General features: G+C 39.3%; 23 protein-coding genes. 3 read left to right on the top strand and 20 right to left on the bottom strand.

Annotated features, from left to right (window positions below; genetic code table 11):
* Nucleotides 1-286: 286 nt before the first annotated feature.
* The 20 genes from V7K15_RS21195 to V7K15_RS21100 all read right to left on the bottom strand — a co-directional run bounded on the left by V7K15_RS21195 (nucleotide 287) and on the right by V7K15_RS21100 (nucleotide 45,944).
* The gene (locus V7K15_RS21195) at nucleotides 287-916 is read right to left on the bottom strand and encodes a PEP-CTERM sorting domain-containing protein (RefSeq protein WP_334908450.1); all 630 of its coding nucleotides are present in this window, start codon (nucleotides 914-916) and stop codon (nucleotides 287-289) included.
* 331 nt (nucleotides 917-1,247) lie between these two features.
* A complete protein-coding gene (tsaB, locus tag V7K15_RS21190) occupies nucleotides 1,248-1,904 on the bottom strand; it encodes a tRNA (adenosine(37)-N6)-threonylcarbamoyltransferase complex dimerization subunit type 1 TsaB (RefSeq protein ID WP_334908448.1) in 657 nt (218 codons plus the stop codon).
* 219 nt (nucleotides 1,905-2,123) lie between these two features.
* Entirely contained in the window at nucleotides 2,124-2,495 is a 372-nt protein-coding gene (locus V7K15_RS21185; protein ID WP_334908446.1) for a hypothetical protein, read from the bottom strand.
* A gap of 424 nt (nucleotides 2,496-2,919) precedes the next feature.
* Entirely contained in the window at nucleotides 2,920-4,347 is a 1,428-nt protein-coding gene (locus V7K15_RS21180) for an esterase-like activity of phytase family protein (RefSeq protein WP_334908444.1), read from the bottom strand.
* A 481-nt stretch (nucleotides 4,348-4,828) separates the two neighbouring features.
* On the bottom strand, nucleotides 4,829-6,964 hold the full coding sequence (locus tag V7K15_RS21175; RefSeq protein ID WP_334908442.1) for an acylase: 2,136 nt from the start codon (nucleotides 6,962-6,964) through the stop codon (nucleotides 4,829-4,831).
* A 108-nt stretch (nucleotides 6,965-7,072) separates the two neighbouring features.
* Nucleotides 7,073-7,297 carry an MbtH family protein gene (locus tag V7K15_RS21170; protein WP_334908440.1) on the bottom strand — a complete coding sequence of 75 codons (225 nt, stop codon included), beginning with the start codon at nucleotides 7,295-7,297 and terminating at the stop codon, nucleotides 7,073-7,075.
* Between the two features lie 88 nt (nucleotides 7,298-7,385).
* Entirely contained in the window at nucleotides 7,386-8,336 is a 951-nt protein-coding gene (locus tag V7K15_RS21165; protein WP_334908438.1) for a class I SAM-dependent methyltransferase, read from the bottom strand.
* 18 nt (nucleotides 8,337-8,354) lie between these two features.
* Nucleotides 8,355-9,737 (bottom strand): nucleotide disphospho-sugar-binding domain-containing protein, encoded by a 1,383-nt coding sequence (locus V7K15_RS21160; RefSeq protein ID WP_334908436.1) that lies wholly within the window; start codon nucleotides 9,735-9,737, stop codon nucleotides 8,355-8,357.
* A gap of 112 nt (nucleotides 9,738-9,849) precedes the next feature.
* Nucleotides 9,850-11,286: an aspartate aminotransferase family protein gene (locus V7K15_RS21155; RefSeq protein ID WP_334908434.1), complete on the bottom strand. Its 1,437-nt coding sequence runs from the start codon at nucleotides 11,284-11,286 to the stop codon at nucleotides 9,850-9,852.
* Between the two features lie 41 nt (nucleotides 11,287-11,327).
* Nucleotides 11,328-12,086 (bottom strand): class I SAM-dependent DNA methyltransferase, encoded by a 759-nt coding sequence (locus V7K15_RS21150; RefSeq protein ID WP_334908432.1) that lies wholly within the window; start codon nucleotides 12,084-12,086, stop codon nucleotides 11,328-11,330.
* 49 nt (nucleotides 12,087-12,135) lie between these two features.
* Complete coding sequence (locus V7K15_RS21145) at nucleotides 12,136-16,494, bottom strand: non-ribosomal peptide synthetase family protein (RefSeq protein ID WP_334908430.1); 4,359 nt, start codon at nucleotides 16,492-16,494, stop codon at nucleotides 12,136-12,138.
* A 67-nt stretch (nucleotides 16,495-16,561) separates the two neighbouring features.
* On the bottom strand, nucleotides 16,562-17,611 hold the full coding sequence (locus V7K15_RS21140) for a TauD/TfdA family dioxygenase (RefSeq protein WP_334908452.1): 1,050 nt from the start codon (nucleotides 17,609-17,611) through the stop codon (nucleotides 16,562-16,564).
* Nucleotides 17,612-17,666: 55 nt separating this feature from the next.
* A complete protein-coding gene (locus V7K15_RS21135; protein WP_334908428.1) occupies nucleotides 17,667-22,553 on the bottom strand; it encodes an amino acid adenylation domain-containing protein in 4,887 nt (1,628 codons plus the stop codon).
* Nucleotides 22,550-25,339, bottom strand: a complete 2,790-nt coding sequence (locus V7K15_RS21130) for a non-ribosomal peptide synthetase (protein ID WP_334908426.1) — start codon at nucleotides 25,337-25,339, stop codon at nucleotides 22,550-22,552. The genes V7K15_RS21135 and V7K15_RS21130 overlap by 4 nt, the downstream gene beginning before the upstream one ends.
* 25 nt (nucleotides 25,340-25,364) lie before the next feature.
* Nucleotides 25,365-26,654, bottom strand: coding sequence for a diaminobutyrate--2-oxoglutarate transaminase (gene ectB, locus V7K15_RS21125; RefSeq protein ID WP_334908424.1), 1,290 nt, complete (start codon nucleotides 26,652-26,654; stop codon nucleotides 25,365-25,367).
* Nucleotides 26,655-26,762: 108 nt separating this feature from the next.
* Complete coding sequence (locus tag V7K15_RS21120) at nucleotides 26,763-31,394, bottom strand: amino acid adenylation domain-containing protein (RefSeq protein WP_334908422.1); 4,632 nt, start codon at nucleotides 31,392-31,394, stop codon at nucleotides 26,763-26,765.
* Nucleotides 31,395-31,462: 68 nt separating this feature from the next.
* Nucleotides 31,463-40,240: a non-ribosomal peptide synthetase gene (locus V7K15_RS21115; protein WP_334908420.1), complete on the bottom strand. Its 8,778-nt coding sequence runs from the start codon at nucleotides 40,238-40,240 to the stop codon at nucleotides 31,463-31,465.
* 155 nt (nucleotides 40,241-40,395) lie between these two features.
* The gene (locus V7K15_RS21110) at nucleotides 40,396-41,436 is read right to left on the bottom strand and encodes a TauD/TfdA family dioxygenase (protein ID WP_334908418.1); all 1,041 of its coding nucleotides are present in this window, start codon (nucleotides 41,434-41,436) and stop codon (nucleotides 40,396-40,398) included.
* A 36-nt stretch (nucleotides 41,437-41,472) separates the two neighbouring features.
* Nucleotides 41,473-42,384 carry a hypothetical protein gene (locus V7K15_RS21105; RefSeq protein ID WP_334908416.1) on the bottom strand — a complete coding sequence of 304 codons (912 nt, stop codon included), beginning with the start codon at nucleotides 42,382-42,384 and terminating at the stop codon, nucleotides 41,473-41,475.
* A gap of 41 nt (nucleotides 42,385-42,425) precedes the next feature.
* Entirely contained in the window at nucleotides 42,426-45,944 is a 3,519-nt protein-coding gene (locus tag V7K15_RS21100; protein WP_334908414.1) for a condensation domain-containing protein, read from the bottom strand.
* Nucleotides 45,945-46,869: 925 nt separating this feature from the next.
* Here V7K15_RS21100 and V7K15_RS21095 point away from each other — a divergent pair.
* The 3 genes from V7K15_RS21095 (at nucleotide 46,870) to V7K15_RS21085 (ending at nucleotide 52,357) form a co-directional block, all read left to right on the top strand.
* Entirely contained in the window at nucleotides 46,870-49,587 is a 2,718-nt protein-coding gene (locus V7K15_RS21095; protein WP_334908412.1) for a TonB-dependent siderophore receptor, read from the top strand.
* A 189-nt stretch (nucleotides 49,588-49,776) separates the two neighbouring features.
* Nucleotides 49,777-50,922 carry a PepSY-associated TM helix domain-containing protein gene (locus tag V7K15_RS21090; protein WP_334908411.1) on the top strand — a complete coding sequence of 382 codons (1,146 nt, stop codon included), beginning with the start codon at nucleotides 49,777-49,779 and terminating at the stop codon, nucleotides 50,920-50,922.
* 127 nt (nucleotides 50,923-51,049) lie between these two features.
* Nucleotides 51,050-52,357, top strand: a complete 1,308-nt coding sequence (locus V7K15_RS21085; RefSeq protein ID WP_334908409.1) for an MFS transporter — start codon at nucleotides 51,050-51,052, stop codon at nucleotides 52,355-52,357.
* Nucleotides 52,358-52,572 lie beyond the last annotated feature (215 nt).

Genomic DNA, 52,572 nt, shown 5'->3' with positions numbered 1-52,572 from the left:
TTTTGTCGGGCGGGCATCTTGCCCGCACTACAATATACAAATTAAATACGCTACACCTTAGAATAATTTGCTATCCAAACTACTCGAAGGAGATAGTAGATACGAAATTCTCCATGCTCCAATAGCACTAAGTTAAGATACAACCCTTGCCCTGAGTGCTTCCTAGCCTGGAGGCTCTTAACCCATCCTGGGGGGCTGCCGCCTCCTCTTTCTTGACGAAAGGCAGCACAAACCTTTGGGATTTTCTTAGTGCCATTCAATATCTTATACTTTAGATGCGTTTGCCCTAGATTTTCTTTGGCTTCCTTGAGAAGAATGCAACTCTATTGCTGCTGAGTGCTACACCCAACATCCCAACTAGCAGGGTTCCCAAAACAGTTGTCGGTTCAGGAACCGCAGATGCTTTAATCCGATTCGTACTGGAGTCGAGTAATTGAGGATTAGCTGCTGTAATATTTCGGTAAAGATAATAGGTCGCTCCCGGAGAGATGAAGGTACCGTCGGGAGCTTCAACATTGCTGATAAAAACATCACCAATACCAGTACCAGTGCCTAGATCAAAAGCCCCAAACAAATTGCCTGTAGTCGTGTTAAAGTTAAAATTTAAAAACTGATTGCTTGAGACACCATTAACAACCTCGTTTTTAGTACCAATCAACTCCTGTGATAGATTGAAAAAAGAAACAGATAGTGACTGCAAGGCTTTTGTAGATCCCGCACCACTTTCGGAAATTATGGCTGGGGTAGTGGTTTCATCGTAGCTGAACGAGCCTTCAGCCGAATAACCAGCATCACCCTTCCAGTTAAATGTTAAATCAGCAGCTTGAGCCAGATTACTAGAAGTAATCATGGAAGTAGCACAGAGTGCCAAACTGGCCGCTACCTGCGCTGCGGCTAGGCCGAAAAAGCTTTTCATTGATTAAATACTCTCCTATTGACAAATTAGTACAAGTGAGTGTAATTGTGTGTTACGGCAGTAAGAGCCGAATTTCTGATCAAGAAATCAAAAACTGCCAAAATCGTAGATTTGATCAAAATTGCAGCAGTAAAAGAACATAATCTTTTCGTCAATAGATTTTATATCAGAATAGTTCACAAATTATCAAAAAATACTAAGTTAGTAAAATCTAATTTTACAAGAACATTAAAGCGCCAAAAAACAGTCTAAGCAAGAGATGTAGCCGTTAATTAGGTTGCCTTTAATGTTTATAAACTTATTAGAGTTTGGCGAAGGTGACGCATATGAGTTAAACTTCTACTGGATGTTGCCCATAATATGGCAAAGCCTCTGACCAATTAGGACATTTGCCCTCTTCCCAATCGAGATTAGCTAGTTCCAAAATACTTGTCACCGTCGCTGCTAACCCAGATTGGGCGTGAATTAGCTGATAATCAGTGTTCCAATTCGCTAAAGTTTCCTGCCATGCTTCTGCTGTCAACACTCTATCTGACAAACACACTCTTAGTTTAGAAGCATCTGGCTCAAACTGATAAATAGCAGCAAAAATTTGACCTCGTTGTGCTGGCATTTCCACAGCGATAGTTTTGGAATTTTGACTTTTGCCTGCTTCTGACCAAGCTACCGCAGCCAAAGTTGAAATCGCAAATACAGGGATATCTAATTGTTGCCCCAAAGTCCGAGCAGTGACAACACCAATGCGAGTTCCGGTAAAGCCGCCAGGGCCTTTTGCCACTGCGATATAAGACAAATCTTCCCAAGTTTGCGGTTTGATAAATTCAATTAAATATTGATGTATTAAGCTAGATAAATCACGCCCCAAATTCCAAACTTGAGAGCGAGTTTCACCAGCCAAATTACTAATTGCCAAACCTAATTCTGGTGTGGTGGTGTGTAGTGCTAAAGCGTATTTATTTATTGCAATGTCTTCTAGTTCCGTTGTCAAAATTACTTAAAATATATATTTTTATAGAATTAACGTGATTTATTCAAGTATATAACATAGCGGTTCTTAATTGAATACACTACTGAGTAAGAATCAGTCAAACGCTCTTGTTGCAAGGTTTGTGAGAGCTAATGCTGTTCACTCTATCGGTGCGATCGCGGCTAGGATGGGGGATTTGGATTACCGCCTTGCTGTCTCAGTCGATAGTCCAAAACTCGGTCAATGTCGCTCCAAAGCAGCCCCTGTGGTGAGTTGAAACTCCTGAAACTGAGATTTTTGTTCTTCAAAGTTTCGGTCAAGCTTTAGCATGAGTGCTTCTAATCGCTCAGTTCGTGCTTTTGTTTCTTCTATCTCACCGCTTGCCTTTGTAAATAGGCGTTGCGTGTGAGTGACAAAACTATCAATCTTATCAGAAAGTTGGTCAACCTTTACCCCTATCTGGTCAAGGTGAGATTGGGTACGGTCTTGTTTTATGGTTAACTCATCAAGCCGCCTGCTTGATGATTCTGCGTAGCTAGCAGTAGACACTAGCAATTGCTTAACAGTTTCGAGTTCATCTTCTACATGGTCTAGTCGCTGTGTGTTGGTCATGCTGTTTTCTCTTGGCTGGCTTCTTTCTCTTCTGCGATCGCCTTCCTAAGAATAACTTTTGTTAGTTGTGGAACCCTTAAAAATTCTCTTGCCGCCCATCATTATCCCCATTTGTATGATACATTAGCCCCTGAGCAATTAGGAGATTTGCCCTGGTGACAATCGAGATTACCCATTTCCCGCTTAAAGCTGAGATAACCAACAATATTCCATTTCAATCACATCCTCTTGAGTCCGAATGTTGACATTGATAGAAGGTTCATTCGGATCAAAATTTTCCAAATTTTAGATCCCCGGCTTCTTAAAGAAGTCGGGGATCTGGACATAGGATTGCTATATGTTAAGTTTTACCTATTTGACAAGACTCTAACTTTCTTAACTTGACACCAATGGGAAGATGCCCACGCCACAAGAGATACTGCGATCATTCTCTTCCCCAGAACGGCGGATATTTATGCTCTCCTTTAATCTTCTGGGGTACAAAGCCTGGAATATCAGTAGTGTCAATTGCGAAGACGAAGAACTTGTTTGGATTCTCGATACCTGCTGGATGGTAAGCATCCGACGTTATGGTACCAATAAAGTCGTTATCGTTGCTGATGAAAAGCGTATGCTTGATCACGCCCTTGATCACCACATCTGATCCGAAAGCCAAACCTTCAAGTTTGGCGGGTATGTCTTCTGCTTTGATCCCATTCTGAGTGAGGGTAGCTACTACATCGAGGAACAGGGTCTTGCTAACTGCCTTACCAGTGAGGTTCTTTTCCCCGGTGATCTTGCTTACTTCTTGAGCATTCGTCAGATCGATCCGGTATATCTTCTTGAAAGCAGCCTGAGAGCCGTCGCCCAACCCCTTGCCATCTCGTTCGTCTACTAGGAATTCGCGATCGTTGATGGACAAAATCTCACTTACTGTCGGGTATTTCGGTTTAGCTGCGGTGCCAATATTATCTAGCTGATAGGCGTATTCCTGGGTGGCACCTGTTGCAATGTCGATCTTAACAATTCTGGTGTAAGCGCCATTAGTACCACCGTCCTGAAGCAACGGACTCTGCATGATGCCGACTAGAGTCTTGCCATTAGGGGTAATAGCGAGACCTTCCATACCCTTGTTCGCAACACGTCCAGAGGTGTTACTGCTAATTTCTGTATCACCAACAGGATTTAGCTTGCTGACTGCGAACTTGCTGTCGAGCGTAAAGACCTTGATGCGCTTACCTGTCTCGCGGTTGAATTGGTACACATAGGGACCGTATTCATCGGAGATAAAGATGGACTCACCGTCATTAGATACACGCACACCCTCAGGATCGAAGCGGGCATTATTGGGATTGGTCGATATCTGGGTGGGGTCGAAGTTGTCTGAACGTCCAGTGAAATAGTAGGTATTCTTGGCATTCAGGGCAGGGACACCACTGGGCAGCCCCAGTCCCACCCCAGTACCGTAGTAGAGAGGCTTCTTGCTCGATAGCAGGGTTGTGTCAATTAGAGAAGGAGTAAGAGTAAAGGGCAACGCTGAACCAAGCTGGCTGGGTATGAGTTTCAGACTGATGGTTTGGAAGCGGTTGATATAGGATGTTGTGTCATCCACAGCGCTATTGTATGCCTTGGCATTCGGTCCCCGATCTGGGATGGCGATAAAGGTGTTACGGCCAGCGTAGGCCAGTCCTGACCCAAAACCACCGAGGACGTTTCCCGGAACACCACTTTCCAGGGGAGCAGAAGTTTTGCTGGAGAGGTCGCTGATGTTACCACTCAGGCTGCCAATTGCGACCAGCTTAACCTCTGCGTTGGCGGCGGGGGCAGCAAAAAATGACGCTAATAAGAACAGAATGAGGTTTGTCTTGAGCATATTAGTATTCCTACTAGAGACAATATTTACTGAGGGATATTGTATTTTTTTTCACTTTGTTATTATCTATGCCTAATAATTAAGCTAGCTTTAAGTGAAGATTAATTAAAAGTTAATGACTGAATGGCTGATGCCTACCGCTATTAGGTGGGGCTGTGGACGGGGCAAAGAAGTCAAACGAGAGTAATAACTTTACCCGCATTCTGCACATCCATCCCATGCCGTAAACACTCATATTGGTCAAGTGCGAATGGGACTTTTAAGCCAAGACCAGCATCGCTCAATCAAGTCTACCGAGCGATCGCACATTTCTTCTTCTTTTCCCTACCGCACTTGTTGTCTAATTTGTCAATGCGTAAGTCATGAGTGTAGCCCTTTCAAGGTGACAAACGAAGATACGTTGTTCCAGTGCTACCACCTTGAAAGGGCTACTAAATGGTATAAAATACTACAGCAAATCCTAGCTGAACCATATTAGATTTTAGAATACCTTGCGTTCAGCCAAATGGGATAGAACATCCTGGTGTGAGCGCCAAACTTGTCGCAACTGCTTGCGGGCTAAAAATTTCAACTGGTCGCTAACATGGGGTGAACCTGGTTGAGTTGCGTTACCGTAACTAGTGAGCGCCATCGCTCTTACAGGTTGAGAAAATTCAATCGCAGCAACATAAGAATCACCAGCAGCAGATTTGAAGCGCCCGTTTGATAGTGGAACAAAATTGAGGACGCGGAAAATACCAAGTCCGCCATCACCACCATTTGCAGGCAAATCGACATTACCAGACTGTAGCCGGAAAACATCTCCCCACGCTACATCTAGCCGTCCATAAGTTTTTTCCACCTTAGCTGCAACAGTTAAGAGTGTTGTGACTGCACTTTGAGGATTAGCCAAGCCATCAGGTGTAGTGCGTGGGGAGTCTTCACTCCAGGGTTTGCTAAATACACTATCGAAGTCTATCGCGTCCACCCAAACAGCGAATAGTACTGCACCTCGGCTATCTGCATTCGCTTGTCGATCCCAAGCTGACAGTACATCAGCAGCTGGACTAGCTAATTCGCCTCCGTACTTCCGGGCTGCTGGAATCAAGTCATCCAAAAGGCGATCTGCCAGTTCCATCCGTGTTGAATGTTTATAGGAAACCATTTCAGCAAAAGAGATTTTGTCATCTTCTGCTAGCATCCGCACAGAACGTTGTGATCGGAACTCCATTGGCCCGCGCGGTGCCATATAAGGCGGATAATTATCTGGATTGAGAACCTCGGGAAATGTTGTTGTCCAAGGTGGGTCATTTGTATTTTGTAACCAGCCGCTTTTTGGATCAATTACGCGTGGTAGATCCTGATATGGATGATTTTTCGTCCACAAGGTTTTAGATGTATCACCAGGAATTAAACCTTGCCAGTATTCAAAATTACCTTGTTGACGAATTGGCACTTGACCATTATAAAGGTGCATAATGTGCCCTTCTCGGTCTGCATACATCACCGTGAACATCGGTAGTTGTAACCGTTTTAGTACAGCTTGAAACTGGGTAAGGTTTTGGGAGCGTGCCATATCCCACCACTGCTGTAGCACACCTGGTTGGTCAAGACCTACAACACGCAGTGCTACAGTTTTACCGTCTTTCTGTGATATAACAGGTCCGTGAACAGAACTTCGGATTAAAAGTTTTTTTGATCCGAGTGTACCGTCTTTTTGTTTTACTTTCAAAGATACGGTTTTTGTCCCAAAAGCTTTAATTTTACCATCAAAGCGATAACCATTATCAGCCAGGTTGAGTTCGTAGGTATCCCAGCCATCAAGGGTGTTTACTGTATGAGTCCAACCTAAATTATCGTTGAAGGCGATCGCTAAAACGGGAATTCCTACCAGTGTTGCCCCGTAAGCATCAATTCCTGGTGCAGTAATTTGTGCTTCATACCACAGAAATAAATCTGACCAAGGCAGATGTGGGTTAGCCAGCAGCATAGCATGACCATTTTCAGAATGTGATGGTGCGATCGCCCAACCATTAGACCCTGCTTGTGACTCCTTTTTCGTTACACCTGCGGCTTCTTCTGGATTGACAATAAAAGTGAAATTCATTACCCGCATCAGGTGAGCCAGCACATCCTCGCCTTTAACTGGTAACACAATCTCAACTTCATCAGCAATCAAATCTTTATGTTTTTGAGCATAAGTGTTAATTCCAGTCGCAAAAGCATCAAGATAGCGGCGAAACTTTGGACTTTGGGCCAAATACCAAGAATGCGATCGTTCTGGTACTCCCATAGTTTGTACCCAACGATCTGATTCTAAATACTTTTCTCCCCAATATTCGGCAGCGCGTCCCCGTGCTTGACCGTAGAGATGCAAAAGCAGGTTGCCATGACTCTGCATCTGCGCCCAACCAAAAGCTTGAAAGGCACCTTGGTTATCCTTGCCATAAATATGCGGAACACCATAAGTATCCCAAAGTATTTCAGTTCTTTTTGGTGAAGAGCTAAAGCTTTGGTTTCCTACTACTAAAACAAATATGAGCGCGAGTAAAAACGGCAAAACTCTCAAGATATAGTGTTTATTGCCATTCGACTTTAAACCTATAAAACGAAACAATTCTATTTTGCTAATAAACATTATAGTTAATGAATGGGGACTGTTGAATAATCCCCAATAATTTAGACTGCCAATTTGTCTAGATAGGCTAAAAAAGAGGTAATAACTTATAACCGCTTCAAATAATGCCTAAGTCTGATGAGCAGATTCTTCCATTTTCTTCTTGAGGCTTAAAGGTCTCATATCTGTCCATACTTCCTTAATATATTCAAGGCATTCTTGCTTCAGACCAGTTTTGCCTGCGTCTCTCCAGCCAAGAGGGTTTTCTCGGTTGGCGAGCCAAATTGAATATTGTTCTTCGTGATTTACTACAACTTTGTAAATTGTGTTGTCTTCTGTTTCGTTTTGATACATCTTTATTGCCTGATAATTGATTATTTATGTTCTCTTTCAATCGGAGAATGTATATTAATCCAGCATTTACCTCTAAATAAAATGCATCTTAATACAATATTTTTTCAACTATCAGTTGATGAGCTTGATAAATTATATTGACTTTTTTATGAAATACTTTCAGAAAAGCATCTATGCCAATTTTTGTGTCTTGTCCTGCATTCACACTATCATGAAATTGAAAATCATAGTCATCAAAAATAATCACACCTCCAACCTTAACAAGTCCCCAACCTAAAACAGCATCGGTGAGAACATCACTTGCTAAATGGGAACCATCAATATAAAGTATATCGTAATTATTAAAAGGCAGCGATCGCATCACATCTTGCGAGTTACCAATAATTTTAATTACCTTCTCTAAAGCGTTGGTTTGAGAAATATTGAAATCAAATCTTTCCTCAACAGATTTTAGATAACTATCGTTATATTCAAATTTGTGTTCAACGCTTCCCTCAAAAGTATCTATGCACGTTATCCTTGATGATTCATGAGTGAGAATGTTATCTAAAAGCCAGCAGGCAGACATACCTTCCCAACTACCGATTTCTAGAACATTAATTTCAGGCTGATTAGCTAAGTGTATTAAATACCGTTCCCAGATTGGGAGATTTTCAATAAACCAATCAGTTGTAAACTTATATCCTTTGATTTTTTTCCATGCTTCACCTCGTGCAATAGCAGCATAACCGTGCATTTTCTGAGCAAACTCCAAGTCAGAAATAGCTTCGCGTTTTACAGCTTCTGCCGTTAGTAACTCAACAATTTCTAGTGTCCAAGTCTTAATTTTCTGTATATCATCTGCTTGCTCTATCACTGATAACCAAGTAGCCTTAGCCTCTGATTCTTCTCCCTGAAGTAGTAGCGCCAAGCATATATGCCAATAATTAGACATCAAGCTAGGATCGGTTTCAATGCCTCGCTTATAAAAAGCGATCGCTTCATTATAATTATATTCAACTCTATGTGAAGACGGTATTTCTTCTAAGTAATAACTCATTTTTTGTTCCAGATTAACTCAAATTTTTGATGAAATATGTTGACGTCCTTCTAACATTTCTAAGATAAACTGCGTCGCCTTCCCAGAGTTTTCTATTTCCTGAAATTTTTCCGCCCATACTTTTAGTCTTTGTTTTAACAACAAATCATTTTCTATTGTTTCAATTAAATCGATAATAATATTAGCAGATGTATTCTCGACATCAGCAACTACACCTAAACCATGATATTGAATTCTTTCTGCATTGTCTGGTTGGTCAGCCCATACAGGAAATACAATCATTGGTACTCCGCAAAATATGCATTCTTTAATAGTGTTTATTCCTCCGGCTATGATTGCTATAGATGCTTTATTAAGAAGTGCTAATTGTGGTGCTTTGTTAACAACAATTACATTTTTTGATACATATTGTAAGTCTTCAGCACTAATATAATCGCTTATTGATAAAACTAATTGGTATTCGTTTTTAAGCGATACAGCATCAATCACATTCTGAAAGAAATGTTTTATTTTGTTTATACCTAAAGTAGAAAAAGTGTTTACTGTAGTTCCTAAAGAGCAATAAATAAGGGATTTATTTTTATCTAAATTTGACCAGATAAAAGATGGATCTTCTCTTTGTAAATCTATTGAAGCTTCAGCATAATAGCACTTATCTCTTAAAATATTAGGTAAATCTAATTCTTTAGGACATAAAACCAGATGTGTTAATTTTAAAGGTATTGCTTGAGATAAATCTAATAGATCAAGAGGAATTTTCCTATTAATTGCAAATTTTCTGATCAAATCTTTCTCAGAAAAATCTGTTTTACTCAGCAAAGCAATTATCTTGTTAGTTGCTTGAAGTAATTTTTGATAGATATATTTGTTTTTGAATTCAAGTGATTTAGTAATGAAATTATTGTCAACGGTTGAAGCCGTATTCTTTGGAAGGAGATTTTCAAGTGGTAACGAGGTAAACATATCCGTAAAATAAATACTCATCACTTGGCATTCATAGGCTATCATTCCTATGAAAGTAGAGTAAAGTTCTTCGTATGTACTTATTACCAGCAAATCGGGGTTAGTTGCTTTTAGTAGAGTGTGTATTTCTCTGTTTTCTCCTTGAATTAATGAATAAATCAAAGACTTTAAAGATTTTCTGTATCTCAGCTGCTTTAGTAATAGTTTAAGCCTGTTTGAATTTGAATCGTTAAGTTCTAGCTGTTTGATAAATCCTTTAGGAAACCATTTTTCTAGAATTGGCATAAATGTAAATCCGTGACTACAAACTTTTTCCTGAGAATCTGGCAAACCTAAATAAAATACTTGATGCCCAAGTGACTTTAGTGTTTTTGCTATTTTCAGAGTACTATTTAATTCACCTTGATAATTAAAAATACAAAATGCAATAGTTGCCATGTTTTCAACACCAAATAAACTGTTAATATAACTACTGATAACTCGGTAATTGCAAGATTAGAAGATCAATGATTTTTGTTAGCTATTTTAGTCTTGCAATCAAAAATTCAAATTACATAAAGCCTCCTTCTCGCAGATTACTGACGCTATTCTTAACAACTTGAATAATGTAGTTAATATCTTCATCTGTATGGGCTGTTGATAAATAACCACTTACCCCTAGTAGGTGAACTCCTTTGTCGATCAGATGATATTTTAACAAGCTCATTGCTACTGAAGCAGCCGAATTTTCTCCAGAAAGCTCTAAAGATGCAGAACCAAATAGTGAGCCAAAATTCGCCATCTGTAGCGGTATTCCATCGGCTACAAAATAATTATTCAAAGCTGTAACAAATTGCGTTGTCCGTTCATTCAAATTATGTTGTAGAGAAGACCCCGAATTTTGCATATATTTTAGTACAGATTTTGCAGCAGCTAACGCTAAGGGATGCTTACAAAAAGTACCTGCAAAAAACGTCTTTTTCACCAGAGGATAAGAAGCATCGCCATAATTCCACATACCCCCATCAATTGCATCCATATAAATATTTTTACCAGCAATCACCCCAATTGGTATTCCACCACCAACAATTTTTCCATAAGTGGCTATGTCTGCTTGTACACCAAAATAAGCTTGTGCGCCACCAGGATGAATCCGAAACCCTGTTACCATTTCATCAAAGATTAAGGCAATTCCAGATTCTTGTGTTAATTTCCTCAATTGCTGGAGAAATTCTCTTGGCTGTAAAGCCGGTCTAGCGGTTTGCACAGGAACTACTAAAACTGCTGCTAATTCTTGCTCATGTGCTTTAATAACTTCTAATGATTGAGGATTGCCATAATCTAAAATCAAAACATCATTCACAAAGTTTTGTAATACTCCAGGTGCCAAAGGTATGGCATATTGATTATTTTCTGTCTTATTTGTATTAACTAAAGTACCATCAAAATGACCATGATAAGAACCTGAAAATATGACAATTTTATTACGTCCTGTAACTGCTCTGGCAATGCGGATAGCGGTCATTACTGCTTCTGTACCAGTATTACTAAAACAAACCCGCTCCATTCCTGTGAGTTGAGAAATTAACTCAGCTACCTCGCCAACAATTTCTGATTGGGGGCCAATTTGAATTCCTTTATCAAGTTGTGCCATTAAAGCTTCTTTAATAAACGAGGGGTTATGACCAAAGAGATTTATTCCCAACCCCATCATTACATCTACATATTCATTATTATCTACATCCCATATTTTGGAACCCATAGAGCGATTAGCAACAATGGGATAATACATTTCTTTGAACAGTAAATTGAACTCTCCTAAGTTTTTATCATCAGATAGAACTGGGCGATAAGATTGGGAAAGATGTTTTGATTGTTTGGTGCGATCGCTATAGCTATTTATAAAATATTTTAAATAGTTTTGCTGCTGGTTAGTAAGTCCTGCTTTAGCTAACAATTCGGTTAAACTATCTGATTTTTGATCTAATGGAACTAGTTGTTTATTCATGCGATTTTTTCTTAAAATTTAATACATTTACATAAATACTATTAAGTATCTAAACCCTTGTGGCAAATAAAATAAGTACTGCCAGGAGTTGGAGATATTTCTAAATCACAACAAGCATCATAAATGCTAATTCCGCTAAATCCGGCAGTTTCTAAAGCTGATATAATTTCTTCTTTGGCATAACATCTTTCTGAAATAATTTTATCTGAACGCTGCCAGGTTTGTTCTACTAATGAAAATACAGTTAGATAAATTTGACCTAATTTAGTTTCTGAATTATAGATATTTTTTGTAGACCAAGCATAATCATCCCTTACATCACCAGAAACTTTGCTGTTCCAATTTGCTCGATATTCTTCTTCTAAAAAGAAATGGCACAAGAATATTCCATTGTCAGTTAATGCGTTATAAACATTCTTAAATACACACTTCAACTCTTCAATTTTCATGACATAGTTCAGAGAACCAGTAGTTGAAACCACTGTATCAAAGGTAGTTGGTAAATCGAAAAATCGAGCATCACCAAGAATCAGTTTTGCTTCTGGCGCATTCTCACGAGCATAATGCAACATCTGCTCCGAACCATCAATCCCTGTGATTTTATAGCCATAGTTGAGTAATTGTTGTGCTAAATGTCCAGTACCACAACAAAGGTCAAGAATATGCACTCCCTTAGTTAAATGGGGTAGTAACAATTTTTCCAAAACTGGGAATGTTTCCTGAAAAATTCCTGATACCCAATCTTCGTTATATATGCGAGCAAGAACATCATAATCATCATAACGAGTTGTTGAAATCATAAAATATCAATCCTGAAGCTATTGCAAAAGTTTTAATTATTCTCCGGCTTCAAAGTTTCGTATCTAAAAAGCCCTGGTTAATCAGATGGGAAAAATAAACGCTGAGTAATTGATTGTCTACTGGAGGACAAATAATCGAAGTATTTACTAATCCATTGATGACATTTTGGTTATCAAACTGTAAAACCTCTGAATTGGAATCTTCTTCAGCTTGTCTTGCTGGAAAAAATGGTACTAATGAATATAAAGGATGTTCAAAGGAACTTTGAGTAACATTGAGTAATTTCTCTCGCCACTGCTGATAAGAATTTTGCTCAATTGCATAACCATATGAGCGAATATGGTCGATGAGTGTATTTGAGTGGAGAGTTTGAGAATGCACTAAATGAAAAGTTTTCCCTAAAGATTCTTCCTGCTTTGATAAATGAATTATTGCTTGGCTGACATAATCTACAGGAACTATATTCTCTCTAATGTCTATATCTGGTGCACTTCCCAATTGTACACAACCTATTATTAGTTTGTACAGAAAGTCATTACTATTAAAAACTCCTGTTTTGCTATGTCCTGATATACGTGATGGTCTATAAATAGAGATGGGAATTCCTCTTTCAGCCGCCGTTTGTACTAACTTTTCAGCTACCCATTTTGTTTGAGAATATCCATTATTAGGGAACTCGTTTTCGTTCAGACTATCCTGTTCTCTAGCTAATTTAACTCCCGATTCCAGTTTTGAAGATACAACACCAGAGCTAGAAATAAAATGTACTGGTTTAGTTTTAATTTGACTAGCTAATCTCAGGATTTCTTGAGTACCCAGTACGTTTGTGGGTTTGAGGATAGAGTAAGGATAAATATGATGCACCCAAGCACCATTATGGTAGATGACATCAATAGTACTTGCCAATTGTTGGAATCTTTCAGTTTCTAAACCTAAAAGTGGCTTTGACAAATCGCCGAGAATGGGAATGATTCTGTCACTCCAAATTTCATTCCAAATTCCATAAGATTCCAGAGTACTTTTTAGCTTTTTATGGCTATGCTGAAGATTTTCAGAACGAACTAAGCAATAAATATCTGCTTTGGTTTGTTGTAGTAGTTCAGCTAGTAAAAATACTCCTAAAAAACCTGTAGCTCCAGTCAATAAAATAGCACTGGGTTCAAGGATAAACTTAACGTTATTTTGGGGATGAATTGTTGAATCTAAAATGGTTTCGGCTTTAAGATCCAAAAGTGGGTAATCAACTTCTGTTTGATAAACTTGTTCAATATTTTCTGATAAACCTACTACAGTCGGTTTTTCTAACAAACTGCGTAAAGATATATCCAAGTTAAAAGCTTCTTTAACTTTAGCAAGTAGTTGAGTTGTTAATAAAGAATGTCCACCCAATTCAAAAAAGTTATCGTAAATACTAACTTTCTCAACTTTTAAGACTTCAGCCCAGATTTGAGTCAGTATTTCTTCTACAGATGTGCGAGGAGGAACAAAATCTCCGATCAAATTTGATCTAACTTGCTCTGGTGCGGGTAGCGCTTTTCTATCAACTTTACCATTGGCACTTAAAGGTAACTCTTTTAGCAGGACTATAGCCGATGGTGTCATAAATTCTGGTAATTTATCTTTTAAAAAGTTGTGTAGTTCATTAACTGTAAGGGCTGATTTTGGTTGGGGAACTATATAAGCAACTAAGCGTTTATTTCCTGGTATATCTTCACGAGCAATAACTACTGTTTCTTGCACTCCAGGATACTGATTCAGTACCGTCTCAATCTCACCTAATTCAATTCGGAAGCCCCGAATTTTTACTTGGTTATCAATACGTCCTAAAAACTCAATATTACCATCAATGAGATATTTTGCTAAATCGCCAGTTTTATATAAACGTACTCCCGGCTTTTGACTAAAGGGATGGGGAATAAATTTCTCAGATGTAATTGCAGATTGATTTAAATAACCTCTAGCTAAACCTTCACCACCAATATAAATTTCGCCAGAAATACCAACAGGAACAGGATATAAATGAGAGTCTAGTATATATATTTGTGTATTGTTTATGGGACAACCAATAGATATTTGAATTTCTGTTTCTGGAGTATGACAATAATATACACTACTCCAAACGGTTGCTTCTGTCGGCCCGTATTCGTTAAACAAAGATACTTCCGACTGCAATTGAGAATGATGTTGTACCAATTCTAGCGGACAAGATTCACCAGCAACTATAACAGCACGAAGAGAACTTAACTGTTCTGGTTTTGCTTGTTGCAAAATTAGAGCATATATAGAAGGTAGACTTAATAAATGGGAAATCTGATTTTGTAAAATTAGCTTTATGAGTTTAGGTACTTCCTTTTGTACACCTTCTTCTGGTAAGTGTAAAGTTCCGCCACAACAAAGTGTCCAGAAAATACCTGCAACAGAGCTATCAAAAGCAAAGGATGAGAGTAACAAGAAGTTGCTGACAGGTTGTTGATAATAGGTAATACGTGCAGTTGTTGAATGAACTAAGTTCCGATGTGCGATCGCAACTCCTTTCGGTTTACCAGTAGAGCCAGAAGTGTAGATTACATAAGCTAAGTTTTCAGAAGTTGCTGTTGAAAGGGGTTCTTCCTGACTCTCCTGTGCCGCAGCTACGCCCGTCGTAGATATCGCTTCCCATTCTGTATCTAAGCAAATTGTCTGTGCATCGTGCTTAGGTAAGCCTTCTAGTAAATGCTGCTGAGTCAATAATACAGATACCTGAGTATCTTCTAGCATGAAGGTTAAGCGCTCTTGAGGATAATGAGGATCGAGGGGAACATAAGCACCACCAGCTTTCATAATACCCAAAATACCAACAATCATTTCGAGCGATCGCTCTACACAAATTCCCACTAATACTTCTGCTCCTACCCCCAAATGTTGGAGATAATGAGCTAATTGATTTGCGCGTCTATTAAGTTCAGCATAAGTGAGTTGTTGCTTGTTGAATATAACAGCAATATTATTTGGTGTGCGTTCTACTTGCTCTGCAAATATATTATGAATACACTTATTTTGTGGGTAATCAGCTTCGGTTTTATTGAACTCAAATAGAAGTTCATTTAGTGTGCGATCGCTTAAAAGATTGAGCTTACTAATTAGCTGTTCTGGATTATTAATAACACTCGCTACTAACTGATGAAGCTGCTCTGCTATAACTTCAATACTTTCTGCATTGAATAAATTAGAGTCATAATTAAACTCTAACTTTAAAGTCTCAGTTTGCTGTTTACAAGAAAGCCTTATTTTTAAATTTTCAATACAACTGTACTGTTGCTCAATAGCAAATTTTATATCCCCTGCATAACAAATACCAGATTTTTGTTCAAAATCAAACCCAAAAGGTAAATTGATTAATTTTGGAATAGCATAATTAATTTGCTCGCAAGTAAAAGATTCCTCCCATTTATTTATTTCTTCTACAGATTTACGAACTTGTTGTAAAACTTGACTAAAAGTTAAACTTCCTTCTAAATGAGAATGTAGCGGGAGATATTTAGCAAACAAACCTAAAGCACTTTTTAATTGATCATATTTTCTACCATCTATACCTACACCAATGACAATTTCTGATCCCTCAAGCAGCCGCACCAGTAAAACTTGCCAGCAAGTAAGAATAAATATAAAATTAGAAGTTTGATATTTTTTAGCTATCATCTCTATTTTTTGCAACAAATCGGCATCAATTTCTGAGTTGACAGCTTTTGGTTCAAACTGATACTTCTCTGAATTATCAATTTCGTAAGGCAGCTTTAAATTTTCAATCCCCGATAAATTTTGCTGTAACCAATATTTCCTGCCAATCTCTGTTTCTTCTGCTTCTAATATTTGGTTTTGCCATTCAGAGAAATCTGCATACTGTAGCCTATTATCAGATAATTCGCTGTTAAAATTACCGGAGTAAGCACTAGCCATTTCTTGCATTAAATTATGGAGAGTGATAGTATCAGCGCAAATTGCAGGTAAACTAAAATATAAAAGATGCTGCTCTGAGGAGAGAGTTATCAAAGTAGCCTGTAAAATTAAACCCTTTTCCAAGTCAAAAGGCAGACACCTCAACTTTTGAACAATTTCTGCAATTTTAGCTTCTTGCTCCTCAGCAGTTAAATCACTCAGATTGTATGTTTTATCTAAATTTAATGGGCTATTTGTAATCACCTGAACTGGGATAGTCATCTCTGGAAGACAACAAAAATATGTGCGGAGTATTTCATTGCGATTAACAACAGTTTCTAAAGCTAATTTCAAGCGCTCTATCTCAATCTTGCCTGTAATTGAAATTAGACAATCACTGCGATATACCGATTTATTATCAAGTTGTTGTAGTAACCATAAATGCTCTTGTTGTGGCGACAGCCGAAAGCCTTCCATAATTGCTGCTTGCATATTTCTACCTCTTTCCTTATATGTAATAGCGTCTATTCTTGGCATTCAATTATTTTTATTCCTAGCTTCATACTGCTACTGAGGGAGTATGAGGTTCAGCCATTCCCACTAAAATTTTTCTGGGTGGTACAAAAGGATTACGAGCGTGTATTGCTAACATATTATCTAACATCAATACATCTCCCTTTTCCCAGGTAAATCTCACCATTTGCTGTTGATAAGCTTGGCGAAGATGCTCTAAAACTTCAGGCTCAATTACAGAACCATCACCGTAATATGTATTAGTGGGTAAATCTTCCTCTTTAAAAGAAGATAATAGAGAATTACGGATTTTTGGTTCTAATGTGGAGACATGGAAAAAAGTTGCATGGTTAAACCAAACCATTTCACCAGTTGTTGGATGTTGGATAATGGCTGGTCCCACTTGACGGGTTCTTAATTTATCACCTGCTTTCCATTCAAAATCAATTCCGTTTTTACGGCAATATTCTTCTACTTTGGCTTTATCTGTGCTTTGAAAAACTGTTTGCCAAGGTAAGCCAAACCCATCACCAAAGTTACGCATATACATAACTTTCTTTTCAATAAATCTTTCTTTTATTTTGGAGTCAATATGGGCGAAAATTTGACGACAATTACCAATTGGTGTCTCTCCTCCTTGTACTGATGGAATTGAACAAAAGAAAAATATTTTTAAAGGAAAGGTAGGCGAATAAGCGTGTTCATTGTGAGGGAAAATGCTTTGATCAGCCGGATAGTCAGTGGAAGTGTAAATTCTACCAGCTACTTGAGTACGTGGCGAGGCTCGATAGCGATATTCTAATGCTTCTCCACAGATAGCGGCTATGATTTGCTCAAATTCTTCTATTGATGTGACATTGAAACCCCGAAAGAGAATTGCGGCACATTTTAATAACTCTGCTTGCAAAAATTCTCGATTACTTTTAGCCCAGGTGAGTAAATCTACTCCTTTAAATGCTGGTTTTATAATTAAAGGAAAGTTAGGGCTGTGATTAAGATACTCTGTTTTAATTAATTCATTCACGTCAATATTAACGGTTTTACGTCTAATATTGCCTAATTGTAATGAACCACTTGGTTGATTTTGATTTATCATCATTGCTTGTATCCTATATTCCTTCAATCAAATATTACAAATTAACAAGAATAGTTTACTTAATAGACTTACGTTTAATATGGCTCAATTTTTGTTGTAAAGAATTTTGATAAGTTATTTCTTGATTCACTATGTCTTGTCTATCTGCTTGCGCTAATATTTCTTTGAGATCATTGATTTTTATAGCTGGCTCATTCACAATATGGCTCAAAATTGTTTCAAAGTGTTTTAGCATACGTAATATAGTTTTAGCTTCAAACAAGTCTGTGCTATATTTCAATAATCCCATCAGCCCATGCTCTGTATCTCTGATATCAAAGAGTAAATCAAAAGTGGCTGTTTTAGTTTCCGTCTCTAATGTCTCGAAAGTTAAACCCGAAATATTCAAAGCAGTTTTGGGCGTATTTTGGAGTATTAGTTTTACCTGAAATAATGGTGTAATATGTAAATTACGCTCTGGGTTGATAGTCTCTATAAGTTTGTCAAATGGTAAGTCTTGATGTGCATAAGCATCCAAAGTCACTGCCCGAATTTTTTCTAATAATTCTCGAAAACTGGGATTGCCATCAAATGTTGTGCGTAACACTAATTGATTTATAAAAAATCCAATTAAACCCTCAGTCTCTCCCTGGTTACGGTTAGCAATATCTGTACCAATCACTATGTCATCTTGTTCGCTATAGTAATGGATTAAGGTTATAAATGCTGCTTGCAAGGTCATGAAAAGGGTTACACTCTGTTGATTGCTCAGAATTTTTATTTGTTGAGATAATGTGGCAGAGAGTCTGAAAGATTGTGCCGAACCTTGATATGTTGGTGTTATAGGTCGAGAGTAGTCTGTCGGTAATTTGAGAGTTGGTAAGTTTTGAAGTTGTTTTTGCCAGTAAATAAGTAGTTTTTCTAAAACTTCTCCCTGTAACCATTGATGTTGCCAAATGGCAAAATCGGCATATTGAATGGGTAGTTCTGTTAGTGATGTATCTCTCCGGGGAAGCAAGCTACGCGTAGCATCTTCTAAAGAGGATTTATTAAGAGAAAATACTTTATATAGTGATACTAATTCATGAATTAATATACCTGTAGACCAACCATCAGAGATAATGTGATGCATAGTCAGTAGCAGTACATATTCTGTTTCAGTTAAACGTAAAAGTGTAACTCTTAATAACAGGTCTTTCTCTAAGTTAAATGGCTTTTCAGCTTCTTGGTTAGTTAATTTATTCGCTGTTTGCTCTCGTTCAGCCTCCAAGACTTCAGTCAGGTCTATAATAGGTAAATTTATAGTGAGTGAGTTGGTAATAACTTGGACTGGTTGCCCATTCTTTAAAATGAAATTAGTTCGCAGGATTTCGTGACGGCGAATAATTTCATTTAGGCTTTTTTCAAAGGCTGGAATATTCAGTGAACCAATAATACGTACAGCATCAAAGATGTTGTAAGCAGTATTATTAGGTTCTAATTGGTCGAGATACCATAACCTTTGTTGAGCGTAGGAAAGGGGAATATTGACCAATCTTGAAATCTGCCCGATATTAGGGAATTTGACTTTTAAATCTGCTTTTGTAATTTTATCAATTTCTTTGGCTAATTCTGCTACTGTTCCTGATTCAAATAAACAACGTAGAGGTAATTCTACTTTGAAAGCTTTGCGAATTTGAGAAATAACACGAGTTGCCAACAAAGAGTGTCCACCTAATTCAAAGAAATTGTCGTGAATCCCTACTTGTTTGACTCCTAAAATTTCTGACCAAATACCAGTAAGCATTTCTTCAACTGGGGTGAGAGTTAGGTAAGTATTTTCTTCTGATTGTAGGTGTGATGTGTCAGGCGCAGGTAGAGTGCGACGGTCAATTTTGCCATTGGGTGTCAGAGGAATTTCCTCTAACAGTACAAAGGCGCTTGGTATCATATAATTTGGCAATTTAGATTTTAAGAACTTACGTAATTCGACTACAGAAATTTCTGTAGACTGAGGAACGAGATAAGTCACAAGACGTTTGTCATCTTGTCTGTCTTCTCTGACTATAACTACAGCTTCTCTTATTTCTGGGTGTTGACTTAAGGTTGCTTCAATTTCGCCAATCTCGATGCGGAAACCCCGAATTTTCACTTGATGATCCATTCGCCCAATGAATTCTATATTACCATCAGGTAAGTAGCGAACTAAATCACCAGTTTTATATAAACGCGAACCTGATTGGTTACTAAATGGGTTAGGAATAAATTTTTCGGCTGTTAGTTCAGGATGGTTTAAATAGCCTCTAGTAACGCCAACACCGCCTATATATATTTCACCAGTAACTCCTACAGGAGTAGGTTGTAAATTAGAATCTAAAACATACACCAGTATATTACTAATTGGCTTACCAATTGGTACATTAAAAAACGTATTATTAACTTTTTCTAAATAAGACAAATTACTAATAGTTGCTACGATGGTTGTTTCTGTGGGTCCGTAGGAATTAATTAACTTGACTGTTTTCCCTACATTTTTTTGCCATGCCTTCAAATTTTTGAATGATGCTTTTTCTCCACCAATAATTACTAAACGTAATTGTTCAGGTAGCTGGAAATTGTTTTCAGCCAATTCAATTGTTATTTGATGCCAAAATGCTGTGGGTAAATCTAAAACAGTTATTTTAGATTGGTTGCATTGCTGTAAAAATGCTGGTATTGAACTCAACATTGTATCGCTTTGTAGCACTAATTTAGCACCCCGCACTAAGCAAGGAAATATTTCTTCTGCGGCTGCATCAAAGCAGATAGAGGCAAATTGGAGAATGCGATCACACTTTTCAATTTGATAATGACGACAAGCAGCTTCAGTATAATTAACTAAAGATTTATGCTCTACCATCACCCCTTTCGGTTTCCCCGTAGAGCCTGATGTATAAATAATATATGCTAAATTGTTACTTGTAACTTTAGTATCAATATTTTCTTGCCTTTCTTGATTAATTATCTGCCAATCTGCATCTAGATAAATGATTTTTGATTTATTTTTAGGTAGTAAGTTTTCTAATTTTTGTTGAGTTAATAATAGCGGTGCATTTGCATCTTCTAGGAGAAAAGCTAAACGCTCTTTGGGATATGTTGGGTCTAGTGGTAGATAAGCACCACCTGCTTTGAGAATGCTCAGAATCCCTATGATCATTTCTAGCGATCGCTCGACACAAATCCCTACTAATACCTCTGTTTTAACCCCAAGCTTTTGTAGGTAGTGGGCGAGTTTATTAGCTCGCTGGTTCAGTTGCCGATATGTTAATTGCTTATCTTCAAATACCACTGCTATAGCATCAGGTGTTTTCTCAACCTGGGTTTCAAAAAGTTGATGAATACACTGGTCTTGAGGATAATCAGTTTGGGTATGATTCCACTCTATTAATAATTGATGTTCTTCATTTGCTGTTAATAATGGCAAGTCTGATAAATGCTGCTCAACATTAGCAACAATTCCCTCTAACAAGACCTGAAAATGACCCAGCATTCGGGTAATTCTGTCAGCATTAAATATATCTGTGTTGTATTCTAAATCTCCCCTTAAACCTGCCTCTGTCTCGGAGATAGAAAGTGTCAAATCAAAATTAGCAGTGTTTTTTTCTATTTTTAATAGTTCTATGGTTAACTCTGGCAGAGCGAGAACTTCTGGTGAGGCATTCTGAAGAATAAACATTACCTGAAACAAAGGGCTATGGCTTAAATTTCGCCCTGGCTGTAGTTCTTCTACCAATCTTTCAAAGGGTAAGTCTTGGTGAGCATAAGCGCCTAAAGTGACTTCACGTACCTGCTGCAACAGTTCTCTAAAAGTAGGATTATTACTAAGGTTTGTCCGAAGTACTAAAGTATTGACAAAAAAGCCGATTAACCCTTCGATTTCTGAGCGATCGCGGTTAGCAATCGGAGTAGCAACTATAATTTCTTCTTGCTGGGTGTATCGGTACAGCAACACTTTAAATGTTGCCAGCAGAGTCATATATAAGGTAACTCCTTCCTGCTTTGACAGATATTTGAGCTGATCGCTTAGGGACTTGGATAATTGGAACGACTGTGTTGCTCCATTGTTGCTTTGAATCGCAAGTCTAGGGTAGTCAGTAGGTAATTCTAAGATTGGTAATTTACCACCCAATTGCTGTTTCCAGTAATTGAGTTGGGTTTGCAGTACCTCACCTTGCAACCATTTTCTTTGCCAAATAGCGAAGTCAGCATATTGGATTGGTAGTTGAGAAAGCGGCGAAGGTTTACCTTGAGAAAAGGCTGTATAAAATGCTGTGATTTCTTTAATTAATATCCCTGTTGACCAACCGTCAGAAATAATATGGTGCATGGTCAACAACACTACATAGTCTGTTTCTGATAGTTGGAGTAAACTGGCTCGTAGTAGTGGGCTTTCTACTAAGTTGAATGGTTTTTGTGCTTCTAAAGCAGCCAAATTTAAAACTTCTTGCTGCTTTTTGTTTTCAGCAAGTTCCTGCAAGTCTATTACTGGCAAAGTCAAATCTTGAGCTTCACCAATTACTTGTACTGGTTCACCATCTACTACAGTAAATGTAGTTCTTAATATCTCGTGTCTTTGAATAATTTCTGCAATGCTTTTGGATAGTGCAGCTATATCTAAATTACCCGTCAGTCTGACTGCTGCGGGGATATTATAAGCACTGCTATTTGGTTCTAATTGACTAAAAAACCAAAGTCGCTGTTGGGCAAAAGACAGGGGTATATATCCCTCTCGTGGTGCAAGTTGAATAGATTCTGAAGAGGATTTTAAAGCCTGATTAGCTTGGCTAATAAAAGCTATAAATTCTGCTTTGCGTGCTGCTAATTCCGCTTTGATATCTGGTGTGAGAGCTTCCTTTGGCGCACTACAACGTAGGTGTTCATTGTCAACCCATATTTTGATATCCTGGCTGCAAAGGTAAGACAAAAACTCCTTTATTGTTCTCATAGTTCTATTTCCTCTCTGTCTTCTATGATTTGCATAGGTACAGCTTGTAATTGTTGCACTGTTAAAATGCCCTCAAGCTGCTCAACCAGATTTTTGACTGTTGGGTTTTCAAATAAGCTGCGTAAAGGTAAATCAATTTTGAAGGCTTCACGCAATCGAGAAATCACTTGCGTAGCTAAAAGTGAATGCCCCCCTAAATCAAAAAAGTTGTCATAAATTCCTATTTGTTCTCGCCTTAAAATATCAGCCCAAATATCAGCTACTATCTCTTCTGTAGGTGTGCGAGGTAAGACAAAGCTGACTTCGAGTTCACTTTTAGATGTATCCGTTACAGGCAATGCTTTACGGTCTACCTTACCACTAGGAGTCAATGGCAGCGACCCCATCAGTACGAAAGCTGAAGGCAGCATGTATTCTGGTAATCTTTCTTTCAAAAACTGGCGTAGCTGTAGTATTGCTTGAGTATTAATTGGAGGCTCATTACTGTTGAGTGAAAAGTCAGAAACTTCATTTTGTTCTTGATAGCTAGTTGGCACTATATAAGCTACTAAACGCTTGTCACCAGGGGTATCTTGGCGGACTACAACCACATTTTCCCTGACTGACGGATGCTGACTCAGCAACGCTTCAATCTCTCCCAATTCAATACGGAAGCCGCGAATCTTCACTTGGTGGTCAATGCGCCCAAAAAACTCAATGTTGCCATCTGCTAACCACCTTCCCAAATCACCGGTTTTGTAAATAAAATCTGTATCAGTTCCAGGTAAGGGCTTGGCAATATCAGCAAATGGGTTAGGTACAAAACTGCGCTGGGTAATCGCTGGATTCTTCCAGTATCCCTGTCCAACTCCAAATCCTGATACACAAATCTCTCCTAGCACCCCAATTGGTAATAATTGCATCTGAGCATCAAGTATATACAGATTTAAGTTAGCTAAAGGTTTACCAATGGGAACTGTGCGTTGATTTTTTGGTAATGGCTTATCGATGATGAACTGGGTGATATCATCAGCTGCTTCAGTCGGTCCATAGGCATTAACAACCTTGATTTGGGGATATATTTCTAGCCACAAATTCACCAGTTCCACCGATGCTAATTCACCAGTTACCATCATCCACTTCAAATCAGGTAACAATCTTTTATCAGCTGCTAACTGGGAAATATAATCTAGTAAACTTATAAGTACAACTGGGACGAATTCAGCAATTGTAATCTTTCTTTGTTTAATAACTTGGAATAATTTCTCTGGATTACAAACAGTTTCAGTGTTGACTATTAGAGTTTTACCACTAATCAGAATGGGAGCTAAAAATTGCCATATAGAAATATCTGATGAAGCTGGAGCGCTTTGGATAAATGTTAAGTCTTCACTCAATTGTAAAGCTTCAAATTGAGCATATATATGATTAATTGCAGCACCATGTCTAATAATTGCTCCTTTGGGTAATCCCGTTGAACCAGAAGTATAAATCATGTAAGCGGGAGCAATTCCTTGAAAATTTATCTGTAGATTTGCTATTGGCAAACTTTCAAAGTCAATTGACGTGTAAATATTGACATTACTCAAGACATCCAACGCCAACTCATTTGGTTTTTTATCTAAAAAAATCAAATCTTTTAACTGCTGACAAGCTTCGCAACTACCCGTTAAGATATTTACACAAGATGAATCTGTCAACAGCGTTCTTATTTCACTGTTCGAGAGCATATATCTAACTCTCTCTGGAGGATAAGTAATATCAATAGGTACATATACTCCACCTCCTTTTAAGATTGCAAGTATACCAACTAAAAAACTAATATCCCGTTGTTTGAGAATACCTATAAGCTCTCCCGATTTGACTCCTAAATTCTGTATTAATCTAGCTAGTTGGTTTGCTTGCTCATTAAGCTGCTGATAAGTTAACTCTGTTTTGTCATCAACTGCTGCAATTTTGTTTGGTGTCCGTTTGACTTGGTTTTCAAATAATTCATGAAGAGTTTTTTCTACAGGGAAATGCTTAGTGTTATCATTAAAGTCTTTTAATATTTGATGAGTATCTTCTCCTGATAAAAAAGAAATTTTTGAGATTGGTGTATCAAGTTTCTGCAAAAAGATTTCAACTAAAGCAATATAATTTTTAATGATGAGTTTTATAGTTTCATCTTTAAAAAGTAATTGATTGTATTCTAGTTTGCAACTAATAGAATTTTCAATTACCTCAAAACAAATAGTTAAATCATTTTGAATATTCTTAATATAATCTGAATTATGAATATTTTTTAATAAAATTATTATATCAAAAAGTGAACAGCGATTCTGATTTTTTGGTGAACCTAGTAATTCAATCAATTCATCAAAAGGATAATTTTGATGACTATATGCACCTATTACTGTATCTTTCACTTGAAAAAGAAAATCTTTGCAGGTAAGTTCATTTAGTACATTAGACCGCAAGGCAACAATCTTATTAGTTACCCTATTATCTTGTTTATAAATAGGCGAGCCTATTATAATATCACTATTATCCGTATATTTTCGCAGTAATATATTTAATACTGCTACAAGTATTAAATATATTGATAAATCAGAACTATTACCCAGTTTAATAATATCTTTAGATAAATTGGTAGGTAATTCAAATAAGATATTTTGAGTTTCTCCAGTATATACTCTAGGTCTTACATAATCAGTGATGAAATTTGTTTCTGGCAGTTCTCCCGATAGTTTATTTATCCAATATATTTTGTCAAAAAATGCTTGTTCATCAAAATTCGCTGTATCTCTAATTTGATAATTAACCATAGTTATTCTCCTTTAAAATGTGAAATTATTTACTGATAACTTCCTCAAAAGCTTGCTTAATAATTGAGCATCCCTTTTGCAGAATGGGGATTTCAATTGTCAAAGGTGGCAAGATTTTTATCACACTATCATCTCTGCCAACGCGCTCAACTATTAATCCTAATTCAAAGCAACGTGAAGTTATCTGTTTTGCCAAACTACCACCACCAAATTTAGCAACATCAATTCCCCAGATCATACCAAGACCACGTACTTTAATTTTTTCACTAATTGAGGCTATTTCCTTAGTTATAAAATTTTTTAAAAAGAATTCTTTGATTTTGACATCCTGTTCAAGATTATTACTTTCTCTATACTCTAAAGCTGCTGTTGCTCCGACAAATGCTAATTGATTTCCTCTAAAAGTACCACTATGCTCACCAGGTTTCCAAATATCTATATCTGGCTTAATTAACAATAGTGACATTGGAAATCCGTAGCCACTGATTGACTTTGAAAGTATTACCATATCAGGAACAATATCTGCTCTTTCAAAAGAAAAGAAAGGCCCAGTTCGACCACAGCCAACTTGTATATCATCACAAATTAATAAAATGTTATGTTGAGTACACAAGTTTCTTAGCCTTTGCATCCAAGCAATTGGTGCTACAACAATCCCCCCTTCAGCTTGTACGGTTTCAAAGATAATTGCAGATGGTTTTTCAATTCCAGAGTTGACATCATTCAGCACTGAATCAATAAATTCTATCGTGTCAAACGTCTCCATAAATCCATAGGGATATGGCATAAATGTTACCTGATTTGATGCACCAATTGCTCCTGCTTTAACCCCAATATTGCCAGTAACAGATAAACTACCTAATGTCATTCCATGATAAGCACCCATAAAGGAAAATATTCCGGGTCTTTTTGTAATTTTTTTAGCTAATTTTAAAGCTGCTTCAACAGCATTTGTACCTGTAGGTCCACAAAATTGAATTTTATAATCTAGCTTTTTTGGACTTAGAATTAATTCACTAAATTTTGCTAAAAAGCTTTGTTTTGCTGATGTATACAGATCCAAGCCATGTGCAACTCCATCAGCATCTAAATACGACATGACCTTCTGTTTAATAAAGTCATTATTATGACCATAATTTAAAGCACCTGCACCAGCTAAAAAATCTATGTATTCCCTTCCTGATTCAGAATATATAATGGAACCTTTAGCTCGCTGAAATATATCGGGAAAATTTCGGCAATAACTTCTAACGTTTGATTCATGTTTTTCAAAAGTAGTATTGATATTGAATTCTTGTTTTTTAAAAACGTCCATATATCTATCTCCAGAAAATTTATTGTCTGTCAAAAGGGTAGCTGATACTAACAAAAGTTCCTAGTTATAAAACAAAAGAGGAAATTGAAGCTGACTTACAGTTAGTACTTAATTAAAAAAATCAAATATTGCTTCTTTTTTCAACATCAAGGTAATTTGCTGTTCTCGCTCTGTAAGTAGCTCTAAGTCTCTAAGACATACATCAGGATTAATTACCATGTTTTGCAGCAATATCTTGAAATGCGTCAAAATACCATTAATCGTAGCAATATCAACACGATGAAAATCGTAATTGATTCCAATTACCAAAGAAGAACCAGGAATGACGACGACAGTTAGGGGGTAGTTAATTTTGTAAAAGTTACTTGAATCTGGAACTTGGATACTTCTTTGTCCATCCCTTAAACCTTCGGGTATTGGTAGATTTTCAAAGACGACGATACTATCAAATAAATACAAACCTCGTGGCACTTCACTCCACGCTTGAATTTCTACCAGAGAAGTGTACTCATACTGACGCATGTCAAGTAATTGAACCTGAAGCTGTCTGAGCCACATTAGCAAAGGCTGCTGAATATCTACCTTGACACGCACAGGTAAGGTGTTAACTAACATCCCCACAATGGACTCTGCTCCGGCTAGATTTGGTGGACGACCAGAAACTGTACATCCATAAACTACTTCTTTCTGACCGCTATAGTGGCTGAGAAGAAAAGCCCAAGCTCCTTGAACAATTGTGTTCAGCGTTATTCGATGCTGCCGTGCAAAAGAATACAGCGCTGTTGTTGTTTCTGGTGATAGCGTAATTTGTTGATCGTCGTATTTTTCTTCTTGGTTAGATAAGCCATCAACGTATAGGTTTATTAGAGGAGTAGGTGCTTTGACTCCGTTAAGTAAGTGCCGCCAGAACACCTCAGCTTTAGATAAGTCTTGCTGTTGTAGCCACTCAACGTAGTTGCAAAAAGGAGTGCTGGGTGCTAAGTATCCATCTTGACCCTGACAAAGCGCTTCATAAATTTGCACGACTTCGCTTAAGATCAATGGTATTGACCATCCATCAGCGATGATAAAGTGTCTGCTCCAAATAAATTCATAAGATTCGTCGCCAAAGCGGAACAAAGTCAGGCGCATCAGGGGTACTTGCGACAAATCAAAGCCGGAAGCGCGATCGCTTGCCAAAAAGGACTTTAATAGAAGTTGTTGCTTTTTTGGATCTATACCCCGCCAGTCTTGCTGTTTTAAAAGCACTTTTACTTGCTTGTATACCACTTCTAATGCTTGCTCAAGGTCTTGCCAATGAAAGCTGGTGCGTAAGATTGTGTGCCGTTCCACTACTTTCTGCCAAGCCTGCTCGAAAGCATCAACATTAAGTGATCCATGCAATGTAATCCGCGTTTGGAACAAATAGAGTCCCAATTCGGGGTTGTATAAACTATGGAAAAGGATTCCTTTTTGTATTGGTGTGAGTTCGTAAATATCTTCGATGTTTTCTGTTTGTAGCCCAGGAGGTAGCTTCTGTTTCAACAAAGAATAGTCAATAGAAGTCCGAGATAACGAACCAGTTACTATGTTTTGTTGAGTTAGCGTTGACGTTTGGGAGATATTGGCGACAGCTGTCAGTCCAGCGACAGTGGGGTTTTCAAATAGCTGCTTGGGTGTTAGCTCTATACCAGCCTCGTTAGCTCTGGCGGCGATTTGAATAGTCATAATTGAATCTCCGCCCAACTCAAAGAAATTGTCATTGATGCCGACTCGCTCAAGTTGCAGCACCCGTGCCCAAATGTTGGCAATTGTTTCTTCAATAGGAGTGCGGGGTGGCGCGAATGTCTCTGCTAACTCTGGTCTAACTTGCTCAGGATCTGGCAATGCTTGACGATCAACTTTACCATTAGGTGTTAAAGGCAGCTTTTTGAGTGGCACAAAGACCGAGGGAATCATATAATCCGGCAGTTTCTGCTTGAGGAAGTCCCGAATTTCGGTGACAGCAAATGTATGCTGATGCGGGACAAAATAAGCTATTAAACGCTTGTTACTTGATTCATCTTCCCGCACTAAAACAACAGTTTCCCGAATGACAGGATGTTGTTGCAGTACTGACTCAACTTCACCCAGTTCAATGCGAAAACCGCGAATCTTCACTTGCTGGTCAATTCGTCCCAAGAACTCAATGTTGCCATCAGGGAGATAACGAGCTAAATCTCCTGTTTGATATAATCGTGCCCCCAATTCATGGCTAAAGGGATTGTCAACAAATTTTTGTTGTGTTAGTTTTGCTTGGTTGAGATAACCTCGTGCCAAACTATTCCCGCCAATGTGCAGTTCACCTGATACACCAATTGGTAAGGGTTGTAGATGATGGTCAAGAATATAAATTTGAATATTGCTAAGTGGGCGACCTAAAGGCACTGTCTCAGATTGATCTTTAATCGGTTCACCATTGAGCGAATAAGTGAGAACACCAACAGTGGCTTCTGTCGGCCCATAATGGTTGAAGATTTGGCAGTTTGGTGCATACTGCTGAAGTTTTTCAACTAAGTTCCACGGGAGTGGCTCACCACCCAGAATTAGGTAACTTCTAGGTAAAATCTTTTTTGGTTGAGAAGCAGTCAACAGAGCATTTAAATGAGAAGGTACAATTTTGAGACAGTCAATTGGATGGCGATCGCAATAATCTAATAAGGCTTCTGGATTAGTTGCCCGTTCATGGGAAATTACGTGTAGACATCCCCCTGTACACAGGGCTGGGAAGATGGTGGTGTTACCTAAATCTGCTGCAATGGTAGAAATCGTGGCAAAGTTAGCACCATCTGGCAGTTTTAATTTGTCTAATATTCCCTGCACATAATTGAGAAGTTGCCGATGCTCAACAGCAACACCTTTTGGTTTCCCTGTAGAGCCAGATGTAAACAACACATAGACGAGATTCTCAGTTTTAGTGCTGCTCATGGGATTCACATCTGGGCATTGAGCAATGGTATCCCAATCTGTATCTATGTAGACTACCTGGGCAACATCAATTAAGAGAGCATCTGCTAATTGATGTTGTGTTAATAAAATTGGTGCTTGGGCATCCTGCAATCGGAAGGACAAGCTTTCTTTTGGTAATATCGGGTCTAGTGGTAGATAGGCTCCTCCTGCCTTCAAAATGGCTAGTAGTCCAATAATCATGTCCAAAGAGCGCTCTACACATAGCCCAACTACAACTTCTGGCTTTACTCCCAATGTTTGCAGGTAGTTGGCTAGTTGATTGGCTTTGCAGTTAAGTTGGGCATAGGTTAGTTGCTCATTTTCATAGACAACAGCAATCCGATCTGGTGTTTTGGCAGCTTGTTCTGCAAATAATTGGTGAATACATTTAGGCTGCGTGTAATCTCTGCGTGTTTGACTGAAATCAATGAGAAGTTGTTGGCGATCGCCTTGTGTGAGAATCTCTAATCGAGAGATGATAGTTTGCGGCTGGACAACTGCACTGTTTAACAAAGTCTGAAACTGTCTGGCTAAACCTTGAATCGTCTCAGACGAGAAATAATTAACATCGTAGTGAAATTCGGCAATCAGAGAGCGTAGGCTTTGCCCACCGTAGGCATCCCTCGAAGTACAACTGAGTTTAACTTTGAATGGTTCAATACAGCTATAGAGTTTATTAAGGGAAAATGAGACATCATCAGTAGAGTATTTTTCCGGTAATTGCTCAAACTCAAAACCAATAGGGAAAGTAAGAAAATTATCTTCTTCTGTAGCTTCTATTACAAAATAATCTTGCCATTCAGCAGCATTTTCTAATGTCTTTGCTACTAATTCTAATACTTCTGTAAAGCACAAGTTAGGCGTAAATTTAGTTTTAATTGGTAGCCAAGTTGCTAACAGTCCTAATGTATCATGAAGTTCTTCATATTCACGGCGATCGCTTGCTGTACCTATAACAATTTCTGACTCTCCTGTTAGTCGGCAAATTAATATTTGCCAACAGGCGAGTAAGATGATATCAGGCGTTTGTTCATACTTTTCAGCAAAATCAAAAATCTGCTTAGATAATTCCTGCTTAATAACTAACTGATAACTATTAGTTACAAATTGCTGATTTTTGACTTGCTGTTCATTTGGTAATTTTAATGCTGATAAAGAGCTAATTGTTTGTTGCTGCCAATATTCTTTAGCTGCCTCTGCATCTTCATCTTCAAGTAATTGATTCTGCCATTCTGAAAATTGTACATATTGCACATATTCTCTGCTAAATGCCTTACCTTGGCAGCATTGAAGGTAAGCTTGGTTGATTTGATTAACTAAATTTTTTATCGTTCTAGTATCAGCACATAATGCAGGCATAGAAATAATTAAAATATGCTGAGTATCTAACAGATTGATTAAATATAAACGTAGTAGTGAATGTTGAGATAGATTTTGATATCCCTGTCTTGCTTCCCCGAATAATTCTTGAATTTTCGGAGAAATATTTTCCTGAGAGTAATCACTTAAATCTAGATATTCCCAATTAAATGAACTTGTATCTGTAACTACCATCACTGGAGTTTTGATTCCAGGTAAGCGAGAAAAACTTGTCCTCAGGATTTCATGTTGATTGACAACTTGCCCAATAGCCTTTTGCAGAATTTCTGGTTGGAGATTGCCTTTAATCAAAATACTAGCTTGCGAACAGAACGCAGAACTATTTTGCTGTAAATACCACAGGCGCTTTTGTTGAGGTGCAAGTTGAAATCCACTAATTGCTTGAGTTTGCATATTGATTAAAGATTTTTAAACGCAGAGGGGCGCAAAGTCAGCCCAGAGTAAACGCAGAGGATTAATTTTTAGGGAGTATTGATATCTGTACCATTAATCATTTCTCCCATTGTGACAACGATTTTACGCTGTCCAGTGTATGGGTTTCTGCCGTGAGCAATCAGCATATTGTCTAGCATGATAATGTCGCCTTGTTGCCAGGGGAAGCTAGTTTGCGATCGCTGATATACTGCATTAATTTCGGCAATTTCGTCTTCTGTAATTGCTGTACCATCACCAAAGTAAACGTTACGGGGTAACTTTGACTCTCCAAATATTGATAGCAGTGATTCCCTAACGTCTGTATCTAAATAGGAGACATGGTGTAATTGAATTTGGTTAAAAAATACAGGTTCGCCAGTTTGAGGATGTACTGCTAAAGCTGGGCGAATTTGCCGAATAACTAACCCATTATCATCATACCATTCAAATTCCATTCTGGCTTGACGACAGTAATTTTCTACTTCCTTTTTATCTGTGGTTTGAAAGAAGTTCTGCCAACTAACATCTAAACCTTCAGCAAAATTTCTCACATACATTAGCTGTTTGGCAGCTAGTTTTTCCCGTAATTGATGACTGAGAAGTTGATAAGCTTTTCGACAGTCTACTATTGGGGTTTCGCCACCTTTGGTAGCAGGTTGAACACAATAAAACCAAATCTTTAAAGGGAAGCAATGCAAATGGGAGCTTTCATTGTGGAAAAGTATAGCTTTATCTGTTGGGTAAGGAGTGGAACCATAAACTTTACCACCTTCAGTAGCGCGGGGTAAGTCGCCATATTCAGCGAATAAATTTGAACAAATTATTTGAGAAAAATTTTCAAACTCTGAGACTGATTTTATATTAAAACCTCTAAATAAAATCGCTCCATGTTTTAATAATTCTGTTTCCAGATATTCTCGATTATCGTCTAACCAAGATATTGAGTCAAGTTCTGTAGTATTTGCTTGAATTACAAGAGGAAAGTTTTGTCCTGATTGTAGGTAGTCTGTTTTGATTAATTGCTCTGCTCTTAGACTAACAGCTTTAGGAGCAATGCTCATGAATTTTTGTCTTTTAGTGGCTTTACGCTCCTGTTGTTGCATAATTTCTTGTGCCTTCTCTGCTTCTGTAAGCATTTCTAATGTATTGATACGGCTTTGAGGTTGGCTAATAATACTATTGATTAATGTTTGCCAATGATTTGTAAGCATAGTAATAGTATCTGCGGCAAATAAATCAGCGTTATATTGCCATTTACCTGCTATGCCTTGCTCGGTTTCTGTGAGAAATAAGGCTAAATCGAATCTGGAATTTCTGGTTTCTAATTCTAGTAAATTTAAGGTGATCCCTGGTAATTTTAAAGCTGTTATCGGTGTATTTTGCAGGACAAATAATACCTGAAATAAGGGAATTGTGTTATTTAAATTTCGCTCAGGTTGTAATTCTCTAACTAATTCATCAAAGGGTAAATCTTGATGAGTGTAAGCTGATAATGTCTGGGTACGAACACGTTGCAATAACTCTCGGAAAGTGGGGGTATCACTTAAGTCAGTGCGTAGAACTAATAAATTAATGAAGAAGCCAATTAATGGTTCAATTTCTGCTTGGTTGCGGTTGGCAACATCAGTACCGACAACAATATCATCTTGGCTGCTATAGCGTTGCAGTAAAATTTTAAAGCTTGCCAGCAGTGTCATAAATAAGGTTACATTTTCTTGCTGGGCAAGCGATCGCACTTCTTGCACCACTGACGCAGGTATCATAAAACTATGACTAGCACCCCGGTTAGTTTTCACTTCTGCACGGGGACGGGTTGTCGGTAGTTGCAATACAGGTAGGTTTGCTAATTGCTGCTTCCAGTAGGTGAGTAAAGCTTCTAACCTTTCACCTTGCAAATATTGACGTTGCCAAACTGCAAAGTCTGCATACTGGATGGGTAATTTTGGTAAAGGAGAGGCTTCTCCCGCAGCAAAGGTGGTATAAAGTGCTGCTAACTCCCGAATTAATACACCCGTTGACCAGCCATCAAAAACGATATGGTGAATAGTAAACAGTAAGATGTGTTCTTGTTCGCCCAGTTGCAAGAGTGTGCATCTGAGTAAGGGTGCTTGGGTAAAATCAAAGGGGCATTGAAATTCCTCAACACTCAAACGCTGAATTTCTGCTTCTCGTTCAACTTCCGACAATTCCTGTAAGTCTACTATCGGTATTTTTAGCTGCACTTGAGGAACAATTACCTGTAAAGGTTGCCCGTCTGCTAAAACAAAGTTAGTCCGCAAGACTTCGTGACGACAGATAATTTCGTTAATGCTTTCCTCTAAGGCCTTTATATTCAACTCACCCACAAAGCGAACTGCTGCGGGCATATTGTAAATACTGCTATCAGGGTTAAGTTGTTCGAGTAACCATAATCTAGCTTGGGCGAAGGATAGAGGTAAATTCCCATCACGGGGAACACGTGTAATAGCAGAAAAACCCTGATGACTGGCTTCTTGAATATTTTTAGCTAGTTCTGTGATGGTGGGAAATTCAAATAGATGCTGAAGCGGGATATCCACTCCCAGGGTTTTACCAATGCGAGAAATAACTTTAGTTGCTAATAAAGAATGTCCACCTAGTTCAAAGAAATTGTCGTCAATACCAACTTGTTTGATACCCAAAATATCTGCCCAAATGCCAGCAAGCATTTCTTGAGTTGGAGTCAAACTTAGGAAAGTATTTTCTTCTGACTGCTCTATTGTATCAGGTGCTGGTAAGGCGCGACGGTCGATTTTGCCATTAGGTGTGAGAGGAATTTCCTCTAACACTACAAAGGCGCTTGGTATCATGTAACTTGGCAATTTAGATTTTAAGAACTTACGTAATTCCACTACAGAAATTTCTGTGGACTGGGAAACGACATAAGCTACTAGGCGTTTGTCATCTGGTATATCTTCTCTGACTATAATTACAGCTTCTTTTATTTCTAAGTGTTGATGAATTGCTGCTTCAATTTCTCCAATCTCAATGCGGAAGCCCCGAACTTTTACCTGATGATCAATGCGTCCTAAGTATTCAATGTCACCATTGGGTAGATACCGGGCTAAATCACCAGACTTATAAAGTCGGGTGTTGAGTTGATTGCTAAAAGGATGAACAATAAACCGTTCTTGAGTTGTATCTGGGCAAAGATAACCACGAGCTACACCAGCGCCACCAATGTACATTTCACCAGGAACGCCAATAGGTACTAATTGCTGATTTTTATCTAACAGATAGACTTGTAAATCAGGAATTGGTCTACCAATCATACTGCCTGTTGTTTGCAAATCAGCTACAGTTAATGGTCTATAGGTAACATGGACGGTTGTTTCTGTAATCCCGTACATATTCACCAGTTGGGGCGATTTATCTCCATGACGCGCAAACCAAGGTTGCAAACTTTGGATGTCTAAAGCTTCACCACCAAAAATAACTAGACGCAGATTTAAATTTTGAGTCTTATTAGCAGATTCTTCTACTTGAATAAGTTGGCGAAACCCTGAGGGAGTTTGATTTAAAACTGTAACTTGCTCTTTGAACAATAATTCATAAAATGCTTCTGGTGATCTACTGACACAGTAAGGAACAATAACAAGCCGCCCACCATAAAGCAAAGCACCCCAAATTTCCCAAACAGAGAAGTCAAAGGCATAGGAATGAAACAGAGTCCAAACATCCTGTTGATGAAAGTTGTACCAAGGCTGCACCGCCGCAAACAGACATACAACATTACTATGGTTGATTAACACACCTTTGGGTTGACCTGTGGAACCGGAAGTGTAAATTACATAAGCTAAGTTTTCAGATGTGGCTTTACTACTTGGATTAGCTGTGCTTTGCGTGATGAATAAATTTTCGTCTTGGTCTAAACATAGAGTCTGTCCCCTATATACAAGTAATGTTTCTAATAGATGTTTTTGGGTTAATAGCACCGAGATTTGAGCATCTGCCAACATATAGCCTAACCGTTCTTTTGGATAGGTTGGATCTAGCGGGACGTAAGCACCGCCAGCTTTCAGAATTGCCAATATCCCAATGACCATTAAGAGCGACCGCTCTGTGCAAATTCCTACTAGGGTTTCTTTTCCTACACCCAATGTTTGTAAATGGTGTGCTAGCTGATTTGCACGGCTATTTAGCTGCTGGTAGGTAAGTTGCTGGTCTTCAAAAACTACTGCTATAGCATCTGGTGTTCGTTCTACTTGCGCCTCAAATAGCTGGTGGATACAAACTTGGGGATAATCAGTTTGTGAATCGTTCCAATCTACTAGTAGTTGCTGTTTTTCGACCTGCGTCAAAATTGGCAAGTCTGATAGCTGCTGGTCTGGATTGGCAACAATTCCTTCCAGCAAGGTTTGGAAATGCCCTTGCATCCTGGCGATCGCATCTGAGTCAAATAAATCGGTGTTGTACTCGAACATCCCGATTAATCCTTGTGTAGTATCGGTCAGCGACAAAGTTAAATCAAACCTGGCTATTTCAGTGTCTACTTCCACCGGACTGAGACTCAATCCTGAAAGCTTCAGTGTTTCCATTGGAGCATTCTGCAACACAAACATCACTTGAAATAGCGGCGTGTGTCCGAGATTGCGGTCTGGTTGCAACTCTGCTACTAGCTGCTCAAAGGGCAAATCTTGGTGAGTATAAGCATCCAGTGTTACTTCCCGAATTCGCCGCAGCAATTCTCTAAAACTCGGATTCCCTGATAAGTCGGTACGTAAAACAAGAGTATTGACAAAAAAGCCGATTAGTCCTTCTATCTGACTGCGGTTGCGGTTGGCGATCGGAGAACCGACGAGGATATCGGTTTGACTTGTATAGCGATACAGCAAGGTTTTGAACGCTGCAAGCATTGTCATGAACAGAGTGACGGCTTCCCGTTGCGAAATTGACTTGAGCGCCTGGGAGAGAGCCGGGGAGAGAGTCCACGACTGCTTTTTGCCTTTAAAGGTTTGGATAGGTGGCCGCGATCGCTCGCTTGGGAGTTGCAGCACTGGTAAATCCCCACCTAACTGCTGTTTCCAGTAAGCCATCTGAGAAGAACGTACTTCTGTTTGCAGCCACTCTCGCTGCCAAATGGTAAAGTCTGCATATTGAATGGGCAAATCGGGCAGTGGTGAAAATTTGCCAGTAGAGAATGATTCATAGAGGGCAGCCACTTCCCTAATCAGCACCCCTGCTGACCAAGCATCAGCAACAATGTGGTGGATGGTGAACAGCAAAATATGCTCATCCTCTGCCAGTTGCAAGAGGGTGGTTTGTAGCAATGGACTTTGGGTCAAGTCAAAAGAATGCTGTGCGTGCAAATTAGTCAGTCGTCGAGCCTCCGCCTCTCGTTCCTCTGAAGATAGCTTCTGAAGATCCACCACTGGCAAGGTGATGTTGACTGCTGGCGCAATAACTTGCACTGGTTCCCCATTGACGTTGACAAAGCTAGTTCGCAAAGCTTCATGGCGTTGCACAATTTCCTGAAAGCTCTGCTCTAGAATTGGGACATTGAGTGAGCCTTTGAGTAGAATTGCACTGGAAATGTTGTAAAAAGGATTGCTCGGATCTAATTGGTCAAGGAACCACAATCTTTGCTGGGCAAAGGATAAAGGCAATGCTTCGTTCCTCGGAACGCGCTCAATTGGTGAAATTTCTAATTTCTCCTCCCTCCTCATTGCCGTTTCAATCAGTTCCGCAAGTCCGGCTATTGTAGGTCTTTCAAATAAACTACGTAACCGCATCTCTACTTGGAAGGCTTCGCGCACTTGGGAAACAACTTGTGTAGCTAGTAACGAATGTCCTCCCAAATCAAAAAAGTTATTGTGGATGCCTACACGCTCGATACCAAGCAGCTCAATCCAAATTCCCGCTAGTACTTCTTCAACTGGCGTGCGAGGAGTTGCCAAACTGGTTTCAGGGCGCACGGGCTTAAGTTCTAGCAACGCCTGACGGTCTACCTTACCGTTGGCAGTTAGTGGTAATGCCTTGAGGATGACAAAGGTTGAAGGTAGCATATACTCAGGCAGTTTCTCCCGAATATAGCCACGCAGTTCATTGATACAACAAGGGGATTCTTCGGAAGGTACAACAAAAGCTGCCAGATATTTCTGCCCAGACTCTGATTCTCTTGCTAAAACTACAACCTCCCGTACATGAGGATGCTGATTTAATACGGCTTCAATTTCGCCCAGTTCGATGCGGAAGCCCCGAATTTTAACTTGGTTGTCGATGCGACCAAGAAATTCAATCGTGCCGTTTGACAGATAACGACCTAAGTCACCAGTTTTGTAAAGTCGCGCTCCCGGTACGTCATTGTAGGGATGGGGAATAAACTTCAAAGCTGTTTGGTCAGGCTGATTGAGATAGCATCGAGCCAGACCTGCACCACCGATATAGATTTCGCCCTTGACTCCTATGGGAGCTAGATTGTGGTCTTCTTCTAGGATATATACTTGGGTATTAGCAATTGACCGACCGAGGGGGACTGTTGCTGCCAAATGACGCTCCACTTGCCCAGGCACAATCTCTAGGGTACATACACCTACACAAGCTTCTGTCGGTCCGTAGTGATTGAAGATTAGGCAATCTGGGGTATGGTGCTGAATTTGCTCGATCAGCTGCCAACTAGCAACCTCACCACCGAGGATCAATCGCTGACGGGGTAAGATTAACTTAGCCCAAGAAGATGCCAAAAGAGAGGCTAGGTGAGAGGGAACAATTTTAAGACAATCGATAGGATGTTTGCGACAGTATTCTGCCAAGGCTGCTGAGTCAGTAGCACGCTGATATGATATCAAATGCAGACATCCTCCTGTACAAAGAGCAGGAAAGATAACGGTATTACCCAAGTCCGCAGCCAAGGTGGAAACAGTGGCGAAGTTGATACCTGCTGGCAGGTTCAATCTATCTATAATGGCATTGACGTAATTCAGAAGTTGTTGATGTGCGATCGCAACTCCCTTCGGTTTACCTGTAGAACCAGAGGTGAACAATACATAGACTAGATTCTCAAGTGTCACTTCACTGCTGAGATTCTCATCTTGGTTTTGAGCAATAACTTCCCAGTCTGTGTCTAAACAAATTACCTTGGCTGCATCTGTAGGCAAAATATCTAGCCAGCACTGTTGGGTCAAGATGATATCTGCCTGAATCTCTTGCAAGCGTAAGTTCAGACTTCCCTGTGGCAAAGTTGGATCTAGCGGTAGGTATGCACCACCAGCTTTGAGGATTCCTAATAATCCAATCATCATTTCTAGCGATCGCTCTGTGCAAAGTCCAACTACAACTTCCGCGTTAACTCCTTGTTGCTGCAAATAGTGAGCTAGTTGATTGACTTTTCTGTTCAACTGTGCATAGGTAAGTTGTTGGTCTTCAAAGACAACGGCAATATTATCAGGTGTTTTTTGTACCTGTTCTTCAAAGAGTTGGTGAATACACTTAGTTTGTGGATAATCGCGCTGATTATTATTCACCTCGTATAGCAGTTGGTATCTCTCAATTTGACTGAGAATCTCTAACTCACTGATTGTCGCATCTGGATTAGCGATCGCACTACTCAACAAAGTCTGAAATTGCTCTATCAAGCGTTTAATGTCTTCTGCCTGGAATACACTAGAGTCGTAGTGCAATGCTGCTGTTAATGCATCATCTTGACGCAGGCAATAAAGCTTTAATGTGAACCGCTCAATACAGGCATACTGCTGATAAATGGTAAACGATACATCAGCACCTATATATTTAGCTGGCTGTTCCTCAAATTCAAAGCAAAGCGGGAAGAAGTGTAACGTATTTGGTCTTAACCCTGCTATTTGTTCCCAATTAAAATAATCTTGTAATTTATCTAATTGCTGAATTACTTCGTTATTTTTATATATAATTTCTTTGATTTTAGATGTTGTTTCTATATTAATAGGTAACGGTAAGTTTTTAGCACATAGCCCAATCACTGTTTCTAATTCTTGATATTTTCTCCCTGCGAAAGTCATACCTATTGTGAGATTTTCTTGCTTGGTTAAACGCCAATTTAACACCTGCCAGCAAGCTAGTAAAAACTCAAGCGTTGAAGTTTTTTCAGGTTGAATTATAATGTCAATTTGTTTTATTAATTCAGAAGCGATCGCAAAACTTTGCGTTTGCGGTTTAAATACTAATTCCTCAGCAGACTGTTTTCCAAAAGGAAGTTTTAATCCTTGCAAGTCCAACGAAATATCTTGTTTTTGCCAATAGTCTCTACCGGCTTCTGTCTCTGCTCCTTCCAACAATTCATTTTGCCATTCAGCCAGGTCTGCATATTGCAATGGTTCGTTCTCTAGTTCTTCCCCCTGCAACCAAGCTGCATAAGACTGACTAATTTCTTGCACCAAAATTTTCAGTGTCGCATTATCTGCACAAAGCGCTGGTAAGCTCAAAATTAATACATATTTGGATGCCGCTAAAGTCACTAAAGATAGCTGCAAAAGAGAATCCTGTACCAAGTCAAAAGGCTGTTGACTGACTTGATCAAATAATGCTGTCAGCGAGTCTTCTTGCTCTTGAGGTGTCAATCTGCTCAAATCGTAAGTCCTATCCAAATTGATCTCCTGCTTCCCAATTACCTGAAATGGAATAGTCATTCCAGGTAAAGAATGAAAGTTGGTACGGAGAATTTCATAGCGATTGACAATTTTTTCTAAGACTAATTTTAAGATATTGACATCTAAATTTCCCTCAATCAAAATAGCACACTGAGAACGATAGGGAAGGTTGTCAATTTCTTGTAATTGCCACAGATGTTTTTGCTGGGGTGAGAGTCGAAAACCTTGCATTTCCTCTAGCATTGTGATTATCCGTAATTGGCACTAAATATCTTATATGATGTCCGGGTAATTAAGCATAATACCCGGAACCCCACCCCGCCAAAGCTGCGCTTTAGCTCCCCTCCCCGCCTGCGGGGAGGGGTTCTTTTATTATGGGTAATTTGGCGGACATGATATTAATTACTAAATTCTTCAGCCATTCCTACTACGACCTTTCGCGCACCTAAAAATGGCATTCTTCCATGTGCTGTGAGCATATTATCGAGCATTAAAATATCCCCAGCTTGCCAAGGAAAAATAACCATTTCTTCTTGGTAGGCAGCGCGAATTTCATCTAGTACAGCAGGTTCAATTGTTGAGCCATCACCGTAATAAGTATTATGGGGCAGGTCTTGTTCTGGAAACTCTGCTAATAATAGTTCGCGGATGCTTGCTTCCAAAGTTGAGATATGAAAGAAGGCAGCGTGATTAAACCACACTAGTTCATTTGTTTGTGGGTGTGTAGCAACCGCCTGACGAACTTGACGGGTTCTCAAGCGATTACCCTCTTTCCACTCGAACTCAATGCTATTGCTACGAGAAAATGCTTCTACCTCGGCTGGATTGGTTGTTTGAAAAACTGTTTGCCAAGGTAAGCCAAAGCCGTCGCCAAAGTTACGAACGTACATGACTCCTTTTTGGCTGAAGCGATCGCAAATCTTACCATCAATCCGTTGCAACAATTTGCGAGTGTCTGCAATTGGTGTTTCTCCTCCTTGTTGTGCAGGCTGAATACAAAAAAAGAAAATCTTTAAAGGCCAGGTTTTGGCGTAAGAAAGTTCGCTGTGCAGAAAAATATTGGAGTTGGCAGGATAGTCAGTTGAAGTATAAATATTACCTTGGATTGGACTCCGTGGTGAAGAGCGATCGCAATATTCAAGCAACTCTCCAGTCACAGTTTTGATAAACTGCTCAAATTCCAAGTAGTCCTTCACCTGGAAGTTCCGAAACAGGATTCCCCCATGCTTAAACAGATGATTTGTAATCAACTGCCGATTACTCGCCGCCCAAGCAACTAAATTCACTCCATCTACAGTGGGTTGGATAAGCAAAGGAAGAGAATTTCCTGCCACTAAAGGTACTGCTTTAATCAATTCGGCTGGCGAAACATTGACACCTTGCCGTCTGACCCCCCTTAATGAGTTGAGACTTATTTTTGAGTATTCTGAAATTTCCATAGTTTGTCTTTTATAATCCTGATTATTTACCCATTACTATTGGTTGTGAATATTGGTAGTTAAATCAATTCCTTGCTTACTTGGTAAATCAACTTCAGGTAACTTTATACCTAGCTCTTCTAATGAATTTACACCAAGTGCTTCTAAAACGAACGGGTGTAATGTATTATTCTCAATAATGTTACTACCTTCATTATTATTTCCTTTATAAGTAATTACTAAGTTATGGTGAAAATGCATAGAAATAATATGTTTGTCAAAATAAGATGGAGAGTAGCCAGGATTCAAAAACTCTTGATAGTTTAACCCGTCAACTAGTCTTTTGTACATAGCCATTATGGTGTGAGATGCATTTAAATCAATACTGCCACCAACGTTCACATGATTCGACAAAAAAACACTTTTTTCACTGAGGCTTGACCATTTCTCCCCCAAGCTTGGCCAATAAGATATATGAGTATTTTCTTCGACATAAATACCATCATCTTTAAGTAGCGGAAAGAGAATATTAAATGTTTTTATGCGATGTTCATTAACTGAGCTACCATCAACAATTATAATATCCATCTTTCCTGTTTTATTTATAACTTCCTCTAGAAAACTTTTATCCTCTTGACTACCTTGAAATATTTGAATACGATTGGACTCTAATGACTTTTTATCTACGATATCGATACCATAAATCATACTATTTGGGAAATAGCTTCTCCACATTCTTAAGGAATCTCCTCCAGCTTTTGGGTCATCATAACCCCCTATACCAATCTCAAGTATCTTTAGTTTTTTCAGCCTCAAGGGAGCGAAATGTTTTTGGTAATGTTGAGCGAATCGATGAGTCTCACCCCATTTAGCATCGTTATATAGAGACGACAATTTTATTAAATTATTGCGGTAAATTAATTTTTTGAACTTCCGAAGTAAATTCTTGAACAGTTGGATTAAATTCATTAACACTACTCCAATATTTTTAAAATTATCTTTTGGCTGATTTATGCTCTATAAATAGACTTACGCTTAGTAATTTTAAGCTTTTCTAATGAGGTATATCCCAGTTTTTTTTCTTTAATTTCCTGTTGCTCTTTATCAGATGCAATAAGAATTTCAGCTAACTGATTCAATCTGGTTTCTGGTTGTTTAACAACATTCCATAGCATGATTTCAAAATCCTTAATCATTCGTTCAATAGTCTTGGCATCAAACAACTCTGTTTTGTACTCCAATGAGCCGTTAAAACCTTCTGAGCTTTCCCAAATACTGAATTTCAAATCAAACTTAGATGTGCCGCTATCAACCTCTAGGGGGTGCAGAGTTAGCTCTGGAAGCTCTATAGATGGAATGGGAGCATTTTGCAGAATAAACATTACTTGGAAAAGCGGATTGTAGCTTAAATCCCGCTCTGGGTGTAATTCTTCTACTAACTTTTCAAAGGGCAATTCTTGATGAGCGTAAGCGCCCAAAGCCACTTCGCGTACTCGCGCTAACAACGCTCGAAAACTTGGATTACCCGATAGGTTGGTACGCAGCACCAAGGTATTGATAAAAAACCCTATTAGCCCTTGAGTTTCTGCTCTGGTGCGACCTGCGACAGGCGAACCAACTAAGATTTCCTGTTGATTTGTATAACAGTACAACAACGTCTTAAATACTGCGATGAGTGTCATAAACTGAGTGACACCCTCTCGCTGATTTAATTCTTTTACTGCCTCACTTAGAGCTTTAGGAAATGCTAGAAATTGCTTTTTCCCAGTGAAGGTTTGTATAGCTGGCCGGGGTCTGTCTGTAGTCAGTTGCAGTACCGATAAATTACCGCTCAACTGCTGTTTCCAGTAATCAAGTTGGGTATGAAGAATCTCTCCTTGCAGCCATTTTCTCTGCCAATCAGCAAAATCTGCGTACTGGATGGGAAGTTCAAGAAGTGGTGAGGGTAAGCCATGAGAAATAGCTTGGTAAATCTCTGCTAGTTCTTGAATCAGAATACCAATAGACCAACCATCCGCAATAATATGGTGCATGGTCAAGAGCAATATATGCTCCTCTGGTTTTAGATACAGAAGTTGAACTCGTAGCAGTGGCGGCTGTGATAAATCAAAGGGTTTTTGCGCGAACTCGGTGGCGACGCGCAAAGCCTCAGCTACACTTGCTTCTGGTAATTCCAAAACTGGTAGTGTCAACTTAACATTTGGGCTAATCACCTGAATTGGTCGCCCTTTGACAGATGAAAAGCTAGTTCGCAAGGCTTCGTGACGCTGCACGACTTCGTTAAGACTTTGTTCTAATGTTGCCCGATGAAGGTTCCCAGTTAAACACACTGCAATGGGAACATTGTAGAAGGGGTTATGAGCTTCTAACTGGTTAAGGAACCACAAGCGCTCTTGGGACAGACATAGGGGTAGTTCTTGATTGCGAGGAATGGGCTTTAGTGGTGGCTCTGAGGGTTTTGTAGTTGTTAATTGAGGAAGGATTTGCATTGCCAGCAGAACGACACTAGCATCTTGGAAAAAATCTTCGACGGATATTACTACCCCAAAGTCTACCTGAATTCGATTTTTTAGATCGAAGACTATTAATGAATCGAGTCCCAAGCTATTTAGTGGTTGCTCTGGCTTCACTTGGGATACTGCAACTTTTAGTATCTGAGCAATTTGTTTTTGTAAGTAAGATATCAGCAATGATAGGCGTGCTTCTGGTGCTGTTGCCATAATTGCTTCACGGCTCAGATTCGTCTCCTTCTCAAGTTGATCTGCACTATCGAGAATATTCTGGCTGATAACTTCCAGTTTGTCTGCCAAAAAATTTGCTTTTGTTGCACGGCGTTGAATTTTGCCGCTAGAAGTTTTGGGAATACTACCTGCTTTGATTAAGATTACTGCATATACTTGCACCTCATGTACTTCTGTAACCGCCTGACGAATTGCGGCAGTAACTTCTTCAAAATTTGGTTTGGCACGAAACTCCAATTCCTGCACTACTATTAGCCGTTCTTCATGAGCAACTTCTACTGCAAAAGCTGCACAGCTACTTAACCGCAATGATGAATGGCTGCGTTCTGTAGTTAGTTCGATGTCTTGTGGGTAGAGATTACGACCTCTGATGATAATTAAATCTTTGGCTCGACCTGTAATGAAGAGTTCTCCATTGTGCAAAAAGCCTAAGTCACCAGTACGTAGAAATGGCCCTGATGCTGTGCTAACTTTGGTGTCTTGGAGGTAGGCGTGAAATATTTGCTCCGTCTCTTGTGGCTGATGCCAATAACCTTGCCCAACGCTAGAGCCTGATACCCAAATTTCTCCAACTTCGTCAGGTTGACAACATTTAAGAGTCTCTGGGTTTGCGATCGCAATTTGTTGTTGTGGTAAAGTTTGACCACAACTGACAAAACTTTGAATATCTTCACTATCAGTATTTGCTTCAACAATACGGTTTCTGGAAAGTGCAGATTTTACAACTGTTTTGCAAGCAGGCAAAGCTTTCTTGATACCACCAGAAATCATCAGGGTTGCTTCTGCCATCCCATAACACGGGTAAAATGCTTCAGGGCGAAAGCCACACTCTGCAAAGTCTTCTGCAAACCGTTCTAAAGTATCCTGCCGAATGGGTTCAGCACCATTAAACGCAACACTCCAACTACTTAAATCAAGGGTTTCTTTTTGTTCAGGAGTAATCTTTTGAATGCACAATTCATAAGCAAAGTTAGGACTACCGCTAGTAGTACCTCTGTAGCGAGAAATTGCCTGCAACCAGCGATAAGGTCGTTGTAAAAAAGCTGTTGGGGACATGAAGATGCAAGGAAATCCACCATACAAAGGTTGCAAAATGCCACCAATCAATCCCATATCATGGTAGACAGGTAGCCAAGAAACAAATTTACTACTAGGAGAATGTTCCATAATTTGGTAAGTCATAGCAGCGTTGTGGAGCAAATTGCCGTGACTAAGCATGACTCCCTTTGGTGTCCCTGTAGAACCAGATGTATATTGCAGAAAAGCTAAGGTATCTGGATTGATTTTAGCTGGTTGCCAAGCATCTTCTACACCTGGAACTATATCGTCTGTAGTCAACCAGTGGAGACTTTCTAGGTTTGTTCCTTGTGCAAATATGGATTGTAATGTGGGGAGCATCGCTGTTGTCGTCAGAGCAATGCTAGGTTGTGCATCTGTAGTAATAGCGCTTATCCTGGGTGTTTTGCGTTGATTGCGAGGTGGATAGGCCGGAACTGCAACAACTCCAGCGTATAGACAACCAAAAAAAGCAGTTAAGTAATCTAGTCCAGGTGGATAAAGTAATAAGGCTCGTTCTCCATTTAAGTTTAAAGCTTGGAGCTGAGATGCGATCGCACAAGAGTGCCGATGGAGTTGTTGATAAGTCAGTGTTGATTGTTGGGTTTCTCCATCTTCAAGGAAGGTGAAAGCAATTGTATCTGGCTGTGTCAAGCTTCTTTGATGCAGAAGATCAACAACAGTGAAACAGTTACGGTTAATTTCCTTGAAGTCCTTGATTTGTATAGCCATTTGACTTTCCAGAACTAGATGCACTCTTGCTTAAACACTGCTGCGACACATTCAACTTGTATCCTGCCAAAATGAGAACGCGGATATCGATCGCATTTCACATTCCGACTTTCTACTAGCTAAGGCTTTTTACCTCTTTTAGGAGAACCTAAACAAGGGAGTCCTTAGCGAAATACTAGACGCTATTGCAAATCTCAACTCAATAAACTTTTAGCACTTTTATTGAGAGCCTTTTTCAATTACTCTAATTACTTTAGAGGAGAGCATCCCTTTATGCAACTAGTTATTGATATGGAATACTTATTTATTTATAAACAAACATTAGTTTTTTAAATAATCCTATTTTGGGTAGATTAAGCTGATTTTTGGTCAGCGATCGCAGCAAGTTAGAGCAGTTTTTAACCGGGCAGAATACAGATCATCACAGGGACAAGGTAGTTCAATTTAACGTTAAAAAGCAGTTTAAACCGCGTCTACACGAGGCTTTACTGGTTTTCAAAACCTTGATTTGCCCTAAGTCCGCCTCCTCGGACTTAGTTTGTGTAGCCGCAAATTGTATTAGCCCTGACTACTCTTGTATTCAATTCAGATGAAATCCGGTGTATTCATTATAAATAATTATATGTATAAAAATATACATGCAGTTATTTATAAAAGTATTTTAAAGTCTTTCAAATATTGATTAGGAGGATATTTTCTCTAGCGGTACTTGTCTCATAGTTGTATCAATTTAAGTACATCTGCTCAAGAGACTAACTGTCTTGTGGCTTTAAGAGACTGAAAAGCTTTGATAATAACTGTCAAATATATTGGGAAATATTATCACTTTACTTTATGGCTAAAATAGTTTAATTTCAGATTTGAAATGAAAAATTTTTCTATTAAGCCCTAAGGGTACTAGTAGACCGTGAGGATCTGAATTGGAATGAAACTGAAAAAATTGCTTCCCTACCTGTTGTTAACAAGCTCTTTGACTGTGTTGATCGCAACTGCTGCTAGAAGTGAAGAAGTAGGGATAGGTGTATCAAAGCATCCCAAGTCAACTCCAACAGATGCTAATTCCAATCAACCATTCACTGTCGAACCAATCAAAGAGATTCAGCGAATCAGTGAGCTAGTGCATCCTGCCAAAAATGCAGGAGTAAGTCAGATAGAACATCCAGCCAAGAACGCCTCCTTGTTAGTACAGTCGCCAACATCACCAAACAGCCCACAAACTGAAGTTGTGCAAGTTACCTCAGTTAAGGGAAATCCCACTGCCAAAGGTCTGGAGATTATTTTACAAACAACCAAAGGGGAACAATTACAGCTAGTCAATCGCAGTGCTGGTAGCAATTTCATCACTGATATTCCCAATGCTCAACTGCGCTTATCAAGTGGCGAAGCATTCACATTCCGCTCTGAAAAACCAATTGCGGGTGTAACTGAGATAACAGTTACTAACTTTGATGCCAATACTATTCGAGTGACAGTAATTGGTGAGGGGAGTGTACCAACAGTCGAGTTGTTTGATAGTCCGAATGAGGGTCTTATCTTCTCTGTGGCTATTCCAGCATCGTCCGCGCAACAACCGCAAAGCCAACCAACTCCTGAACAACAAAAGCCAGGAAATCAAACACAGCTAACTCAACCATCAGCTTCGGGTGATGAACCGATTGAGTTGGTCGTAACGGGTGAACAAGATGGATATAGTGTACCAGATAGCACAACTGCGACTAAAACTGATACTCCTCAACGTGACATTCCCCAATCAATTCAAGTTATTCCCCAACAAGTTATCAAGGATCAGCAAATCACCCGGATTAGCGATGTTGCACGTAATGTCAGTGGTGTCTCACTAATTGGTGGTTACGGTGCTGGCACAGATAACTATATCATCCGGGGATTTTTAACATACAATAACCTGAGAAATGGTTTCCAAGCTGGAGATAACTACATCGATCCTAACAGCATTGAACGAGTTGAAGTTCTCAAAGGTCCGGCTTCAGTGCTATATGGTCAGTTTGAACCAGGTGGTGTGGTCAATTATGTCACCAAACAACCCCTTGCAACTCCCTATTATGCAAGTGAATTTACACTGGGAAGTTACAGTGATTACAAATCCTCAATCGATATTTCTGGACCACTTACCCCTGACAAAAACTTGTTGTATCGCTTGAATGTTGGCTATGAAAATTTTGGGAGTTTTATAGATTTTGTTCACGGGCAATATTTGTCAATATCGCCGGTATTGTCCTATAAGATCAGCGATAATACAAACCTGACTTTGGAATATGAGCATACTGCTCAAAATCGAACATTTTATGATGGTTTGCTACCTGTTCGTGAATCTTTTCAAGTTCCCATCAGTCGTTTTTTAGGAGAACCAAGCGCCGATAAATACAATGTTGACTCTAATGGATTTTACTTGACTTTAGATCATACCTTCAGTGAAAATTTACGGCTGCGTAGTGCCTTTTCAGCATATCTTAGTACTTCTGATAATAATAACGTTGTCCGACCAGACTCACTTGAAGCGGGTGGTCAGACAGTATCGCGAACGCTTGCTGGAGGTGCTGGTTCCAGTCAAACATTTGATCTGCAAAATGAATTAATCAGCAAGTTCAAAACTGGTTCCATTAATCATCAGCTGCTCCTGGGTTTAGAGTTAGGTTGGCAAACCACTTTTTACGGTTACCTTCGCACTGCCGCTCCTGGGATTAATCTTTTCAATCCAGTATATGGTGCGCCACTGCCAACTAGTTTCGTCGATACAAATCAGCAAACAGGATATAATACCGATACTGTAGGTATTTACTTGCAAGATCAGGTGACATTACTTTCTAATTTGAAGCTACTGGTTGGTGGAAGATATGATTTTGTCAGCTATAACGACAGAACCACAGACTCGAATAACAACGGTGCACTGCTTTCTGCAAATAACTTTTACGATGAAGCTTTTTCACCCCGTCTAGGACTGGTTTACCAACCTATAAAACCAATCTCCCTATACGCCAGTTATAGCGAGTCTTTTGTACCCAACAACACCAGAACAGCTAGCCTAGAGGCATTAAAACCTGCTCGTGGAACTCAGTATGAAGCCGGAATTAAAACCGAGTTATTTGATGGTAAGCTTGCGGCAACACTTGCAGCATACGAGATTACAAAAACTAACGTAGCTACAACCGATCCAAATAATACTGATTACTCAATTGCAGCTGGAGAAGTCAAGAGTCAAGGTATTGAATTCGATATTTCTGGGCGAATTTTACCTGGGTGGAATGTAATTGCATCCTTTGCCCATAACGATACCTATGTCAGCGAGGATAATAACCTACCTGTGGGTGACAGATTGGTTGGGGTGCCAAGGAATACTGCTAGCTTCTGGACAAGCTATGAAATTCAAAGTGGTTCCTTCAAAGGATTGGGATTTGGTGGAGGACTGTTTTTTGTCGGCGATGTCGAAGCCAATCTACCAAACGATGGAGTTGTAATTCCTTCCTACGTCAGAACTGATGCCTCCATTTTCTATAAAAAGGAAAATTGGCGATTTGGTCTCAACATCAAGAATCTTTTTGACACTACGTATTACTATTCTCAAGGTTACTTTCTGCGTCCCGGAGATCCCTTGACTGTTCTGGCAACGATTTCCGTACAGTTTTGATTCCACCCTAACCCTCACAAAACAAGGCAAAAGAAAGAAAAGAAGGAATCGTTGGAGAGCAACTAAATTTATTTATGGGGATTATCTTTTTACTTTTTAACGATGGATTGGGGAGGGAGTCTAATTCTTCCCCCCAATCCATCGGGAAGATTGAGAGGGGTAAAAATCCAAGTTACTTTGGTGGCGATTATGAATCGGAAAAAACTACGCTTTATCATTTTTTACCTGCACAGATATATCGGTTTTTTTGTTGGACTATTGCTAATTGTCGTTGGGTTAACAGGTAGCTTGTTAGTGTTCGAGCAAGATTTTGACCACTTTCTGATTAGTCAACAGTATGGACACATTACTCCCCAACAGGTGCAGTTATCTCCAGAGTCTGTAGTAAATACAATTGAGGCGAAGTATCCTGCGCGAGGTGATTTCCATCTTTTTCGGATTTATTTGCCAGATACTCCTTCTTCTCCTTACGTGGGGCAGTTGTCATCAACTGATGTGGAAAGGAAAGAGGTTTTTGTCAACCCTTATACAGGCAAAATTATCGGTGAGCGGATATCGGATAAAACCCTAATTGGTCTAATACTTAATTTGCACTACAGCTTGATGGCAGGCGAAATCGGAACTGCAATTGTTGGTATTGCTGCTTTTCTAATGTGTATACTTACCATCACAGGTTTAGTTCTCTGGCCTGGTTGGCGCAGATTGATTGCAGGCTTCAAAATCAAGCTTGATGCTCATCCCAAGCGGGTGAACTTTGACATTCACAAAGTTGCTGGCATTATCACTGTGGTCTTTTTATTTTTTACTGGCTTTACGGGCTTTTGCTGGAACTTCAATGATTTGACTGAGCCGATAATTTACGCTGTCACATTCACCTCAAAACCATCCGAGCCAGTATCCAAGCCAATTCCTAGTAAATCAACCTTAGGATTGACAGAACAACTGAAAATTGCCGATGCTGCCTTACCTGGTGCTGTTACCAAAAGCATTTATTTTCCTAGTAAACCAGAAGAGGCTCTACGAATTAACATGAAGCTACCGCCGGAAAGTTCATATGACGCTAACAGTAATGTTTATCTCGACCAGTACAGTGGTGATATTTTGCGAGTTGATAATGCTCTAAAAATGCCGTTGGGCGATCGCGTCATCAACTCTTTTACTCCCTTACACTACGGTACATTTGGTGGTTTATCTACCCGCATTCTCTACGTGTTTGTCGGACTGTCACCCTTGATTTTATTTATAAGTGGCTTCGTCATGTACCAACATCGCTACCAGGAAAAATCTGTCCGCCACAATCAGGTAATAGAACTATCAAAGAAGCGTCAAACTTAATAGACCGAAAAAGGCCACTGGATGCTAGCTACTAGGAAAAAACTTCTAGTTGATACCTAATACCCAGTCTCGCGCAAAGCGCATTGACTGCCAACCACCACAAACCTATAATCTAAAACTCATACAAGTGCGTATCTTCATTTTTATTTGGCTTGGTCAAACCGTTTCTCTTATTGGTAGTGGGATGACTGGCTTCGCATTCACTATCTGGGTATGGGAACTAACACATCAGGTTACAGCAATAACGTTGTTTGGTTTGTTTGCACAACTACCACAAATGTTGATTGCTCCTATAGCTGGGTTGATTGTAGATCGTTGGAACCGTAAATATCTGATGATCGTTGGGGATACAGTGAGTGGGATGTTAGCGATCGCAGTCTTACTACTTTATTTAACTAATCATCTGCAATTATGGCATTTATACGTAGCTGTCGCTATCCGAGGTATTTTTGAGGTAATTCAAGAACTGGCTTACTCAACAACCATATCTACGATGATGCCCAAGCAGCACTACAGTCGTGTTAGCAGTCTGAGATTTTTAGCTGATTACGGTTCTAGTATCATCGCGCCAACACTGGCAGGCATACTCTACTCAGTTATTGGTCTTGTTGGTATATTAATTATCGATATTGTGACTTTTCTATTCGCTGTCACCACAGTTTTAGGAGTACATATACCACAACATAGTATGACAACAGTAAACACTCAAACTTTCACTAATTGGAAGCAGGAGATTTACTTTGGTTGGCATTACATTGCTGTACGTCCAAGTTTGCTTGCGATGCTAATGCTAGCATTTATATTTACATTTGCCTATGACTTTGGACTCTCAATCTATTCACCGATGGTTCTAGCGCTGACTGGCAATGACACTAAGGTGTTAGGCACTTTAGCCTCAGCAGCCGGAATTGGTGGAATAGTTGGGGTATTGCTCATCAATAGCTGGGGTAGTTTTAAGCGTCGTATAGATGGGGTGCTACTTGGTATCATAGGTGTTAGTTTGGGCAAAATTGTCTTTGGTATAGCTAAGACACCATTGATTTGGATTCCAGCCCAATTCTGTTCATCTCTGAATTTTCCCATACTTGGCAGTTCCTGTGACGCTATTTGGCTAGCCAAGGTTAATCCTCAAATCCAGGGACGTGTTTTTGCGACCTTAAAGGTTGTAACGGTGGTTGCTTCAGCAGTTGCTTACTTGATAGCTGGCCCACTAGCCGACTACATTTTTGAACCCGCAATGATGCCAGATGGTAGTCTTGCACCTATATTGGGCTGGATATTCGGCACGGCAAAAGGTTCGGGTATGGCAGTTTTGTACGTTATCTCTTCACTAGGTATGTTACTTATTGGCTTAAGTGGATATGCTTTCCGTACTTTGCGTGACGTAGAAACCATCCTGCCCGATCATGATGCTATTACAACACCGCAGAAATAGAGTCCACTACTGCTGGCTGGGAGTAGCAGGTTGCGGTTGCGAATGAAGAGTGCTGAGTAAAAAGTGCTGAGTGCTGAGTAAAAAGACCACGCTACTTGCGGGTGGGGTATCAACCTTCTGCTGAAAAGAAAAGATTCCACGCCACTTGCGGGTGGGGCAAAAACCCAAGTTCAAAAGTAGTGAGTACTTCTTAATTTACTCAGCACTCAGGACTC

Source organism: Nostoc sp. (assembly GCF_036919815.1).
GTDB lineage: Bacteria > Cyanobacteriota > Cyanobacteriia > Cyanobacteriales > Nostocaceae > Nostoc.
The sequence above is the reverse complement of the archived record's forward strand: the minus strand, read 5'-3'. Positions and strand labels throughout refer to the sequence as shown.

Coding starts and splice junctions, on each gene's coding strand:
- V7K15_RS21120 (WP_334908422.1), bottom strand. CDS start 31,394: ATGCAAACTCAAGCAATTAGTGGATTTCAACTTGCACCTCAACAAAAG.
- V7K15_RS21145 (WP_334908430.1), bottom strand. CDS start 16,494: ATGCAAGCAGCAATTATGGAAGGCTTTCGGCTGTCGCCACAACAAGAG.
- V7K15_RS21100 (WP_334908414.1), bottom strand. CDS start 45,944: ATGGCTATACAAATCAAGGACTTCAAGGAAATTAACCGTAACTGTTTC.
- V7K15_RS21150 (WP_334908432.1), bottom strand. CDS start 12,086: ATGATTTCAACAACTCGTTATGATGATTATGATGTTCTTGCTCGCATA.
- V7K15_RS21155 (WP_334908434.1), bottom strand. CDS start 11,286: ATGAATAAACAACTAGTTCCATTAGATCAAAAATCAGATAGTTTAACC.
- V7K15_RS21185 (WP_334908446.1), bottom strand. CDS start 2,495: ATGACCAACACACAGCGACTAGACCATGTAGAAGATGAACTCGAAACT.
- V7K15_RS21130 (WP_334908426.1), bottom strand. CDS start 25,339: ATGGTTAATTATCAAATTAGAGATACAGCGAATTTTGATGAACAAGCA.
- V7K15_RS21115 (WP_334908420.1), bottom strand. CDS start 40,240: ATGCTAGAGGAAATGCAAGGTTTTCGACTCTCACCCCAGCAAAAACAT.
- V7K15_RS21090 (WP_334908411.1), top strand. CDS start 49,777: ATGAATCGGAAAAAACTACGCTTTATCATTTTTTACCTGCACAGATAT.
- V7K15_RS21135 (WP_334908428.1), bottom strand. CDS start 22,553: ATGAGAACAATAAAGGAGTTTTTGTCTTACCTTTGCAGCCAGGATATC.
- V7K15_RS21180 (WP_334908444.1), bottom strand. CDS start 4,347: ATGCTCAAGACAAACCTCATTCTGTTCTTATTAGCGTCATTTTTTGCT.
- V7K15_RS21105 (WP_334908416.1), bottom strand. CDS start 42,384: ATGAATTTAATCCAACTGTTCAAGAATTTACTTCGGAAGTTCAAAAAA.
- V7K15_RS21110 (WP_334908418.1), bottom strand. CDS start 41,436: ATGGAAATTTCAGAATACTCAAAAATAAGTCTCAACTCATTAAGGGGG.
- V7K15_RS21195 (WP_334908450.1), bottom strand. CDS start 916: ATGAAAAGCTTTTTCGGCCTAGCCGCAGCGCAGGTAGCGGCCAGTTTG.
- V7K15_RS21140 (WP_334908452.1), bottom strand. CDS start 17,611: ATGATAAATCAAAATCAACCAAGTGGTTCATTACAATTAGGCAATATT.
- V7K15_RS21175 (WP_334908442.1), bottom strand. CDS start 6,964: ATGTTTATTAGCAAAATAGAATTGTTTCGTTTTATAGGTTTAAAGTCG.
- V7K15_RS21170 (WP_334908440.1), bottom strand. CDS start 7,297: ATGTATCAAAACGAAACAGAAGACAACACAATTTACAAAGTTGTAGTA.
- ectB (WP_334908424.1), bottom strand. CDS start 26,654: ATGGACGTTTTTAAAAAACAAGAATTCAATATCAATACTACTTTTGAA.
- V7K15_RS21165 (WP_334908438.1), bottom strand. CDS start 8,336: ATGAGTTATTACTTAGAAGAAATACCGTCTTCACATAGAGTTGAATAT.
- V7K15_RS21160 (WP_334908436.1), bottom strand. CDS start 9,737: ATGGCAACTATTGCATTTTGTATTTTTAATTATCAAGGTGAATTAAAT.
- V7K15_RS21095 (WP_334908412.1), top strand. CDS start 46,870: ATGAAACTGAAAAAATTGCTTCCCTACCTGTTGTTAACAAGCTCTTTG.